Here is a 54671-nt window from a genome sequence, read left to right on the forward strand (position 1 = left end):
GCCCCTCGCGCAGCCACGCCCCGATCACCAGCAACGACGCCAGCAACAGGAACGCCCAGGCCGGCAGCAGCGGCGCCACGCTCACGTCGGCGGTGAGGTAGGCGCCGCGCGGGGTGATGCCGAGCCAGCCGCGCCCCGCGGCAGGGCGGCCGGGGCGCACCTCGCGCAGGTCGAAGCCGCCGTCGGCGATGGCGAGTTGCCCGCCGCGGGTGCGGTCGACCAGCTCGGCGAGCGGCTCGGGCGACGAGATCGTCTGCTCGAACTCGCGCGGCGCCGCCGGGCCGAGGGCGATCACCGTCTCCTCGGTGCCGTCGCTCAGGCGGTAGAGCCCGATCTCCGGCGCCTCCCACAGCGTCTCGAAGCGGCCCGGCGAGGTCTGCTCAAGCGTCAGCACGGTCTCGCTGCCGTCGGGGTGCGTGACCGCCACGTCGTTCGCCGTGTCCTCGAGCGTGCGGCGAATGACGCGCATCGTCAGCCCCGTCGGCTCGACCCAGAGCGCCTCCTCCTCGAGCTCGGGCTCCTTCATCATCCAGTGCGCCAGCCGCCGCAGCAGCTCGAGCTGCGGCCCGCCGCCCTCGTAGCCCCGGTTCCAGAGCCAGATGTGGTCCGACGCCATCAGCGCGACCCGGCCCTCGCCGGCGCGGTCGAGCACCAGGAGCGGCAGCCCGTCGATGCCCTCCATCACCACCTGCGCCCCGGGCAGCGCATCGACCTCGATCTGGCGGAACCAGCGCCCCCAGCCGGGGCCGCCCTCGCCCGGCACCGGCTCGAGGCCCTCGGTGACGGGGTGGCGCTGGCCGAGGTCGGTCAGCTCGGGCAGGAAGCCCTGCTCGTAGACCCGCGCCGTCGGCTCGGCCGGCAACACGGCGGCGAGCGGCGAGCGGTAGAGCGAGTCGGCGCTGGCGAAGTCCGGCCCGGCGGCGACGAGCACCGCGCCGCCGTTCTCGACGTAGGCGCGGATGTTGTCGAGGTAGAGCGTCGGCAGGATGCCGCGCCGCTTGTAGCGGTCGAAGATGATGAGATCGAACTCGTCGATCTTCTCGAGGAACAGCTCGCGCGTCGGGAAGGCGATCAGCGACAGCTCGTCCACCGGCACGCCGTCCTGCTTGTCCGGCGGGCGCAGGATGGTGAAATGGACGAGGTCGACGGAGCTGTCCGACTTCAGCAGGTTGCGCCAGGTGCGCTCGCCCGGATGCGGCTCGCCCGACACCAGCAGCACCCGCAGCCGGTCGCGCACGCCGTTGATCTGCAGCACGGCGGCGTTGTTGCGGTCGGTCAGCTCGCCCTCGGCGGCGGGGGTGGCGAATTGCAGCACGTTCATCCCGCCGTGCGGCAGGGTGACGGGCAGCTCGAGGTCCTCGTTCAGCGGCACCTCGAAGCGCATCGGCGCGCCGCCGTCGATGGCGATGGTCAGCGGCACCAGCGCCGCCCCGGGGGCGGCGCCCTGGTCCTCGACGCGCAGGGTCAGCGTGACCGGCTCGCCGAGGATCGCGAAGGCCGGGGCGTTCTTGACCACCAGCCGGCGGTCCCAGTCGTCCTCGTGCCCGGTGAGCAGCGTGTGGAGCGGCGCGGCGAGCGTCTCGGGAGCGCCGGGCAGGTCGTGCAGCCGCCCGTCGGTGATCAGCACCATCCCCGCGACGCGCCCCTGCGGCTCCTCCGCCAGCGCCTCGGCCAGCGCGCCCATCAGCAGCGTGCCGCCGTCGCCCTCGCTGTCGCCGAGCCGGGTGACGCGGAGCTCGGTGTTCTCCAGCGCCGCCACCTCGTCGCGCAGCCGCGCCAGCGCCGCCTCGGTCTGCTCGGGCCGGTCGGCGATGCGCTGGCTGGCGCTCTCGTCGACGACGGCGACGACGATGTCGCTCAGCGCCTCGCGCGCCTCGCTCTGCAGCGACGGGTTCGCCACCGCCGCCAGCAGCGCCGCCGCCGCGAGGCCGCGCAGCCACCAGCCGGCCAGCCCGCGCCACAGCGCCAGCGCCACGAACAGCACCGCGACGCCGGTCGCCGCCCAGAGCAGCCACATCGGCACCAGCGGATCGAGGATGACGCTCTCCGTCACGCGCGGCTCCCCTTCATCTGGCCAAAAATATGCAAGGTCACGACGTCTCCAGAAGTAGGCGGCCGGATCACTGGCCGAGCCGGTCCAGCAGGGCCGGCACGTGCACCTGGTCGGATTTGTAGTTGCCGGTGAGCACGTGCATCACCAGGTTCACCCCGAAGCGATAGGCCATCTCGCGCTGCCGCTCCCCCGTCATGCCCCGCCCCACCGGGAACAGCCGGTTGCCGGCCTCGTCGGTGGCCCAGGCGGCGGCCCAGTCGTTGCCGCCGATGACCACCGGCGTCACCCCGTCGTTGAGGTCGCGGAACGGCATGCCCTCGACCTGCTCGGCCCCCGGCGGCGCGGCCTCGACCCAGATCTCGCGGCCGGCGTGGCGGCCGGGGAAGTCCTGCAGCAGGTAGAAGGTGCGGGTCAGCACGTGGTCGGCGGGCAGTGGCTCGAGCGGCGGGATGTCGAGCCCGCGCGCCAGCGCCTGCAGCTTGCGTCCCTCAGGCGAGGACGAGCCGAAGCCGGCGAGGTCGGCATCGCGGGTGTCGAACAGGATCATCCCGCCCGAGCGCAGGTAGCGATTGAGCCTGGCGTAGGCGTCGGCGGAGGGGATCGGCTGGTCCTCCGTGACCGGCCAGTAGAGCAGCGGGAAGAAGGCGAGCTCGTCGGTCTCCAGATCGACGCCGAGCGGCGCGGCGGGCTCGATCGAGGTGCGCCGGTAGAGCACGTCCGACAGCCCCCGCAGCCCCGCCTCGGCGGTGTCGTCGACCTGGCGGTTGCCGGTGAGGACGTGCGCCAGCACCACCTCCTGCGTCGCCTCGAGCGCCAGCGCGTCGGCGGCCGGATCGGGCGGCGGCGCGTCCTGCGCGCGGGGCGCGTCGGGCGCGGCGGCGAGCGCGAGGGTCAGCGCGAGGGCGGCGGGCGCGGCGCGCGGTCCGCGCAGGCGGCCGGAGAGGGCGAGCGAGGCGAGGACGTCGGCGAGCAGCAGCGCCAGCGCGGCCGCCAGCACCCAGCCCTTCAGCACCGTCTCGCGCAGCACCTCGAGGCCCACCACCGGCACCCGCGCCGGCCATTCCATCGGCGCGAGCGTCGCCTCGGCGTCGAGCACGTTGACCGCGATGCGCCGGTCGTCGCCGGCATAGAGGCCGGGCGGCATGTCCGGGCCCGGCCCGCCGGCGGCGAGGCGCTCGCCGGTGACGCCGGGCAGGGTGTCGGCCTCCTCGATGCGCCCGAACGCGGTCAGCACCTCTTCCGGGGCCCATGTCGTGCCGGCGAGTTCGGCCTCGGTCAGTTGGGGCGGGCGGGTCGAGACGGCGAGGCGCTCGAGCATGTCGACGAACAGCCCCGACAGCGGCAGCGACGACCACTCGGCATTGGCGGTGACGTGGAACAGCACGACCTGCCCATCGCCGAGCGGCTTGCGCGTCACCAGCGGCGTGCCGTCGGCGAGCTGCGCGATGACGCGCGCGGCGAGCGAAGGGTCGGGCTGGGCCATGACCTGCGCGTTGACGACCACGTCGTCGGGCAGGGGCAGGCCGAAAAACGGGCTGTCCTCGGCGAACGGCGCGAGCGTCTTCGGCTCGCCCCAGCTCATCGCGCCGCCGATGCTGCGCCCGCCCGCGCGCAGGCGGACCGGCAGCAGCGGCGATTCCTCGGTCCGGCTCACGTCCGACGCCGCGAGGCGCGGTCCGGCGAAGCGCAGCAGCATGCCTCCCGCCTCGACCCACTCGCGCACCGCGACGGCCTCGGTGTCGGCGAGGGTGGCGACGTCGGCGAAGACCAGCACGTCGGGGTTGGCGAGCAGCAGGTCGTTGAGGTCGCCCTCGAGCACGTCCGCCGTCGGCTCCAGCGCCTCGCGCAGGTAGTGCAGCGGATCGAGCAGCTCGAGCCCTTCCGGCTCGGCGCCCCCGGCGATCAGCGCCACCTCGCGGCGCTGGAGCGCGTCGTCGGCGAGGGTGACGGCCCCGGCGGAGCGGATGCCGGAGAGCTCGAAGCGGGTGATCCGGTTGCGTAGCTCCGGCGGCAGGTCGAACGCGACCTCGGCGGCGTCCTCGCCGCTGTCCCACGCCACCGTCTCGCGCGCGAGCTGCCGTTCCGCCCCGGCCGGGTCGAGCCCGATCGCGGCGACGTCGGCCTCCGCGGCGCTGCCGGTCACGGCGCGCAGCGCGGTCAGCCGCACCTCGCCTTCCTCGAAGCGCGCCGGGCGCAGGGCGCGCACCGGGCGGGGGCTCTCGAACACCGTCACGGCGCCGCGCGCCTCGAGCGCGCCGAGCAGCGGCTCGCGCCACGGCCGGGCGAGGCCGTCGGAGAGCCAGAGCGTGTCGAACCCGCCCTCCAGCGTCTCCGCCCAGGCGGTGACGGCGTCGGCGTCGGGCGCCCAGGCCTCGGGCTGCAGCGCGGGCAGGCGGGCCGCGGCGGCGTCGGCGGCCTGGAAGGTCGCGCCGCCGTCGGGCGGCAGGTCGGTCAAGGCGACGAGCGCGACGGGGCGGCCGAGCCGGCCGGCCTCGTCGAGCGCGGCCTCGATCCGGTCGGCGCGGCGCTCCCAGTCGCGGGCATCGGCCCAGCTGCCGTCGGTCAGCACCAGCAGCGGCCCGCTGCCGCCGGTCTCCGCCTGCGGATTGAGCACCGGACCGGCGAAGCCGAGGATCACCAGCGCCACCGCGAGGATGCGCAGCAGCAGGAGCCACCAGGGGGTGCGGTCGGTCTGGGTTTCGCTGTCGGTCAGGCCGAGCAGCAGCGCGACGCCGGGAAAGCGGCGGCGGATCGGCGCGGGGGGCACGGCCTTCAGGATCAGCCACAGCAGCGGCAGCACCACCAGGCCGAGGAGCAGCCACGGCGCGGCAAAGCCGATGGGACCGAGCATCCACATCAGCCGCGCCGCTCCAGCGCGCCGTAGAGCCAGAGCAGCGCCGCCGCGGCGCTGTCTCCGGTGTGGTGGGCCGAGAATTGCCAGCCCGTCGTCGCCGCCAGCGCCGCGAGCCAGTCCTTCCGCTCGGCGAGGCGCACGAGGTAGCGGTCGCGCAGCTCTCCGGCCTTCAGCGTCTCGTGGCGCAGGCTGCCGGTCATGCTCTCGAAGATGGTGCGGCCGTCGAAGGGGAACGCCTCCTCCTGCGGGTCGAGCACCTGCAGCAGCGCGCCGCGCACGCCCCGGTCGGCGGCCCTGGTCAGCGCCGCCTCGACGGGCGCGAGGTCGCCGAGGAAATCGGAGACGAACAGCGCGCGGCTGTGGGGCAGCATTCCGCCAGCGTCGGGCGCGCCGTAATCGGCCGGCTCGTCTTCCGACAGCAGCGCCGCGATCCGCGCGAGCTGGCCCTCGCCCGCGCGCGGCGGCAGGCGCAGGCCGGTCATCCCGACGCGCTCGCCGCCGCGGATCAGCAGCACCGCCGCCGCCAGCCCCAGCAGGCGCGCGCGCCGCGCCTTTGTCTCACCGCTCTTGAGCGAGGTGAAGGACATCGAGGCCGCCTGGTCGACCCACAGAATCACGCTCTGCGCGATCTGCCACTCTTTCTCGCGCACGAACGCCCCGTCGGCGCGGCCCGAGCGGCGCCAGTCGATGCTGCGGCTCTCGTCGAAGGGCAGGGCGGGGCGGAACTGCCAGAAGTCGTCGCCCTGGCCCGGCCGCCGCCGGCCGTGCTCGCCGAGCAGCACCGTCGTGGCGAGGTGCTCGGCTTCGGCGAGCAGCGGCGGAAACGGCGCCGCGAGCTCCTCGGCACCCTGCCTGAGAAGCAGCGGATCGCTCACGCGGCGGCCTCGACGCGGGTGATCCGCCCGGCGACCTCGTCGATCAGCCGCGACAGGCTCTCGCCGCGGGCGCGGGCGGCGAAGGTCAGCGCCATGCGGTGGCCGAGCACCGGACCGGCCATCGAGCGGACGTCCTCGGCGTTGGGCGCGAGCCGGCCGTGGGTGAGCGCCTCGGCGCGCACCGTCAGCATCAGCGCCTGCGCCGCGCGCGGCCCCGGCCCCCAGCTCACCGACTGGCGCACCGCGTCGGGCGCGCTGTCGTCGTCGGGGCGGCAGGCGCGCACGAGGTCGAGGATCATCTCCACGACCGCCTCGCCCACCGGCATCCGCCGCAGCAGGCGCTGGGCGGCGAGGAGTTCGTCGGCGCTGAACACGTTGTGCACCTCCGCCTCCTCGACGCCGGTGGTGGCGATGAGGATGTCGCGCTCGGTGGCGCGGGTCGGGTAGGGGACGTCGATCTTGACGAGGAAGCGGTCGAGCTGCGCCTCGGGCAGCGGGTAGGTGCCCTCCTGCTCGATCGGGTTCTGCGTCGCCAGCACGTGGAACGGCCGGCCCAGCGGACGGTGCTCGCCCGCGACCGTCACCTCGCGCTCCTGCATCGCCTGCAGCAGCGCCGACTGGGTGCGCGGGCTGGCGCGGTTGATCTCGTCGGCCATCAGCAGCTGGCAGAAGACCGGCCCCGGCAGGAACCGGAACGAGCGCCGCCCGCCCTCGGCCGTCTCCAGCACCTCGGAGCCGATGATGTCGGCCGGCATCAGGTCGGGGGTGAACTGGATGCGGTTGGCGTCGAGGCCCATGACGGTGCCGAGGGTGTTGACGAGCCGGGTCTTGCCCAGCCCCGGCACCCCGATCAGCAGCGCGTGCCCGCCCGAGATCAGCGCGGCGAGGGTCAGGTCCACGACGCGCTCCTGCCCGAGGAACTGCCGCGAGATGCTGTCGCGCGCGGTCTCGAGCCGGGTGCCGAGCGCTTCGATGTCGGCGACGAGGTCGGCGTCGGCATTCATGGCAAAAGACTCCTGCTGGGCTATAGTCGGCGACATGGAAGCAGATATGCCCGACGACCCCAATGGCAAAAGGCCCGGCGACACATGGACGTGAATGTTTCCGCCGATGATCTGGCGAAATCCGCCCGCGCGGCGGCCGGCAAGGGGCCGCCGCCGGTCGACAAGTGGGACCCGCCCTTCTGCGGCGATCTCGACATGCGCATCGCGCGCGACGGCACGTGGTTCTACCTCGGCACGCCCATCGGGCGGCCCGAGCTGGTGCGCCTGTTCGCCTCGATCATCCGCAAGGACGGCGACGCCTACTTCCTCGTCACCCCGGTCGAGAAGGTCGGCATCACGGTCGACGACGCGCCCTTCGTCGCGGTCGATTTCGAGCAACGCGAGGCGGGGCTGGAGTTCGTCACCAACGTCGGCGACCGCGTGCTCGCCGGCCCTGACCACCCGATCCGGGTGGCGCGCGATCCCGAGACGGGCGAGCCGAGCCCCTACGTGCTGGTGCGGCGCAACCTCGAGGCGCTGATCGACCGCAAGAGCTTCTACCGGCTCGTCGAGATCGGCGAGCGGGCCGAGCACGAGGGGGCGGAGTGGTTCGGGCTGCGCTCCGGCGGGGCGTTCTTCCCGATCATCCCGGCGGACGAGCTGCCGTGAGCGCGGGAGATTGAGCGGCCACATGCGGTTCTGCGCCAACCTGACGATGCTGTTCACCGAGCTGCCGATGATGGAGCGGTTCGCCGCCGCGGCCGAGGCGGGCTTCGAGGCGGTGGAGGTGCTGTTCCCCTACGACCTCAACGCCCGCCGAGATGGCCCGCGAGCTGCGCCGGCACAAGCTGACGCTCGCGCTGATCAACTGCCCGCCGCCGAACTACACCGACCCCGACGCGCCGCGCGGCTTCGCCGCCGTGCCGGGCCACGCCGAGCGCTTCCGCTCCGACTTCCGCCGCAGCCTGCGCTACGCGCGCACGCTGGGCGCGGAGCGGGTGCACGTGATGGCGGGGGTGGCCGAGGGTCCGGAGGCGGGCGCGGTGTTCGCCGATAACCTCGCCTGGGCCTGCGCCGAGGCGCCGGAGCAGCTGCTGACGATCGAGCCGCTGAACGGCCACGACGTGCCCGGCTACTTCCTCGACGACTACGACCTCGCGCTGTCGGTGCTCGACGACGTCGCCGCGCCCAACCTGTCGCTGCAGTTCGACACCTACCACGCCGCGCGCCTGACCGGAAACGTCGTGGCGCTCTGGGAGGCCGTGGGGCCGCGGGTCGGGCATGTGCAGGTGGGCGATCATCCCGGCCGCCACGAGCCAGGCAGCGGCGAGATCGACTTCGGCACGTTCTTCGCGCAGCTGCGGCGCGATGGCTACGCGGGCTGGGTGAGCGGCGAGTACGTCCCCGCCGGGCGCACGGCGGCCGGGCTCGGCTGGCGGCGCGGCTGAGGTCAGGCGCCGAGCAGGCCGAGCGCGCGGGGGGCGCAGTCGGAGTTGGCGGCCAGCGGCTCGGCGGGACGGGCCAGGCGGCTGCGCAGGACGGTGTCGAACAGGCTGCCGTAGCTGTCCGCCAGACGCTTGTCCTCGAAGAGCGCGAGCAGGCCGGAGCGGACGTGGCGCGGCTCGAGCGGCGGCACGCTGCAGGGCAGGGTGGCGCGCACCAGGTCGGCGTCGCCGAGCAGCCGGTCCAGCCGCTCCGTCTCCAGCGCCGCCGCGTTGGCGCCGGCGAGCCGGTCGAGCTCGAGGTCGTAGGCCCGGGCCAGGGCGCGGAAGCCGCGCCGCTTCCGCTCGTCCGAGGCGCCTCCCGCGAAGAGCACCGCGACCCGCACCTGCTGGCGCACCGTGCGCAGCGAGATGCCGCCGGTCAGCGTGTCGTAGAGGCGGGTCAGCAGCAGCACGAGGACGAAGATCATCGCCGTCAGCATCGCCGCCGCCTCGAGCACGCCCGGCGCGACGGGACTGACCGCGAGCGCCCAGATGCTGCAGACGACGGTGATGGCGATGGGCGTGCGGCTCATGAGCGGCTCCGGATTAACATTTGACACAACGTGCTCCGACTTTCCGGCACAATCAGGGCGGGGCTGCGGCGGCGTCGTGGTTCCTGACCCGGCGGCAGCCAAGGATTGACCGCGCCGCCGCGTCCCATAGACGTGATGCGCATGAGCACGAGCGACGAAAGCCTGGCCCTCGCGGCCGCCGGCGGCGACAGGGCCGCCTTCGCGCTACTGCTCGAGCGGCAGTACGACCGGCTGTTCGCCCTGTGCTTCCGCCTCACCGGCAGCCGCGCCGAGGCGGAGGACCTGACGCAGGACATCTGCCTCGCGCTCCCGGCCAAGCTGGCGAGCTACCGGCGGAGCGCGAAGCTGACGACGTGGCTCTACCGCGTCGCCGTCAACGCCGCCCACGACCGCCGCCGCCGCCGCGCGACCTACGTGAAGGCGACCGAGGGCTGGGGCGACTGGGAGACCGGGCGGCAGGCGGCGCTCGCGGGCGCGGCGGAGGCGCGCGACTGGCTGGGCACGGCGATGGCCGCGCTGCCCGACAGCCTGCGCGACACGCTGGCGCTGGTGCTCGACGACATCACCCACGCCGAGGCCGCCGAGATCCTCGGCATCTCCGAAGGCACCGTCAGCTGGCGGGTCTCGGAGGCGAAGAAGGCCCTGCGGGCGCTGAAACAGAAGGAGGAGGCCGGATGACCCTCCCCGACGAGCTCGACGAGCTGAAGGCGGCGATGGACGCCGCGACGCCGCGCCCCGACCCGGACAGGCGGGCCGAGACGCTGCGGCTGGCGAGCGAATATTACGACCGGCTCCAAGAATCGCCCGATGCGGCGCGTCCCACTCCTGCAACCGCCCGCAACGGGCTGCTGACAGGAGTACGCGCCATGCTTGCCACCCTTTCCACCCGCGGCGGCCTCGCCGCCACCACCGCCCTCGTCGCCTGCGGCCTGCTGATCCTCACCCCGCAGGGGCAGGAGCTGCTGCGCCCGGCGTTGCCGGGGAGCGTGACCGACGTGACCGAGGTCGACGGCGAGGGGCCGACCGGCGCGGTCGCCGAGATCGTCGCCGCGCCCGAGGAGGAGGAGGCCGTCGCCGCGACCGTCGCGCAGGATGCGCCCGAGGCCGAGCTGGAGCCCCGTCTCCAGCGCCGCGCCGGGCCCGCGACGGCCGAGGAGGCGCCGCCGATGGTCGAGATGGCGCCGATGGCCGACGCTGCCGACACGTTCATGGCGGAGCCGAGCGCCCTGCCGCCGCCCATGCCGTCGCTGGCCGCGCCGGGAGACGACCTGGCCCTCGCGCCACCGGCCGGGACCGAGGCCTTCCCCGACGTCGAGCCGTCTTCGCTGAAGATCGCCGCCGAGGAGCCGGTCTCGACCTTCTCCATCGACGTCGACACCGCCTCCTGGGCCGTCGTGCGCTCCTCGCTCACCCGCGGCCAGCTGCCGCCGCGCGACGCGGTGCGGATCGAGGAGATGGTGAACTACTTCCCCTACGACTACCCCGCGCCCGCGGCCGGCGAAGCGCCGTTCCGCGCCACGCTCGGCGTGATGGACAGCCCCTGGGCGGAGGGCCGCCAGCTCGTCCATATCGGCCTGCAGGGCGCGCTGCCGCCCGTCGAGGCGCGCCCGCCGCTCAACCTCGTGTTCCTCGTCGACACGTCGGGCTCGATGGATGCGCCGGACAAGCTGGGCCTGCTGAAACAGTCGTTCCGCCTGATGCTGTCGGAGCTGCGCCCCCAGGACGAAATCGCCATCGTCGCCTATGCCGGCTCGGCCGGCGAGGTGCTGGCACCGACGCCCGCGGGCGAGCGCGCGACGATCCTCGCGGCGCTCGAGCGGCTCGCGGCGGGCGGCTCGACCAACGGCGCGGGCGGGCTGGAGCAGGCCTACGCGACCGCCGAGGCGATGACGGAGGACGGCGAGGTCTCTCGGATCCTGCTGGCGACGGACGGCGACTTCAACGTCGGTCTGTCGGACCCGTCGGCGCTCGAGGACTTCATCGCCGACAAGCGCGACAGCGGCACCTACCTGTCGGTGCTCGGCTTCGGGCGCGGCAACCTCGACGATGCGACGATGCAGGCGCTCGCGCAGAACGGCAACGGGACGGCGGCCTACATCGACACGCTGCACGAGGCGCAGAAGGTGCTGGTCGACCAGCTCACCGGAGCGCTGTTCCCGATCGCCGACGACGTGAAGGTGCAGGTCGAGTTCAATCCCGCCGCCGTCGCCGAGTACCGGCTGATCGGCTACGAGACCCGCGCCCTGCGGCGCGAGGACTTCAACAACGACGCGGTCGACGCGGGCGAGCTGGGGGCGGGGCACCAGGTGACGGCGCTCTACGAGATCACGCCGACCGGCTCCGGCGCACGCCTGACCGACCCGCTGCGCTACGGCGAGGCGGAGGCGGCGGCCGGCCCGGCGGACGAGCTCGCCTTCCTGCGGCTGCGCTACAAGGCGCCGGGCGAGGAGACGTCGGAGCTGGTCGAACAGTCGATCCGCGCCGACGCGGCCGCCATCGACGAGGCCCGCTTTGCCGCCGCCGTCGCGGGCTTCGGCGAGCTGCTGCGCGGCTCGGACTACCTCGGCGACTGGCGCTACGGCGACGCCATCGCGCTCGCCTCCGAGCATCGCGGGAGCGATCCGTACGGCTACCGCGCCGAGGCGGTGAGGCTGATGCGGCTGGCGGAGACGCTGGCGCGGTGAGGCGGCGGGCAGGGGGGCCGTCTGCCCCCCTCTTGGCCCCAATGGGGCCAATTCACCCCCCGAGGATACTTCGGGAACAGAGGCTCGGGGGGTGGTCTCAGCGAGCGCTGGCGGCCCAGTCCCAGTAGAGGTCGCGGGCGCGGCGGGTGACGGGGCCGACCTGGTAGCGGGTGTCGTCGAAGGCGGTGACGGGGGTGACCTTGGACATGTTGCCCGACAGGAAGATCTCGTCGGCCGCGCGGGCGTCGTCGAAGCCGAGGACGGTCTCGTGGACCGTCACGCCGTCGGCGCGCAGGTTGGAGATGTGGCGGGCGCGGGTGATGCCGGCGAGGAAGGTGCCGTTGGGGATCGGCGTGAAGACCTCGCCGTCCTTGACGAGGAAGACGTTGGCCGTGGCGCTCTCGGCGAGGTTGCCCATCGCGTCGGCGACGAGGGCGTTGCCGAAGCCGCGCGAGCGGGCCTCGGCGAGCATCCGGGCGTTGTTGGGGTAGAGGCAGGCGGCCTTGGCGTTGACCACGGCGTCCTCCATCACCGGGCGCCGGAAGCGGGTGGTGGTGACCTCGACGCTGAAGCCCTCGGGCGGCATCGGGATCTCCTCGAGGCAGACCGCGAAGCCGGGCTTGCCCTCGCCGGGCACGATCGCGGCCATGCCGCAATCGATCCCCCAGTACATCGGCCGGATGTAGACCGCCGCGTCGGGGCCGTAGTGGGTCAGGCCCTCGCGGACGATGGCGACGATCTCCTCCGTGGTCATGTGGGGCTGGAGCATCAGCGCCTCGGCGGAGCGGTTGACCCGGGCGCAGTGCGGCTCGAGGTCGGGCACCAGCCCGCCGACCGCGCGGGCGCCGTCGAACACGCCCGAGCCGAGCCAGGCGCCGTGGTCGGCGGCGCGGATCACCGCGACGTCGCCGTCGTGCCAGCGGCCCTCGTACCATGTGCGGATGTTGGTTCCGGTCGCCATGCGCGCTCCCCCTCTGCCCGTGGCGCGCACGCTAGGCGAGGCGGCGGCGGAGGTCCAGCGAGGCGGCGTGGCGCTGCCGCCGGGTCAGGCTTCGGCGAGCAGGGCGTCGAGGTCGAGCCGGGCGTTGGTCATCGCCAGTGTGCCGTCGGGGGCGCGGGGCCACTCCGCCTCGGGGCGGTCGCGGTAGAGCTCGACGCCGTTGGCGTCGGGGTCGCGCAGGTAGACGGCCTCGCTCACGCCGTGGTCGGCCGCGCCGTCGAGCGGGATGCCGGCGGCGAGCACCTGCCGCAGGACCCGGGCGAGGGCGGGGCGGTCGGGGTAGAGGAAGGCGGTGTGGTAGAGGCCGGTATGGCCGGGCGGCGGCGGCGCGGCGCCGGCGCTCTCCCAGGTGTTGAGGCCGATATGGTGGTGGTATCCGCCGGCGGAGAGGAAAGCCGCCTGCGCGCCGTAGCGCTGCACCAGCTCGAAGCCGAGGACGCCGGAATAGAAGGCGATGGCGCGGTCGAGATCGGCGACCTTGAGATGGACGTGGCCGACGCGGGTCTCGGCGGGGGCGGTGAAGGTCATGGCGCGGCTCCGGTTGCTGCCCATCACCTAGGGCAGCTGCCATCCGGCGCGCAATTCGGCGCCAGCGGACCGCGGGGGTGCGCTGGCGCACGGGGGCGGCGTCAGCGCACGAGGCCGACGATCTCGTAGGTGCGCGCCAGCACCGGGTCGGCGATCTCGCGGGCGCGCTCGGCGCCGCGGGCGAGGATGCGGTCGATCTCGGCGGGGTCGTCCATCAGGCGCTTCATCTCGTCGGCGATCGGCGCGAGCTTGTCGACGGCGAGGTCGGCGAGGGCGGGCTTGAACTGGCCCCAGCCCGCGCCGGCGTGCTCGGCGAGCACCCGCTCGGCGGTGCTGTCGGACAGCGCGGCGTAGATCTCGACGAGGTTCTTCGCCTCGGGCCGGTCCTTCAGCTCGTCCGGCGTCTCCGGCAGCGGCGCGGGGTCGGTGCGGGCCTTCTTGAACTTCTTGGCGATCGTGTCGGCGTCGTCGGTCATGTTGATGCGCTCCATGTCGGACTCGCCCGACTTGGACATCTTCTTGGTGCCGTCGCGCAGGTTCATGATCCGCATCGCCGGGCCCTCGATCACCGGCTCGGTGAGCGGGAAGAAGTCGACCTTGTAGTCGTGGTTGAACTTCGCGGCGATGTCGCGGGTCAGCTCAACGTGCTGCTTCTGATCCTCGCCCACGGGGACGTGGGTGGCGTGGTAGATCAGGATGTCGGCGGCCATCAGAGAAGGATACGCGTAGAGGCCGAGCGAGGCCTTCTCGGCGTTCTTGCCGGCCTTGTCCTTGAACTGGGTCATCCGGTTCATCCAGCCGATCCGGGCGACGCAGTTGAAGATCCAGGCGAGCTCGGCGTGGGCGGCGACCTGGCTCTGGTTGAAGAGGATCGAGCGCTCGGGGTCGATGCCCGAGGCCAGGTAGCCGGCGGCGACCTCGCGGGTCATGCCGGGCAGCTCGGCCGGGTCCTGCCAGACGGTGATGGCGTGCAGGTCGACGACGCAGAAGATGCTCTCGGTGCCCGCGTCCTGGGTCTGGACGAACCGCTTGATGGCGCCGAGGTAGTTGCCGAGGGTCAACCCGCCGGAGGGCTTGATGCCCGAAAAGACACGGGGCGCGAAGGTGGGCTCGGTCATGACACGTCCGGGGCTGGTTTTCGGGGACGGCCTCGCTTACCCATGCCCGTCAACAGCGTCAAGGAGACCGCCTTGCAGCAGGAGACCCCGCTCAACCCGATCCCGCCCGTCGTGCTGCTCGCGGTGCTCGCGATGATCGCCGTGGAGGTGGTGCTCGGGCTGGCGGCCCAGGGCATCGTCGGGGGGCAGCAGGGGATCGGATGGCGCATCCGGGCGTGGGAGGATTACGCCTTCGCGCCGCGGGTCGTCGAGCTGGTGGCCGAGCGCGGCGTGTGGTCGGCCGACCTGCTGGCGCGGTTCGTGACCTACCCGTTCGTCCACGCCTCCGTCACCCACGCCGCCTTCGCGGTGGTCATCACGCTGGCGATGGGCAAGTTCGCGGGCGAGGTGCTGACGGGCTTCGCGCTGGGCGCGCTGATGCTGGCCTGCACGGTGCTGTCGGCGCTCTTCTACGGTCTGGTCGTGTCGGACAACGTGCCGCTGTTCGGAGCCTACCCGCTCGCCTACGGGCTGATCGGGGCCTACACCTACATCCTCTGGCTCCACCTCGGGCGACGCGGCGAGCGGCAGATCGCGGCGTTCCGGCTGATCGGCTTCCTGTTCGTGCTGCAGATCGTCTACGCGATGCTGTTCGGCTCCAACCCGCAATGGATCGCCGAGCTCGCCGGGTTCGTGATCGGCTTCGCGCTGACGCCGCTGCTGGTACCCGGCGGCTGGACGGCGCTGCTGATGAAGCTGCGCACCCGCTAGGTGGCGCTGCGCCGGCGCATGGCGCGGGTGAACTCGCTGAGGCGGAACGCGCCGAACAGGCTGCCGACGGCGAAGTAGACGGCGATGCCGAGCGCCACCAGGCCGGCGAGCGCGAGGTAGCGGATCAGCGTCATGTCGAAGACCGGGGCGGTGAGGCGGAACGCCACCATCAGCGTCAGCCCCATCACCAGCGCGGCGGCGACGGTGCGCCAGATGCGGCGGCGGAAGCGGTCGTCGAAGGCGGCGGCGGGGCCCATGCGGCGGCTCTTCCACCACAGCAGCGCCACCATCGACCAGGCCGCCAGCGTCGTGCCCATCGCGGCGGCGGCGTAGCCGACCAGCGGCGCGAGGCCGATGGCGACGGCGGCGTTGACCAGCATCGACACGACGGCGAAGCGGAACGGGCTCTTCGTGTCCTCGCGGGCGAAGTAGAGCGGCTGCAGCGTCTTCTGGAGCACGAAGGCGGGCAGGCCGGCGCCGTAGATCGCGACGGCGAGGGCGGTGGCGTAGGTGTCGTCACTGTCGAACGCGCCGCGCTCGAAGAGCACCGAGACCAGCGGCACCGGGATCGCCATGAGCGCGACGGCGGCGGGCACGGTCATCGCCAGCGAGAACTCGCAGGCGCGGTTGAAGCTCTCGCGCCCGCCCTGCTCGTCGCCCGCCGCGAGGCGGCGCGACAGTTCCGGCAGCAGCACCACGCCCACGGCGATGCCGACGACGCCGAGGGGCAGCTGGTAGAGCCGGTCGGCGTAGTTGAGCCACGCGATGGCGCCGTCGAAGAAGCTCGCCACCTGCCGTCCGACGAGCAGGTTCACCTGCACCACGCCCCCCGCCAGCATCGCCGGGCCGGCGATGATCGCGAGCCGCCTCAGGTCGGGTGTCAGGCGCGGGCGGCGGAAGGTGAGGCGGAAGCCGGCGCGGCTCGCGGCGATCCAGACCAGCGCGAGCTGTGCGAGGCCGGCGAGCGGCACGGTCCAGATCAGCGTGTCGCCGACGGGCCAGCCCAGCGACTCGCCGAGGAACAGCGCCGAGATGAACATCACATTGAGCAGAACCGGCGCGGCGGCGGCGGCGACGAAGCGGCCGGTGGAGTTGAGCACCCCCGACAGCAGCGCCGCGAGCGAGATGAACAGGATGTAGGGGAAGGCGATGCGCCCGTAGATCACCGTCAGCGGGTAGCGCTCGTCGCCGAGGAAGCCCGACGCCATCGCCAGCACCAGCCACGGCATCGCCGCCACGGCGATTACCGTGAATACCACCAGCACCGTCGCGAGTCCGGTGAAGGCATCGCGGGCGAACTCGCGCGCCTCGTCGGGCTCTTCGAGCTTCTTGGAGAACAGCGGCACGAAGGCCATGTTGAACGCGCCCTCGGCGAAGAAGCGGCGGAACATGTTGGGCAGCGAGAAGGCGATCAGGAACGCCTCGGCCACCGGCCCGGCGCCGAGGCTCGCGGCGATCAGGATGTCGCGCACGAAGCCGAGCACGCGGCTCAGGAGGGTCCAGACGCCGACGGTTAGAAAGCCGGCGATCAGCTTGATCGGTTGCACGTCGCTCTCCGTTCGGGTCAGGGCCGGGCCCGCTGCGCGCCCTGCCGTATCGCGTCGCGCAGCTTCGCCTCAAGGGCCCGGCGCCGGCTTTCGGAGCGGAATTTCAGGCCGAACATGTCCTTGACGTAGAAGGTATCGACGACCTGCTCGCCATAGGTCGCGATGACGGCGGAGGCAATGTAGACGTTGGCCGCCGCGAGGGTGCGGGTGAGATCGTAGAGCAGGCCCGGGCGGTCGCGGGTGTCGACCTCGATGATGGTGTAGATCTCGGAGCCGTCGTTGTCGAAGGTGATCGACGTCGGCACCTTGAAGGCGGCCTCGCGCTTCTTGAGCTTGTCGCGGTCGCGGAACGCCTCCTTGGCGACGACCTCGCCCTTCAGCGTCTTGCCGATCATGTCGCGCAGCCTCGGCAGCCGGTCGGTCTCGTAGGGGTGGCCGTCCTGGTCCTGCACCCAGAAGGCGGCGCAGGCGTAGCCGTCCTTGCTGGTGAAGGTGCGGGCGTCCTTGATGTTGGCCTGCACCAGCGCCAGCGCGCCGCACATCCGGCTGAAGATGCCGGGGTGGTCCTCCATCACGATGCAGACCCGCGTTGCGTCGCGGTCCTCGTCGGGGGTGATCTCGAAGCGGACCTCGTCGTGGCCAATGCCGCCGCGCAGCAGGCGGGCGAAGTCGACATGGGCGGTGACGTGCAGGCCCTGCCAGTAGGGCGGGTAGTGGCGCGTGGTCTCGATGCGCAGGTCGCGCTCGTTCCAGTCGGCCAGCGCCTCGCGCAGGTTCTTGCGCGCCTGCACCCCGCGCTCCTCGCGGTTCAGCGCCTCGAGCCCGTCCTCGAGCCCGCGCCGGGTCTGGCGGTAGAGCGCGCGCAGCAGCGAGGCCTTCCAGTTGTTCCACACGTTCGGCCCGACGCCGCGGATGTCGCAGACGGTGAGCACGCAGAGCAGGTCGAGCCGCTCGCGGGTCTTCACCGCCTTGGCGAAGTCGCGCACCGTGGCCGGGTCGGCGATGTCGCGCTTCTGGGCCATGTCCGACATCAGCAAATGGTAGCGGACCAGCCACTCGACCGTCTCGGCCTCCTTCTTCTTCAGCCCGAAGCGCGGCGCGATGGCCCGTGCCAGCCGCGCGCCGACGATGGAGTGATCCTCCTCGCGCCCCTTGCCGATGTCGTGCAGCAGCAGCGCCAGGTAGAGCACCTTGCGGTTGACGCCCTCCTTGAGGATCGAGCTCGCGATCGGCAGCTCCTCGGTCAGCTCGCCCCGCTCGATCTGGGCGAGCGTGGAGATGCACTGGATGGTGTGCTCGTCGACCGTGTAGCTGTGGTACATGTTGAACTGCATCAGCGCGACGATCGGCTCGAACTGGGGCAGGTAGGCGGAGAGCACGCCGAGCTCGTTCATCCGCCGCAGCGCCCGCTCGGGGTTGGCGTGCTTGAGCAGCGTGTCGAAGAAGATCTTCGCCGCCACGGGGGAGTGGCGCACCTCGTCGTCGATCTGGTGCAGGTTGGCGGCGATCAGGCGCATCGCGTCGGGGTGCAGCAGGTTGCCAGTGCGCACCGATTCCTCGAAGATCCGCAGCATGTTGAACTTGTCGGAAAGAAACGCCGCCTCGTCGCCGACGGTCAGGCGGTTCTGCTTGATCTTGTAGGGCGGCCGGGCCCGGCGGCGGCGCGACAACAGCCGGGTCAGCATCGGCTCGGACTTGGTGTGGCTGGCCTCGAGCGCGGTGAGGAAGATGCGCGTCAGCTCGCCCACCCGCGTCGCCTCGCGGAAGTAGCGCTGCATGAACCACTCGACCCCGCGCCGGCCGCCGCGGTCGCGGTAGCTCATCCGCGCGGCGACCTCGACCTGCATGTCGAAGGTGAGCTGGTCCATCGCGCGCCCGGCGATCAGGTGCAGGTGCAGCCGCACCGCCCACAGGAAATCCTCGGCCTTCATGAAGGTGGCGTATTCGTCGCGGGTGAACAGGCCGAGATCGACCAGCTCGCCGGCGTCGCGGACGCCGTAGATGTACTTGCCGATCCAGTAGAGCGACTGCAGGTCGCGCAGCCCGCCCTTGCCCTCCTTCACGTTGGGCTCGACCATGTAGCGCTGGCCGCCCTGCTTCTTGTGCCGATCCGCCCGTTCGCCGAGCTTGGCCTCGATGAAGTCCGAGGCGGTGTGGTGGAACAGGTCGTTCCACAGCCGCCGGCCGAGCTCTTCGCCGAGCGGCTTGTCGCCCGCGAGGTGGCGGTACTCGACGAGCGAGGTGCGGATAGTGAAATCCTGCTTCGCGAGGCGGATGCAGTCCTTCACGGTGCGGCTCGCGTGGCCGACCTTCAGCTTCAGGTCCCACAGCACGTAGAGCATCGACTCGATGACGCTCTCGGCCCAGGGGGTCATCTTCCAGGGCGTCAGGAACAGCAGGTCGACGTCGGAGTAGGCCGCCATCTCGCCGCGCCCGTAGCCGCCGACGGCGATCAGCGAGAGCCGCTCGCCGCTGGTCGGGTTGGGCAGCGGGTGCATGTGCCTGCGGACCATCTCGAACGTCGCGAGGACGAGCTGGTCGGTGAGCCAGGCGTAGGCGCGCTTGGTCTTGCGCGACTCAAAGGGCGCGGCCGCGAAGGCGTCCGCGATCGCCGCCATGCCCGTGAGGCGCGCCTCGTTGAGCAGGGCGATGATCTTCGGCCGCGCCGCGCGTACGTCTCCGGTCTCGGCGATGAGCGCGTCGATGCGCGCCTCGATCGCCGGGCCGTCGAAGATCCGCTCCGCCGGCAGGATCAGCGCGTCGGGGAGCGGAGTCTTGACGTCCTCGCCGGGGCTCGAGGCCTCAGAGGCCTGCAGCGGCGAAGCTGGTCGGGGCTGGATCAACGATCACCACCTGGTTGTTGCGGATCGTGGCGACGGAGAGGGCGCGCTCGTTGAGGCCGCTGGGCAGCAGCCGGAAGATGCCCGAGGTGCCGGTGAAGCCCGAGGGCTGGGTCAGGCTGCGGCTGGTGAGCGCGTCCGTGTCGCCCTGGGCCACCAGCGCGCCGATGGCGGCGATGCCGTCGTAGGCGAGCCCGGCGAGCGGGTGCGGCTCGTCGCCGTAGGCGGCCTGGTAGCGGGCCTCGAAGCTGGTGATCGCCGCGGTGTCGGGCCGGGCGAAGTAGCCGCCCTGCAGCCCCGGCAGCGCCAGCGCCTGGCTCGCCGCGTCCCAGCGGGTGAGGCCGAAGAAGCGGGTCTCGACGGGCGAGAGGCCGGCCTCGGGGAGCGCGGTGGCGATGATCGGCAGGTCGGCGTTGACGCCGCCGGTCAGGAACACGCCCTGCGCCCCCGTCGAGCGGGCGGCCGCCGCGATGCGCGGCGCGGCCTCGGTCACGGCCTGCTGCGAGGTCAGCGGGTAGCTTTCCATCCCGAGCAGCACGCCGCCCGAACGCTGCACCGCCCGGCTCACCGCGTCGCGGCCCGCCACGCCCTGCGCGTCGTCGCCGTAGACGACGAGGTAGCGGTTCAGGCCCTGGCCGCTGCCGAACGAGACGAGCCGGTTGGCGATGTTGTCGAAGGTGGGGCCGAGGATGAACAGGTTGCCCCCGGCGACGGCGCTGGTGTTGGTGAAGGCGAGGACGTTGACGTCGGCGACGGCGGTGCTCGCGGCGACGGCGGCGTCGGCGCGCAGCGGGCCGAGGATCACCTTGGCGCCCTCGGCGACGGCGGTGCCGGCGGCGTTCGCGGCGCCGGCCGGGGTGGCGCCGGTGTCGTAGACCCGCAGGTCGATCTGCGCGCCGCGCAGGTCGCTCATCGCGAGACGGGCGGCGTTCTCGAGGTCGCGCGCGATCAGCTCGTCGCCGGCGATGCTCGATCCGCCCGGCACCAGCAGCGCCACCGGCACCGGCGCGTCGGGGTCGATACGCTGGCCGGTCTGCGAGCCGGGGACGATGTTGCCGACGTTGACGGGGCCGCACGAGGCGACGAACAGCAGCGCGAGAAGTGCGAAGAGCCGCGCTCCCGGCCGGGACAGACTGGTGAACATGGGTGAATCTCCCTCTTGAAGCGACGATCCGGGACTGCTTCCCTCGCGCGGGGGCGGCCGGTCGGGTCGGCCTGATCATAGAAGCCGAAGGCCGGGGGTCTAGGGATGAATTTCGCGCCTCAGCCGCTCGCCGCCGGGCTGTACCTCGTGTCGACGCCGATCGGCAACGCGCGCGACATCACCCTGCGCGCGCTCGACGTGCTGGCGGGGGCCGACGTGATTGCGGCCGAGGACACCCGGACCGCGCGCAAGTTGATGGAAATCCACGGGCTTTCGTCCGCCGGGCGACAGATGCTGGCCTATCACGACCACTCGAGCGACCGCGCCCGCGTCGCCCGCGCCGCGACGACGGGCTCGGTCGCCTACGTGTCCGAGGCCGGGACACCGCTGCTCGCGGACCCCGGCTTCCGCCTCGCCCGCGACGTGCGCGCCGCGGGCGGCGCGGTGACGGCGGTGCCGGGCGCCTCGGCGCTGCTCGCCGCGCTCGCGGTCGGCGGGCAGCCGACCGACCGCTTCCTGTTCGCCGGCTTCCTCCCCGCGACCGCCGCCGCGCGGCGCGGCGTCATCGCCGAGCTGGCCCGGGTGCCCGCCACGTTGGTCTTCTACGAAAGCCCCGGCCGCGTTGCCGCGCTGCTCGCCGACCTCGTCGAGACCCTCGGCGCCGAGCGGCACGGCGCGATCTGCCGCGAGCTGACGAAGAAGTTCGAGGAGGTCGCGGAGGGTCCGCTGGGCGAGCTGGTCGCGCGGCTGGGGGAGATGGTGGTGAAGGGCGAGTTCGTCGTGCTCGTCGCGCCGCCGGGCGCGGCGGCGGTGTCGGAGGACGACGTCGACGCGGCGCTCGCGCAGGCGATGGAGACGATGCGCGTCAAGGACGCGGCCAACGCCGTCGCCGGGGCGCTGGGGCTTCCGCGACGGGACGTTTACCAAAGGGCGCTGGGACTGAGCCGGAAGTAGCGGAATATTAGGGAATCGCTGCGACAGTGTCCGGGACGAGACCGGGAGAGCGGCGATGGAGACGGCACGACAGCAGCGTGGCAAGCGGAACTACCTGGCCGGGCTGGCCGCCGAGGGGGCGGTCGAGGGGCTCTATGCCCGGCGCGGCGGCGGCACCCTCGACAGGCGATGGCGCGGCGCGGCGGGCGAGATCGACCTGATCGTGCGCGACGGCGAGAGCTACGTCTTCGTCGAGGTCAAGCAGAGCCGCACCCACGCCGCCGCCCTCGCGCGGGTCTCGCGCCGGCAGGCGGAGCGGATCATGGCCTCGGCCTGCGAATACCTCGCCAACCGGCCCGGCGGCGAGTTCGCCGAGATGCGCTTCGACGTCGCCACGGTCGATGGGGCCGGGCGGGTCGAGATCCTCGAGAACGCCTTCGCCGCCTGATCCGCCGCCGCGCCATTGCCCCGCGCCCGGTTCCGCGCCATCTAGGGCCCGACCAGCAGCGAGGGGCCGCACATGCCGTTGAACGTCGCCATCCAGATGGACCCGATCGAGCCCATCGATATCGAGGCCGACAGCACCTTCCGCATCGCGGAGGAGGCGCAGGCGCGCGGGCACCGGCTGTTCTACTACACCCCCGACCGCATCGCCTACGACGAGGGCCGCGTCACCGCGCGGGGCTGGCCGCTGACGGTGCAGCGGGTGGAGGGAGACCACTTCCGCCTCGGCGAGGAGCAGGAGGTCGATCTCGCGGAGTTCGACGTGGTCTGGCTGCGCCAGGACCCGCCGTTCGACATGGGCTACATCACCACCACCCACCTGCTCGACCGGCTGCGCGACACGACCCTGGTGGTCAACGAACCGTTCTGGGTGCGCAACTACCCCGAGAAGCTGCTCGTCCTCGACTTCCCCGACCTCACGCCGCCGACGATGATCGCCCGCGACCTCGCCGCCCTGCGCCGCTTCCGCGACCGCCACGGCGACATCATCCTCAAGCCGCTCTACGGCAACGGCGGCGCGGGCGTGTTCAAGCTGCACCGCGACGACGGCAACCTCGCCTCGCTCTACGAGCTGTTCACCTCGATGAGCCGCGAGCCGCTGATCGCCCAGAAGTTCCTCCCCGACGTCACCAGGGGCGACAAGCGGGTGATCCTCGTCGACGGCGTGCCGATCGGCGCGATCAACCGCGTTCCGGCGGCGGGCGAGACGCGCTCCAACATGCATGTCGGCGGGCGCGCCGAGAAGGTCGAGCTGACCGCGCGCGACCGCGAGATCTGCAAGCGGATCGGCCCGCTGCTGCGCGAGAAGGGCCAGATCTTCGTCGGCATCGACGTGATCGGCGACTACCTGACCGAGATCAACGTCACCTCGCCCACCGGCCTGCAGGAGCTCGAGCGGTTCGACGGCACCAACGGCGCCGCGAAGATCTGGGAGGCGATCGAGGCGCGCCGCGGCTGAACTGGACCGCGCGGCGGCGGCGGGATAAGGAGCGGGCCGACCCAGAACGGAGAGCCGCCATGTCCCGCCACGCCACCCCGGTCCCGATGACAGCGCGCAAGTCCGGGCCGCTGACCGGCGAGGCGCAGGTGCCCGGCGACAAGTCGATCTCGCACCGCTCGCTGATCCTCGGCGCGCTCGCCGTCGGCGAAACGACGATCACCGGCCTGCTCGACGGCGAGGACGTGCTCGACACCGCCGCCGCCATGCGCGCATTCGGGGCGGAAATCACCGAGGCCGGCGGCGTCTGGACGGTGCACGGCGTCGGCACCGGCGGCTTCGCCGAGCCGGCGGACGTGATCGACTGCGGCAATTCCGGCACCGGCGTGCGGCTCATTATGGGCTCGATGGCCACCACGCCGATCACCGCCACCTTCACCGGTGACGCCTCGCTGCGCTCGCGCCCGATGGGCCGCGTGACCGACCCGCTCGCCGCCTTCGGCGCCCGCGCCCACGGTCGTCAGGGCGGGCGGCTGCCGCTCACCCTCGTCGGCGCGGCCGACCCCGTGCCGGTGCGCTACGCGGTGCCGGTGCCGTCGGCGCAGGTGAAGTCGGCGGTGCTGCTCGCGGGCCTCAACGCGCCGGGCGAGACGGTGGTGATCGAGCGCGAGGCGACGCGCGACCACACCGAGAGGATGCTCGCCGGCTTCGGTGCGCGGATCACGACAGAGACCACCAACGAGGGCCGCGTCATCACCCTCACCGGCCAGCCCGAGCTGTCGCCGCAGACGATCACCGTCCCGCGCGACCCCTCCAGCGCCGCCTTCCCCGTCTGCGCCGCGCTCGTCACCGAGGGCTCCGACGTGCTGGTGCCCAACATCGGCCTGAACCCGACCCGCGCCGGCCTGTTCGAGACGCTGCGCGACATGGGCGCCGACCTGACCTACGAGAACCTGCGCGAGGAGGGTGGCGAGCCCGTGGCCGACCTGCGCGCCCGCTTCTCGCCCGACCTGCGGGGCATCGAGGTGCCCCCCGAGCGCGCCGCATCGATGATCGACGAGTACCCGGTGCTCTCCGTCGTGGCGGCCTTCGCCGAGGGGCGCACGGTGATGCGCGGGGTCAAGGAGCTGCGGGTAAAGGAGAGCGACCGGATCGACGCGATGGCGCAGGGCCTGCGCGCGGCCGGGGTCGAGGTCGAGGAGGGCGAGGATTGGTGGATCGTCACCGGCCGCGGCTTCGGCGACGTGCCCGGAGGCGTCACGGTGGAGAGCCGGCTCGACCACCGCATCGCGATGTCGTTCCTGATCCTCGGCCTCGCCAGCAACCGGCCCGTCACCGTCGACGATGCCGCGCCGATTGCCACGTCGTTCCCCGTCTTCGAGCCGCTGATGACCGGCCTCGGCGCCGACATCGCGCGCCAGACGGAGCCGGCATGAGCGGCACCGGCCCCTTCACCGTCGCCATCGACGGCCCCGCCGCCGCCGGCAAGGGCACCATTTCGCGCGCCGTCGCCGCCGAATTCGGCTTCGCCCATCTCGACACCGGCCTGCTCTACCGGGCCGTCGGCGCGGCGACGCTGGCCGGCGAGGAGGCCGTCGCCGCGGCGCGGGCGCTCGATCCGGCCGGGTTCGACGAGGCGCTGCTGCGCACCGGCCCGGTGGCGCAGGCGGCCTCGCGGGTCGCCGCAATGCCCGAGGTGCGCGCGGCGCTGGTCGACTTCCAGCGCGCTTTCGCCCGCCGCCACGGCGGCGCGGTGCTCGACGGGCGCGACATCGGCACGGTGATCTGCCCCGAGGCGGAGGTGAAGCTGTTCGTCACCGCCAGCGACGAGGTCCGCGCGCGCCGCCGCTTCCTCGAACTGTCGGGCAAGGGCCACGACGTCACCGAGGCCGGCGTTCTCGAAGACCTGCGCGCCCGTGACGCCCGCGACGCCGGCCGCGACGCGGCGCCGCTGCGCCCGGCCGACGACGCCGTCACGCTCGACACGACGCGGATGGACATCGGATCGGCCGTCGCCGAGGCCGTGGCCCGCGTCGCGGCGCGCCGGCGGGCGGGCTAACGGGCTTGCTCCCGCGGCCGCGATCAACTATATGGCGCCCGTCGAAGCGGCGATAACAGCCGCGCGCGGGCGAAGGGGAGCAGGGCCGGAAAGACCGGCCCTCTTTGTTTTCCGGATGCCTGTCGGCCAATTTCCCCCAAGACCGGCGGAGACAACCGCTCGGCCAGTGACAAGCGTAGTAAAGGACACCCTGAGCCACATGGCGCAAAACAACTCCATGGAGGAATTCGAAGCCCTCCTCAACGAAAGCTTCGAGATCGACACGCCGAGCGAAGGCTCGGTGGTCAAGGGCCGGGTCATCGCCGTCGAGGCGGGCCAGGCCATCATCGACGTCGGCTACAAGATGGAAGGCCGCGTCGATCTCAAGGAATTCGCGAACCCCGGCGAGGCGCCCGAGATCGGCGTCGGCGACGAAGTCGAGGTCTATCTCCGCAACGTCGAGAACGCCCGTGGCGAAGCCGTCATCTCCCGCGAGATGGCCCGCCGCGAAGAGGCGTGGGACCGTCTCGAGAAGGCCTATGCCGACGAGGAGCGCGTCGAGGGCGCGATCTTCGGCCGCGTCAAGGGCGGCTTCACCGTCGATCTCGGCGGCGCCGTGGCGTTCCTGCCCGGCTCCCAGGTCGACGTGCGCCCCGTGCGCGATGCCGGCCCGCTCATGGGCCTCAAGCAGCCGTTCCAGATCCTCAAGATGGACCGTCGCCGGGGCAACATCGTCGTGTCGCGCCGCGCCATCCTCGAGGAGAGCCGCGCCGAGCAGCGCGCCGAGGTCATCGGCAACCTGCATGAAGGCCAGGCGGTCGACGGCGTGGTCAAGAACATCACCGAGTACGGCGCGTTCGTCGATCTCGGCGGTGTCGACGGCCTGCTGCACGTGACCGACATGGCGTGGCGCCGGGTCAATCACCCCTCCGAGATCCTGTCGATCGGCGAGACCGTGAAGGTCCAGGTCATCAAGATCAACAAGGAGACCCACCGCATCAGCCTCGGCATGAAGCAGCTGCAGGACGATCCGTGGGATACGGTCACCGTCAAGTACCCGCTCGATTCCGTGCACACCGGCCGCGTGACCAACATCACCGACTACGGCGCGTTCGTCGAGCTGGAGCCCGGTGTCGAGGGCCTGGTCCACGTCTCCGAGATGAGCTGGACCAAGAAGAACGTCCATCCCGGCAAGATCGTGTCCACCTCGCAAGAGGTCGAGGTCATGGTGCTCGAGATCGACGAAGCCAAGCGCCGCGTGTCGCTCGGCCTCAAGCAGACCATGCGCAACCCGTGGGAAGTCTTTGCCGAGACCCATCCCGAGGGCACCGAGGTCGAGGGCGAGGTCAAGAACATCACCGAGTTCGGTCTGTTCGTCGGCCTCGAGGGCGACATCGACGGCATGGTCCACCTGTCCGACCTGACGTGGGAAGGCCGTGGCGAAGACGTCATCGGCGACTACCGCAAGGGCGACGTCGTCAAGGCGAAGGTGCTGGAAGTCGACACCGACAAGGAGCGCATCTCGCTCTCCATCAAGGCGCTCGACGGCGATCCCTTCGCCGAGGCCGTCGGCGGCGTGAAGCGCGGCTCGGTCATCACGGTGAACGTCACCAAGATCGAGGATGGCGGCATCGAGGTCGAGTACGAGGGGATGAAGTCCTTCATCCGCCGTTCCGACCTGTCGCGTGACCGGTCCGAGCAGCGCCCCGAGCGTTTCCAGCCCGGCGACAAGGTCGACGTCCGCGTCACCAACATCGACCCCAAGACCCGCCGTCTGGGCCTGTCGATCAAGGCGCGCGAGATCGCCGAAGAGAAAGAGGCCGTCCAGCAGTACGGCTCCTCCGACTCCGGCGCCTCGCTCGGCGACATCCTCGGCGCGGCGCTCAAGGGCGGCGACGACGAGTAAGCGATACACGCCCCATCGCAGGCGTGACATGCCCCGCGGCCGGAGACGGCCGCGGGGTTTTTCTTTGCCGCGAATCGTTGCCCCGCCTGCGTCCGCTTCCGTCGCGGCCGCTTCGACATTGCCCATGCGCGCGCCGGATTGGCCGGAATCCGCCGCATCGGGCCTGCGGAGGCGGGGATATCTCGACGGAATCCGGACGCAGCTATTTCTTGGGCGGGGCGGACGGCCTATAGTAATCGCTAGGCGGTTAAAGTCCGTTACTGTGACGAGATTGCCCTGGGAGGGGGACCGGATGATCCGATCGGAGCTGATCCAGAAGATCGCGGACGACAATCCCCACCTGTATCAACGTGATGTCGAGAAGATCGTGAACACCGTGTTCGACCGCATCATCGGTGCGATGGCGAACGGTGATCGTGTCGAATTGCGAGGCTTTGGCGCCTTCTCCGTCAAGCGCCGAGAGGCCCGTATGGGGCGCAACCCCCGGACCGGAGAGGCTGTCGAGGTCGAGGAGAAGCATGTTCCCTTCTTCAAGACCGGCAAGCTCTTGCGGGACCGGCTGAACGACAAGTAAGAACGCTCCATGCGCTACATCCGGTATTTCTTCTGGGGCGTCGTGGCTCTCTGCCTGATCGTCCTGAGCGTCGCCAACCGCCAGGTGGTGGAGCTGCGCGCGCTGCCGCAGGCCCTCGCCGATCTGTTCGGCGTCTCGCCGACGGTGTCGGTGCCGCTCTTCGTGGCGATCCTGATCGGGGTCGCACTCGGCCTCGTCATCGGGCTGATCTGGGAGTGGATCCGTGAGCACAAGCACCGCGCCGAAGCCGCGCGCCGGGCGCGCGAGAAGCGCGAGCTCGAGCGCGAGGTGCAGCGCCTGAAGGTCGAGAAGCACGAGGGCAAGGACGAGATCCTGGCGCTGCTGGAGTAGCCATGCCCGCCGGTGTGCGCGTCAAGATCTGCGGCCTCGGCACGCCCGCGCTCGTCGAGGAGGCCGCCAGCGCCGGAGCGGCCTATGTCGGCTTCGTCTTCTTCCCGAAGAGCCCCCGTCACCTGACCCTCGAGGCCGCCCGCGCCGCCGCGCTCGCCGCGCCGGTGGGGGTGGCGAAGGTGGCGCTGACGGTGAATGCCGATGACGCCGCGCTCGATGCGATCACCGCCGAGGTGCCGCTCGACATGATCCAGCTCCACGGCAGCGAGAGCCCCGAGCGCGTCGCCGAGGTGCGCGCCCGCACCGGGCTGCCGGTGATGAAGGCCGTCGGCATCGCCACCGCCGACGACCTCGCCGCGCTCGACCGCTACGCCACCGCCGCCGACCAGCTCCTCGTCGACGCCAAGCCGGCCCCCGGCGGCCCGCTGCCCGGCGGCAACGGCATCGCCTTCGACTGGACCCTGCTCAAGGGCCGCCGCTGGCCGCTGCCCTGGATGCTGGCCGGCGGCCTCACGCCTGACAACGCCGCCGAGGCGCTGCGCCGCACCGGCGCGCGCCAGCTCGACGTCTCGAGCGGGGTGGAAGGCGCGCCGGGCGAGAAGGACGGCGAGCTGATTCGTGCCTTCCTGCGGGCCGCGCACGCCTGAGCCCTTGCGACGGCCCTTGCGCCACTCTACCTCCGCTCGATGAGCCACGATCATGATCCAGAGCGCGAACAGGCCCGCCTGATCCGGCAGATCCACGCCCTGAGCGGCGACTCGCCCCGGATCCGCGCGGCGGTCGATTCGCTGTTCCGCCGCCGGCGCGGCTGGGTCCGGATTCCGCTCGGGATCCTGTTCATCCTCGGCGGCATCTTCTCGATCCTGCCGCTGCTCGGGCTGTGGATGCTGCCGATCGGTCTGATGCTCCTCGCCTTCGACCTGCCGGCCCTGCGCGCGGTCGTGGTCAGCCTGGTCATCCGCGGCCGCCGCTGGGTGCAGAAGCTGCGTCACCGCTGGCGGCGCTGAGCCGCGCCAACACCATTTCCCTCGCCGCCGGAATTGCCTATTGCGGGAGCGGCTCAACGCGGGAGGCTCAGATGCCTGACGACCTGATCAATTCCTTCATGACCGGCCCCGACGAGAAGGGCCGCTTCGGCGATTTCGGCGGCAGGTTCGTCTCCGAGACGCTGATGCCGCTGATCCTGCAGCTCGAGGCGGAGTACGAGAAGGCGAAGACCGACGACAGCTTCTGGGCCGAGATGCACGACCTCTGGACCCACTACGTCGGCCGGCCCAGCCCGCTCTACTACGCCGAGCGGCTGACCGAGCGGCTCGGCGGCGCGAAGATCTACCTCAAGCGCGACGAGCTCAACCACACCGGCGCGCACAAGATCAACAACGTGCTCGGCCAGATCATCCTCGCCCGGCGCATGGGCAAGACCCGCATCATCGCCGAGACCGGCGCGGGCCAGCATGGCGTCGCCACCGCGACGGTCTGCGCCAAGTTCGGGATGAAGTGCGTGGTCTACATGGGCGCCCACGATGTCGAGCGGCAGGCGCCCAACGTCTTCCGGATGCGCCTGCTGGGCGCCGAGGTGGTGCCGGTGACCTCCGGCCGCGGCACGCTCAAGGACGCGATGAACGACGCGCTGCGCGACTGGGTGACCAACGTGCGCGACACCTTCTACTGCATCGGCACCGTGGCCGGCCCGCACCCCTATCCGGCGATGGTGCGCGACTTCCAGGCGATCATCGGCAAGGAGGCCAAGGAGCAGATGCAGGCCGCCGAAGGCCGGCTGCCCGACACCATCATCGCCGCCATCGGCGGCGGCTCCAACGCGATGGGCCTGTTCTTCCCGTTCCTCGACGACAAGGAGGTCAACATCATCGGCGTCGAGGCCGGCGGCAAGGGCGTGAACGACAAGATGGAGCACTGCGCCTCGCTCACCGGCGGCCGCCCCGGCGTGCTGCACGGCAACCGCACCTACCTGCTGCAGGACGATGACGGCCAAATCCTCGAAGGCTTCTCGATCTCCGCCGGCCTCGACTATCCCGGCATCGGCCCCGAGCACGCGTGGCTGCACGAGATCGGCCGGGCCGAGTACGTCGCCATCACCGACGCCGAGGCGCTCGAGGCGTTCCAGCTCTGCTGCGAGACCGAGGGCATCATCCCCGCGCTCGAGCCGTCGCACGCGCTCGCGCACGTGACGAAGATCGCGCCGACGCTGCCGAAGGACCACCTGATCTGCATGAACATGTGCGGCCGCGGCGACAAGGACATCTTCACCGTCGCCCGCGCGCTCGGCTGGAACATGTCGGGCTTCTGAAGCCCGCTCGGCGAGACCATGACCACTGGCGCCGGCGTGATGGAACAGTAGGGAGCGCGGATCATTGGGCGGTCGGACGGTGCCGGACACGGCGCCGCCGACACTGCTAAGGAGGAATCCTTGATGAAACGTACAGCTCTTTTCACGACCGCCCTCGCAATGGCCGCCGGTGGTGCACTCGCCCAGACGGTGCAATTCACCGATCTGGATGCCGACAACGACCAGGTCCTGACGAACGCGGAGCTCGAGGCGGTTCTCGGGCCCGACGGCGCGGCTGTCGTGCTGAACGACCTCGACGCCGACGCGGACGGGATCGTCACCGTGGCCGAGGTCACCATGCAGGCGCGCCCCGCGCTTCAGCCGCGCGAGCCGATGCCGGCGGGGGAGATGTCCGAGACGATGCAGAACACCGCCGAGATCGTCGAGGACGACCTGACCGACAACGACATGTGAGCCAGCGGCTCGACGAGATCGGGGGAAGGGCCGGCGCATGGCGTCGGCCCTTCTTCCGTTCAGTCGGCGGCGTAGCTGCGCAGGATGTCGAGCGGCACCACCTCGAGCGCGCGCTGGTGGGTCGCGGCGAGCTTGACGCGCGGCGCGCAGCCCTCGTCGTGGGCCTGCAGGAAGCGGCTGGCACAGAGGCACCAGCCATCGCCCGGCACGAGGCCGGGGAAGCCGAACTCGGGGCGCGGGGTCGACAGGTCGTTGCCGACATACTTGGAGAAGGCGAGGAACTCGGCCGTCATCTCGGCGCAGACCGTGTGGCTGCCGCGATCCTCGGCGCAGGTGTCGCAGGCGCCGTTGCGGAAGTAGCCGGTGACGGGCGCAGTCGAGCAGGGCGCGAGCGGTGCGCCGAGGACATTTATGGACGGATCGGCCTTCATGCGCCCAGCCTAGGGCGCGGCGGGCCCGGCGGTCCAGCAGATCCAGCGGCCGTGGAAGTCGATCCGGCCGAGCTCGTGGGTGTGGCCGCCGGGGTAGAGCGTCGCGCTCAGGGCCGCGCCGGGCTGGCGGCCGTCGGCCTCCATGCCGAGCCAGACGAGCGGCGCGTCGTCCGTGGCCGACGCGGCGGCGGCTTCGATGGCGGCGCGGGCGCGTTGGCGGGTGGTTGCGGGGAAATACTGCCACGCGATCGTGTGGTAGACGAGCGCCAGCCGGCCCGGCGCGGGTGCGAGCCGCGCCTCGAGCCAGCCGGCTGCGTCGCCGGCGTCGACGGTGGCGGTGTGGGCGGCGATTGCGGCCTCGGTGAGCGTGCGCCGCTCGGGCTGGTCGGGCCAGAGGTAGGCGAGCAGCCGCAGCCGGTCCTGCGCCGGGTCGAGCGGGCGCAGGTCCACCCCTCGCCGCGCCGCGACGCGCGCCGCCGGGCCATGGGGGAGGGCGCCGGTCCAGTCGGGGCGCAGGGTGAGCGCCGGGGCGGCGGGGCCGAGACTGCCGAGCGGGGTCTCCACGGCGTAGCGGTCGAAGCCGAGGTTCAGCCCCGCGCTCGCGCCGAGCTCGTAAAGGTCGAACGGCAGGTTCCACCGTGCCGTCAGCCACTGCGCCGCCGCGACCAGCGCCACCGAGCGGCGGACCTCGTTGGTCTGGGGCGGGCTGTCGAGCCATCGGTTCAGCACCTCCGCCTCGTCACGCAGCGCGGCCTCGACGGCGGCCCAGAGCGCCTCGTCCGTCGCCTCCTCGGGCGGGTAGACGGCGCGCAGGCCCGCGTGGCCGCCCAGAACCAGCCCGTGCAGCGCCCCGGCGAGGCGCAGCGGCACCGAATCGCCCGACGAGCCGATGTCGCCCTCCCAGCCGAACAACCGGTCGGTGACGGGCGTGCCGGGGGCGAGGCGGTCGGCGAGGAGCAGGAGCAGCCGCTCCATGAAGGGCGACCCGAGCATCGCGCAGGAGCGTGCCTGGTGGCGCAGGGCGGCGCGCAGGTGGCTCACTTGAAGCGGTCCGCGAGCTTCTGGAGCGGGTTGCGCCGGTCGGGCTCCGGCTCCGGTGCGGGCTCCGGCTCCGGCTCCGGCGGCGCGGCCTTCGCCGGCTTCGCTCCGCCCGACGAGCGCGGCGGCGCGACGCGCAGCGCCACGGCGTTGGAGAAGCGCGCACCGTCGCCCTCGGCGAGCGCCACGGCGCCGTCGCCGATGCCGCGCAGCACGTCGTCGAGCCAGCCCTCGTCGGCCTTCGGGAAATCGTGCAGCACGTAGCCCGGCACCGCCTCCTTGCGCCCCGGATGGCCGACGCCGAGCCGGACGCGGTCGTAGTGCGGACCAATATGCTGGTGGATCGAGCGCAGCCCGTTGTGGCCGGCATGGCCGCCGCCCGCCTTCAGCCGGACCTTGCCCGGCGCGAGGTCGATCTCGTCGTGGAAGACCGTGACGTCGGTCGACTCGAGCTTGTAGAAGCGCATCGCCTCGCCGACGGACTGGCCCGACAGGTTCATGAAGGTCATCGGCTTGAGCAGCACCACCCGCTCGCCGCCGAGCCGACCCTCCGACAGTTCGCCCTGGAACTTGGCGCGGAACGACGGAAAGCCGTGGTCCGAGGCGATCTGATCCACCGCCATGAAGCCGATGTTGTGCCGGGTGCGCGCGTATTTCGGCCCCGGGTTGCCCAATCCGACGAACAGTTTCATGCCACCCTCGTTAGCTCATCCGCTCCCGAACGGAAACGGGGGCCGCGAGGCCCCCGTTCCAATCAACTGCCGTGAGGCCGCGAGGGTCACTCCTCGGCGGCCTCGGCCTCGTCGGTCTCGCCCTCGGCCGCATCGTCGGAGGCGCGCAGGCCGGACGGGGCGGAGACGTTGGCGATGACGAAGTCGCGGTCGATGGTCGGCTTCGCGCCCTCGGGCAGGTCGACGCTGGAGATCGTGACGGTGTCGCCGATCTCGAGGCCGGTCAGATCGACGGTGATCTTCTCCGGGATGTCGCCGGCGGTCACGACCAGCTCGACTTCCGGACGGACCACGGTCAGCACGCCGCCGCGCTTGATGCCGGGGGCCGCGCCGTGGTTCTCGAACTCGACGGGGATGAACAAGTTGACCTTCGAGGTGCGGCGCAGGCGCATGAAGTCGACATGCGTCGGCAGGTCCTTGACCACGTCGCGCTGGACGCCGCGGCAGATTACGCGGACATCGTCCTCGCCCTCGACCTTCAGGTTGAACAGGGTCGACAGGAACCGGCCCTTGCGCAGCCGCGTCAGCAGGCTGTTGTACTCGAGGTTGATCGGCAGCGGATCGACGCCGCCACCATAGACGACGCCCGGCACCTGGCCGTTGCGGCGCGCCTCGCGGGCGCCGCCCTTGCCGGTGCGCTCACGCTTGCTCGCGACGAGATCGGGAATTTCTCCAGCCATCTGGCTAATCCTTCTAGTTCGCGCATCCCGAAAATCTGCCCGGGACCCACTTTTCGACGTGGACGCCCGCGGGCGCCCGATGAAGCGCTGCCCTTAGCCGGAATCGCGGCGCAGGGGAAGGGGGGTCAGGCGTCCTGCCACTCGCCTTCGAAATCCTTCGGCACGTAGAGGATATCGCGGCCCACGTCGTTGATGTCGCGCCGGCCGCAGAAGGCCATCGAGACGTCGAGCTCCTTGTGCAGCACCTCGAGCGCGCGCGTCACCCCCGCCTGGCCCATCGCGCCGAGCCCGTAGATGTAGGCGCGCCCGATGTAGGTCCCCTTCGCGCCCAGCGCGACGGCCTTGAGCGCGTCCTGGCCGGAGCGGATGCCGCCGTCCATGTGCACCTCGATCTGGTCGCCCACGGCGCGCAGGATGGGGGGCAGCATCCGGATCGAGCTCAGCGCCCCGTCGAGCTGCCGGCCGCCGTGGTTGGACACGACGATGGCGTCGGCGCCGACATCGACCGCCTTCCGCGCGTCCTCCTCGTCGAGGATGCCCTTCAGGATCAGCTTGCCGCCCCACTTCTCCTTGATGCGGCGGATCTTGGCCCAGTCGAGCTGCGGATCGAACTGCTCCGCCGTCCACGACATCAGCGACTGCACGTTGCCGACGTTCTTGGCGTGGCCGACGATGTTGCGGAAGGTGCGCCGCTTGGTGCCGAGCATCTCGAGGCCCCAGCGCCACCTGGTCGAGAGGTCGAGCAGGGTGCGCGGCGTCGGGCGGGGCGGGGCGGAGAGGCCGTTGACGAGGTCCTTGTGGCGCTGTCCGAGGATCTGCAGATCGAGCGTCAGCACCAGCGCCGAGCAGCCCGCCGCCTTGGCGCGGCCGATGACGTTGTCGACGAAGTCCTCGTCGCGCATCACGTAGAGCTGGAACCAGAACGGCTTGCTCGTGTGCTCGGCGACGTCCTCGATCGAGCAGATCGACATCGTCGACAGGGTGAACGGCACCCCGAACGCCTCGGCCGCCCGCGCCGCCTTGATCTCGCCGTCGGCCGACTGCATCCCCGTCAGCCCCACGGGCGCCAGCGCGATCGGCATCGCGACCTCCTCGCCGATCATCGTGGTGCGGGTGGAGCGGTTGGACATGTCGACCGCCACCTTCTGGCGCAGGCGGATTTTCTCGAAGTCGGTGGTGTTCTCGCGGAAGGTCTGCTCGGTCCAGCTGCCGGACTCAGCGTAGTCGTAGAACATCTTCGGAGCCCGGCGGCGGTGCAGGCGCTTGAGGTCGTCGATGCAGGTGATCACGGGCATGGCGGCCGCTCCGGGCTGAATTGGTAAGGTGTTTTGACCAATACCGCGGTTTCCGCCAAATGCAACCGCACGGAGGCCCAAACGACAAAAGCCCGGCCGAAGCCGGGCTCGTCACTCGCGGGCGCTCGGGCGCGCCGTCAGGCGTTCGCGTCGGCGATCGCCTTCTTGACCTTCAGGGCAGCGGCCGACAGCTCGGCATCCTTGGCGCGGGCCATGAAAGCGTCGAGGCCACCGCGGTGGTCGACGGTGCGCAGCGCGGCCGAGGAAACGCGGAACTTGAAGGACCGGCCCAGCACGTCGGATTGCAGCGTCACGTCCTGCAGGTTGGGCAGGAAACGGCGGCGGGTCTTGTTGTGGGCGTGGCTGACGTTGTTGCCCGTCATCGGCCCTTTTCCGGTCAGTTCGCAGCGGCGCGACATGGTCTCGTTCCTCTCTCGGCGGCGGGCGCGCGTACGCCCCCGGTCAAACGGCAAGGGCCCTGCGGAGGCAGGGCCGGAATTCAGGTCACGGCGGGTTAGTCGGAATCGCCACCCCCGTCAAGGCCCGTCGCGCCCGCATCGCCGAACAGCGGTGCGACGGCCTGCGCCGCGGCCCGTGCGGCGGGCAACTCGCCCGCGGCGACGGCCGCCTCCAGCGCCGTCAGCCGGTCGGCGTGGGCATCGTCGCCCGCCAGCCGGTCCTCGATGGCCTGCCGGACCTCCTCGCGGAACCAGTGCCGCGCCTGCTCCGCGCGCCGCGATGCGAGCCACCCTTTCGCACGCCGCCACGCCACCAGCCGCCGCACCTCGTCCCAGGCCTCCGCCAGGCCGCGCGCCTCGAGGGCGGAGACGGTCAGCGCCTTCGGAAAGCCCTCGGGATCGTCCGGCCGCTTGCGCAGCAGCCGCAGCGCGCCGGCATAGTCGGCGCAGGTCCGCTGCGCCTGCGGCGCGAGGGGGCCGTCGGCCTTGTTGACGAGCACGAGGTCGGCGATCTCCATGATCCCGCGCTTCACCCCCTGCAGCTCGTCGCCGCCCGCCGGGGCGAGCAGCAGCAGGAAGACGTCGACCATCCAGCCGACCTCCACCTCCGACTGGCCGACCCCCACCGTCTCGATCAGCACCGTCCCGTAGCCGGCCGCCGCGCACAGCGCCGCCGCCTCGCGGGTGCGCCGCGCGACGCCGCCGAGGCGGCCGACGGCGGGGGAGGGGCGGATGAACGCGCCGGGCGCGCGCGACAGCCGCTCCATGCGGGTCTTGTCGCCGAGGATGGAGCCGCCCGAGCGGGCCGACGACGGATCGACGGCGAGCACCGCGACCCGCTCGCCGGCCTCGGTGAGCATCAGGCCGAGGCTCTCCACGAAGGTCGACTTGCCCACCCCCGGCGTGCCCGACAGCCCGACCCGCAGCACGGCCTCGGGCACCGGCAGCGCCGTCAGCAAGGCCTCGGCGGCGGCACGGTGATCGGCCCGGCGGCTCTCGACGAGGGTGATCGCCCGCGCCAGCGCCCGTCGCTCGCCCGCCGCCACCCGCTCCGCCAGTTCCGCCACATCCCGCATCCCCCACCTTCTGCGCGGCCCCGCCGCCCCTGTCCAGCCGGCGCTTGATCTTCCCGCGCAAGGCTGGAACGACGGCACCATGTCCGCCCTGCCCATCGACCCGATCCTGCCCGAGCTCGCCGCCGCGATGGCCGAGCGCGGCTGCGCGGTGCTGCAGGCGCCGCCGGGGGCGGGCAAGACGACGCGGGTGCCGCTGGCCTTGATGCCGCACTATGCCGGGCGCATCGTCATGCTCGAGCCGCGCCGGCTCGCCGCGCGGGCGGCGGCGGAGCGGCTGGCGGAGGCGCTCGGCGAGCGGCCGGGCGGGCAGGTGGGCTACCGGATGCGCGGCGAGAGCGTCGCCGGGAGCCGGATCGAGGTGGTGACCGAGGGCATCCTGACGCGGATGATCCAGTCCGACCCGGAGCTGAGCGGGATCGGCTGCCTGGTCTTCGACGAGTTCCACGAGCGCTCGCTCAACGCCGACCTCGGGCTGGCGCTGGCGCTGGAATGCCGCGAGGCGCTGCGGCCGGACCTCGGGCTGCTGGTGATGTCGGCCACGCTCGACGCAGCGCCCGTCGCCGCGCTGCTCGGCGACGCGCCGCTGATCACCTCGGAAGGCCGCGCCTTCCCCGTCGAGCTGCGCCACCTGCCGCGCCCGGTGCCTAAGAGCACGCGCTTCGAGGCGGCGCTCGCCGACCTGGTGACGCAGGCGCTGGCGGAGACGGAGGGCGGCGTGCTCGCCTTCCTGCCGGGCGAAGGCGAGATCCGGCGGGTGGCGGGGCTGCTCGCGCCGCGTCTGCCGGGCGATGTCCGGCTGCGGCCGCTCTACGGCGCGCTGCCGTTCGCCGAGCAGCGCGCGGCGGTGCGGCCCGAGCCGGAGGGGCGCAAGCTCGTGCTGGCGACGTCGATCGCGGAAACGTCGCTCACCATCGAGGACGTGCGCACCGTCATCGATGGCGGCCGGGCGCGGCGGGCCCGCTTCGACCCGGCCTCGGGGATGTCGCGCCTCGTGACCGAACGGGTCACCCGCGCCGAGGCGACGCAGCGCGCCGGCCGGGCCGGGCGGGTCGCGCCGGGGGTGGCCTACCGGCTCTGGAGCAAGGGCGAGGAGGGGGCGCTGGCGGCGTTCGCGCCCGCCGAAATCGAGATCGCCGACCTCACCGGGCTGGCGCTCGAGCTGGCGCTCGAGCTGGCGCTCTGGGGCAGCGCCGACCTGCGCTTCCTGACGCCGCCGCCCGAAGGCGCGCTGAGCGAGGCGCGGGCGCTGCTGCACGACCTCGGCGCGCTCGACGCGACCGGCATCACCGCCCACGGTCGCCGCCTCGCCGCGCAGCCCGTCCACCCCCGCCTCGGCCACATGCTCGAGCGCGCCGGCAAGCCCGCCGCGCCGCTCGCCGCACTGCTGTCGGAGCGCGACCCGCTGCGCGGCGCGCCGGCCGACGTGGGCCTGCGGCTGCGGGCGCTGTCGGGCGAGCGGGCGGCGGAGGCGTCGCGCGCGGTACTCGAGCGCATCCGCGCCGAGGCCAGGCGGCTCGCGGCGCGCGCGCCGGCCGGGGGCGGGCTGGCCGTCGGGCAGATGGCCGCGCTCGCCTATCCCGACCGGATCGCCCTGCGCCGCAAGGGCGGGCCGGCGCGCTACGTGCTGTCGGGCGGCAAGGGCGCGGTGCTCGACGAGGCCGACCCGCTCGCCGGGGCGCGGCTGCTGGTGGCGTTCGATCTCGACGGCGACGCGCGCGAGGCCCGCATCCGGCTCGCCGCGCCGCTGAGCGAGGCGGAGCTGCGCGACGTGGCGGGCGAGCGGATCGGCTGGGTCGAAGTCTGCGCGTGGTCGCGCCGCGAGCGGCGGGTGCTGGCGCGCCGGCAGGAGCGGCTCGGCGCGCTGGTGCTCGACGACCGGCCGCTCGCCGAGGCCGACCCGGCGGCGCTCGCGGCGGCGATGTGCGACGGGATCCGCGAGCTCGGCCTCGCCCTCACCGGCGCTGCCGCGCGCTTCCGGGCGCGGGTGGAGCTGGTGCGCCAGTCCGGCATCGACCTGCCCGAGATGACCGACGCGGCGCTGCTGGCGAGCCTCGAGGACTGGCTCGCGCCGCACCTCGACGGGGTGCGCAGCGCCGAGGAGTGGAAGCGCTTCGACGCGCTCCCCGCGCTCCGGGCGATGCTGGACTGGCCGCAGATGCAGGCGCTCGACGCTGCCGCCCCGGCGCGCTTCACCACGCCGCTCGGCCGCGCGGTCGCCATCGACTACGACGGCGACCATCCCGGCATCTCGGTGCGGCTGCAGGAGCTGTTCGGCCTGACGACCCACCCGACGGTGGCGGGCCGGCCGCTGCGGCTGACGCTGCTCTCGCCGGGCCACAAGCCGGTGCAGGTGACGATGGACCTGCCGGGCTTCTGGGCCAGCTCCTACGCCGACGTGCGCAAGGACATGCGCGGGCGCTATCCCAAGCACCCCTGGCCCGAAGACCCGACCGTCGCCGACCCGACGCTCCGCGCCAAGCCGCGCCGGTAGCTCAGCCGCCGGAGTAGAGGCCCTCGTAGATCGGCGTCAGGGTCTCGTGGTCAAACAGCGACGAGACGGAGGTGCCGTTCCAGATGTTGATGATCGCCTGCGCGAACATCGGCGCGGTCGGCACGATGCGGATGTTGGGGCAGCCCTTGGTCTCGGGCGTCGCCTCGATGCTGTCGGTGATGACGAGCGACTTCAGCACCGACGTCGACACCCGGTCGATCGCCGGGCCGGAGAGGACGCCGTGGGTGGTGTAGGCGTGGACCTCGGTGGCGCCGTTCTCGATCAGCACCTCGGCCGCCTTGCACAGCGTCCCGGCGGTGTCGCAGATGTCGTCGACGATGATGCAGCGCTTGCCGGTGACCTCGCCGATCACCGTCATCTCGGCCACCTCACCGGCCTTCTCGCGGCGCTTGTCGACGATGGCGAGCGGCGCGGCGATGCGCTGGGCGAGCTCGCGGGCGCGGGCCACGCCGCCGACGTCGGGCGAGACGACCATGACGTCGTCGAGATCGCCGAAATGGTGGCGGATATCGAGGGCGAAGATCGGCGAGGCGTAGAGGTTGTCGACGGGGATGTCGAAGAAGCCCTGGATCTGCGCGGCATGCAGGTCCATCGTCAGCACCCGCTCGATGCCGGACTGGGCGATCAGGTTGGCGATCAGCTTGGCCGAGATCGGGGTGCGGGCCTTGGTGCGGCGGTCCTGGCGGGCGTAGCCGAAATAGGGGATCACCGCGGTGGTGCGGGCCGCCGACGAGCGGCGCAGCGCGTCGGCGATGATCAGCAGCTCCATCAGGTTGTCGTTCGCGGGCCGCGAGGTCGGCTGGATGATGAACATGTCCTCGCCGCGCACGTTCTCGTAGACCTCGACGAAGATCTCGGCGTCGTTGAAGCGTTCGACCCGCGCATCGACGAGCCCCACGTTCATCCCGCGATGCATCGACATGCGTCGGGCGACGGCGTTGGCGAGCGGGCGGTTGGCATTCCCGGCGATGAGCTTGGGCTCGGTGATGGTGGGCACGGACGGCATCCTCTGTGGCAGCAGCGGGGTCGGAAAGTGACGTTGACACCGCCTAGCACAGACCTACGCTGGCGCAAGCATCGCCGGGCCGAGGAGTGTATCAATGGCGCATATCGATTACTATTTCTCGACCCTCTCCCCCTTCACCTACCTCGCCGGGCTGGAGCTCGAGGAGATCGCCGCGCGCCACGAGGCGACGATCACCTACAAGCCGCTCGACATCATGGCGCTGTTCATGCGCACCGGCGGCACCGCGCCCAAGGACCGCCACCCGAACCGGCAGGTCTACCGCGCGCAGGATCTCGAGCGCACCGCCAAGCGGCTGGGCGTGGACTTCAAGCTCAAGCCCGCGCACTGGCCGACCAACGGCGCCCCGGCCTCCTACGCGATCATCGCCGCGCAGCGGGCGGGGGGCGGCGACCTCGGCAAGCTGACCCACAGCATCCTGCGCGCCTGCTGGGCCGAGGATCGCAACATCGCCGACGACGACGTGGTGCGCGGCTGCCTCGAGGCCGCGGGCTTCGACGCCTCGCTCGCCGACAGCGGCCTGCTCACCGGCGCCGAGACCTACGCCGCCAACCTCGAGGAGGCGGTGACGCACGGCGCCTTCGGCTCGCCGTTCTACATCGCCACCGACACCGACCAACGCTTCTGGGGCCGCGACCGGCTGGAGGACCTCGACCTGCACCTCGCCGGCAAGCTCTGACGCGGGCGGCCGCCCGCGGCCCGATTTCCGCCGCGAATCGGTGTTAACGATCTGTTTCCGACAGACAGATTGTTGAAAGAGCCGCGCCGATGAGAACCTACCCCGTCCCGTTCAACGAAGATGCCCGGGTCACCGCCGTCCATGCCGTCCCCGGCCTGACGCGGGAGAACGAACCGCTCTTCGACGCGATCTGCACCGCCGCCGCGCGCCTCTTCGACTGTCCGATCGCGCATGTCAGCGTCGTCGAGCAGAGCCGGCAATGGTACAAGTCGGTGGTCGGCATCGAGCTATCGGAGATGCCGAAGGACAATTCCTTCTGCACCCACACGATCATGAGCGGCGAGCCCATGGTCGTCCCCGACCTGAGCCGCGATCCCCGCTTCGTCGACCACCCGATGGTCGCCGAGGGCGGGCCGCAGGCGCGGTTCTACGCCGGGGTGCCGCTGGTGCTGTCGTCGGGCTTCCGCTTCGGCAGCCTCTGCGTGCTCGACTTCGTGCCGCACGCCGCGCCGGGCGAGCGCGAGATGGCGGCGCTCACCGCGCTGGGCGAGGCCGTCGTCGCGGCGCTGGAGAAGGCGCCGGCGGCCGCCGCCGAGCCGGCCGGCGGCGCGGCGCAGGACGTCTTCCTGAGCCTCGTCGGCCACGAGCTGCGCACGCCGCTCACGATCGTGCAGGGCTGCCTGCGGATGCTCGAGGCGCGCGCGGCGGGCGACGTGGAGCGCAAGCTCGCGGGCAGCTCGATGAAGGCCGCGCTGCACCTGTCGCGGCTCGTCACGTCGATCCTGAAGTTCAGCGACGTGCGCACCGGCGAGTTGCAGCTCGACGAGGCGCCCGTCGCGCTCGGCCCGCTGCTCGAGGAGCTCTACGAGGATCACGCGCTGGCGATGGAGGAGGCGGGCAAGACCTTCCGCGCGCCGAGCTGCAGCCTCGATGCCGAGGTGCTGCTCGACGTCGAGCACATCCGCACCTGCGTCACCTCCCTGCTGCTCAACTCGGTGCTGCATGGCGGCGGCACCATCGGCACCAGCCTCGCGCTCGACGCCGACGGGCAGATCGAGCTTCGCGTGTCCGACGACGGCCGCCTCGACGAACATGTCGAGCTCGCGCGCCTCTACGAGCCCTTCACCGTCGGCGGCGACCTTTCGGAGCGCGGCACGACGGGCGGCCTCGGCCTCGGCCTGCCGCTGACGCGGCGGCTGGTGGAGCTGCATGGAGGCGAGTTCGAGGTGCTGGCCGAGGAGAGCGGCACGACCGCGATCATCCGCCTGCCGAAATGGCGGCTCGCCGCCCGCACCGCCGCCTGAGCCTCAGCGCGGCAGCAGCGCCAGGAACGCATCGACGCGCGCGTCGGTCATCGACCAGTCGCAGACAAGCCGCCCGGTCAGCGGCGTCGCATCGTCGCCCTCGAGTTCGCCGTCCATCAGGTAGTAGACCGCACCTGCCTCCCGCAGCGCCCGGTGCAGCCGGCGCGGCCAGCGCACGAACAGCATGTTCGCCGGCGTCGCGCCGAGCAGCGTGTCGCCGTGGCCGGCCTCGACAATCCCCGCCTTCAGGCGCGCCGCCGCCCGGTTCGCCCGCGCCGCGAGATCGCGCCAGAGGTCGTCGGCGAGGTAGCCCTGCATCTGCGCCGCGAGCAACCGGTGCTTCGAGAACAGATGCCCCGCGCGCTTGCGCCGCAGCTCCAGCTCCCAGCTCTGCTCGGGATCGAACAGCACGCAGGCCTCGACGCCGAGACAGCCGTTCTTCGTCCCGCCGAAGCTCACCGCGTCGATCCCGGCCTTCCAGCTCATCTCGGCGGCGCTGCAGCCGAGCACCTCCATCGCGTTGGCGAAGCGCGCCCCGTCGAGATGGGTCTTCAGCCCGTAGACCCGCGCCACGTCGGTGATCGCCGCGATCTCCTCGAGCGTGTAGACCGAGCCGCGCTCCGTCACCGAGGTGATCGAGACCGGCCCACGCTGGGGCGCGTGGACGCCGCTCGCGCGCGCGCCGAGCACGTCGGCCAGGACCTCGGCGCTCATCTTGCCGTCCTCGGAGGGCACATGCGACAGCGACGCCCCGCCGGAGGCGGCCTCGACGCCGTTGCACTCGTCCTCGGCAATGTGGCTCTCGGCAGTGCAGAAGATCGCCTCCCACGGCTGCGCGAGGGTCGCCAGCAGCAGCGTGTTCGCGGCCGTTCCGGTGGCCACGAGGTGCACCGCCGCGCGCGGCGCCTCGAAGACCTCGCGCACCCGCGCCTCGACGGCACGGGTCAGATCGTCGTTGCCGTAGCCCTTGGCATAGCCCTCGTTCGCCTCGGCCAGCGCCTCGAGGATCGCGGGATGGGCCGGGCCGGCATTGTCGGAGGCGAAGTGCATGGGATCAGGGCTCCTCGATGATGTGGTCTTCCCACTCGTCCTCGGCGACCTCGAACTCGGGCACCGTCAGCCCGCGCACCGAGACGCCGGCCGCGTGCACCGTCTCGGGCGTGCCGGAGATGAGCGGGTGCCAGTGGAACAGGTCGCGCCCCTCGTGGACCAGCCGATAGGCGCAGGTCTGCGGCAGCCAGTAGAGGTGCTCGGGGATGGTCGCCGGGGTCAGGCGGATGCAGTCGGGGACGAAATGGTGGCGGATCTCGTACTGCGCGCAGCGGCAGGAGGCGTCGTCGAGCAGGCGGCAGGCGACGCGGGTCAGCGCGACCTCGCCGCTCTCCTCGTCCTCGAGCTTGTTGAGGCAGCACTTGCCGCAGCCGTCGCACAGCGCCTCCCACTCGCGCGCGCTCATCCTGGTGAGCGGCGTGTCGCGCCAGTAGCCCTCGCGCAGCCCGTCGCGCGGGATCGGGTCGTCGTCGGCGTCAGACATGGGCGAGCAACGCGCGGGCGCGGGCGCAGTCGGCATCCATCTGCGCGACCAGCGCCTCGACGCTGTCGAACCGCTCCTCGTCGCGCAGGTACTCGATCAGCGCGACGGAGAGGTGAGTGTTGTAGAGGTCGCCGGTGAAGTCGAACAGGAAGGTCTCGCAGTTGGCGGAGTTGACGCCGAAGGTGGGCCGCACCCCGATGGAGGCGGCGCCGTCGTAGCTGCCGGCGTGCGGGCCGCCCAGCACGTCGACCTTGACCGCGTAGATGCCGAAGCGCGGCGGGTGCAGGCCCTCGATGGACATGTTCGCCGTCGGGTAGCCGAGCAGCCGGCCGCGCTGATCGCCGTGCACGACCTCGCCGTCGATCCGGTGCCAGTGGCCCAGCATCCCCGCCGCGTCCCGCGGCCGCCCCTCGCTGAGCGCGGTGCGGATGGCGGTCGACGAGATTTCCGTCTCGCCCAGCGCCAGCAGCGGCGCGACGGTGACGCCGAAGCCGAGCTCGGCCCCGAGCCGGCCCAGCGTCTCGGCGGTACCGGCCCGGCCCTTGCCGAAGTAGAAATCCTGTCCCACCACCACGTGCGCCACCCCGAGCGCGTCGGCGAGGATCTCGCGCGCGAAGGCCTCGGGGCTGAGCCCGGCCAGCGTCGGCGTGAACGGCACCTCGTAGAGCGCCTCCACCCCGAGCTTGGCGAGCCGGTTGGCGCGCGACTCCGCGTTCATCAGCCGGAACGGCGGCGAGTCGGGGGCGAAGACCTGCCGGGGATGCGGCTCGAAGGTCATCACCCCGAGCGGCACGCCCTGCTCGGCGGCGAGCGCGCGGGTGGTGTCGATCACGGCGCCGTGGCCGAGATGGACGCCGTCGAAATTGCCGATCGCCACCGCGGCGCCGCGCGCGGCAGGGTCGATGAAGGCGGTGTCGCGGAGGATGCGCATCGGGTGTCAGGTAGCGGCGGGCCGGGCCGGGCGCAAGCCGCGCCGCTAGCGCAGCTTGCCGATCGCGTAGGTCGGGGTGATCCGCTCGACGGCCAGGTAGGCCTCGAGCGCGTCCGCGTCGGGCTGGTGCTCGGTCCGTGTCTCCTCGGCGGCGAGGCCGCCGGTGATGAAGAGCGAGTCGAGATCTTCCTGCTGGGCGCCGAGGATGTCGGTCCGGATGCCGTCGCCGACGCAGATGATCCGCGGATCGCCGACCGCCCCCTCGAGGGCGGCGTGGCGGCGGCGGGCGAGATCGTAGATCGGCGGGTGCGGCTTGCCGAAATAGAGGCTCTCGCCGCCCATCTCGGTGTAGAGCTGCGCCAGCGCGCCGGCACACCATTCCCGCTCCTCGCCCCGGTCGACGACGATGTCGGGGTTGGCGCAGAGCAGCTTCAGGCCCTTCTGCTTGGCCATCAGGAAGGTGGCGCGGTACACGTCCGGATCGGCGTGCCGGTCCTCGGGGCCGCAGCAGACGATGCCTTCGGCCTCGTCGAGCGGCACGCGGGTGATCTCGAGCGGCTCGTCGACGATCCGGATCGGGTCGAAGAAGGACAGGTCGTTGTCCTCGCCGATGAAGTAGACCTTGCGCCCCACCGCGCCGCGGAACATCGCCGCGCGCGCGCTGTCGCCCGAGGTGGCGATCGCATCGTAGGCATCGTCGGGAATCTTCAGCCCGCGCACCTGCTCGCCCACCGGCCCCCGCGGCCGCGGCGCGTTGGTCACGAGGATCACCTTGCCGCCGCCGGCGCGGAACGCCTGCATCGCCGCCACCGCCTCGGGGAAGGCGTGGAGGCCGTTGTGCATGCAGCCCCAGAGATCGACGAACGCGGCGTCGTACTGGCCGGCGATGTCGGCAAAGTTGTCGATGATCCGCGTCATGGGGGCCTCCGCTGCTACCGCGGCCGGTAATGGCGGATCGCCGCCCCGAGGGCCAGCGCTATCCTGCGGCGAGGAGGGAGGGGCGCCGCCCCTCTTGGCCTGCAGGCCAATTCCCCCGGGATACTTGCAGGACAGAGGATGCCGGCACTGCCCGCCCCGAAGCAGTGCCAGCCAGCCGGAAGTCGGGGCGCGGCCACTCTGTCCACGGTCATCGGCATCCCTGCCTGTACCGTGCCGCCAAGGCTAGCGGCAGGAGGTTAAGAAAAGGTTGCCGCCTCTGTCCTGAAAATATCCCCGCCGGAGGCTTCGACGGGGATCGTGGGCCCGATCAGACGGTCAGTGCGGGGATGATCTGCTTCTTGCGGCTCATGATGCCGGGCAGGACGACGCTGTCGCCATTCACGGTCGCGCCGAAGCTCTTTTCGGCAACCCGGCGGGTCAGGTCGTTGGGCACCAGCAGCGTCGCCTCTTCCTTCAGGATGTCGACGACGAACAGCAGCACCTGGTCGACGCCATCCTCGGCGGCGACGTCGGACATCGCGCGCATCAGCGAGTCCTTGCGGTCGAGCACGGTGGCGGGGGAGGTGGTCTCGAGCACCGAGACCCGGAACGAGGTGCCGTCGGTGCTGTACTCCTTGCTGTCCATGCGCAGCAGCTCGGCGTCGGAGAAGGCGGAGACGTCGGACTTGGCGGCGAACATCTCGGCGGCATAGTCGGGGATCGAGACGCCGAGGTCGCCGGCGAGCTTCACCGCGAGCGCCTTGTCGGTCTCGGTGGTGGTGGGCGAGCGGAATTCGAGCGTGTCGGACAGGATGCAGGAGAGCGCGACGCCCTTGTAGGCGTCGGGCATGGTGGCGGCGCTGTCGCCCATCATCTGCCACATCACGGTGACGGTGCAGGCCAGCGGGCGGATGGTCACGTCGAGCGGCGTCGTGGTCTCGATGCCCCCGGTGAGCTTGTGGTGGTCGATGATGGCGCGGATGTCGGCGCCGTTGATGTTGGCGGGCAGCTCGGCGGGGTTGTTGGTGTCGACGACGACCACCGGCTGGCCGTCCTCGACGTCGTCCAGCAGGGCGGGCAGCTCGAAGCCCCAGCGCTCGGCGACGAAGGCGGCCTCGGTGTTGGGCTGGCCGAGCAGGCGCGCCTCGGCGGGCTCGCCGTGGACCTCGCTGAGGTACCAGGCCCAGATGAGCGGCGCGCCGGTGGAATCGGTGTCGGGTGCCTTGTGGCCGAAGACGAGGGTGGTCATGGGTCGGTTACCTGCTGCAAGTCGGGGATGAATCGCGGGCCTTATAGGAGCGGGGGCGGCGCTTGTCACCCGGGCCGGGCCTTGCCAAGCGGGGCCGGCGCGGCCTCTATGGGCCGATGCGCGAGGCCGATCTCTACCCGCCGATCAAGGCGCTGCTCGAGGGGCAGGGTTACGAGGTGAAGGGCGAGGTCGGCGCGGCGGACGTGGTGGCGCGGCGGGGAGAGGAGCCGGTGGTGATCGTCGAGCTGAAGCTCGGCTTCTCGCTGGCGCTGTTTCACCAGGCGGTCGAGCGGCTGGCGGTGAGCGATGCGGTCTACGTCGCCGTGCCGCGGCCGGGGCAGGTGAGCCTGCGGCGCAACCTCGCGCTGGCGCGGCGGCTGGGGCTCGGCGTGATAACGGTGCGGCCGCGCGACGGGCTGGCGGAGGTGCTGTGCGACCCGGGCGATCCGCGGCCGCCGCGGCGCTCGGCGAAGAAGGCGGCGCGGCTGCTGCGGGCCTTCGAGCGGCTGCGCGGCGACCCGAATGCCGGCGGCGCGACGCGGCACGGGCTGGTGACGGGCTACCGCCAGGACGCGCTGGCCTGCGCGCGCTTCCTGGCGGTGCACGGCGCGTCGAAGGCGGCGCTGGTGGCGCACTGGACGGAGGTGCCCGAGGCGCGGCGCATCTTGGCCGACAACCACTACGGCTGGTTCGAGCGGGTCGAGCGCGGCGTCTACGGGCTGAGCGCGGCGGGGCGCCGGGGGCTGGCGGATTACGGCGAGGGCTAGGCGCGCCGGTGCCGGGGCGCTATTGTCGCCCGGCCCCCGGAGCGAAGGCCGACATGAACACATCCGCCCCCATGGACGAGCTTGAAGTGCTGCGCGTGGAACTCGAGGTGCTGCGCCGCGAGCACCGCGACCTCGACGAGGCGATCAAGGCGCTCGAGCACCGTGCCACGGCGGACGTGCTGACCGTGCGCCGCCTGAAGAAGCGCAAGCTGGCGCTGAAGGACAAGATCGCCGTGCTCGAGGACCGCATCTTCCCCGATATCATAGCCTGACGGGCCGCGCCGATTGCACCCGGTCGCGGCGCGGATATAGTGCGCGCTCCGTCAAGCGAAGGAGAGGGCCGATGAGCGAGCCGCGCGTGGGCGTCGTGATGGGCAGCCAGTCGGACTGGCCGACCATGAAGGAGGCGGTCGGGATCCTGACCGAACTCGGCGTGGCATGCGAGACGCGCATCGTCTCGGCCCACCGGACGCCGGACCGGCTCTGGCGCTATGGCGGCGAGGCGGCGGGCCGCGGGCTGAAGGCGATCGTGGCCGGGGCCGGAGGCGCGGCGCACCTGCCGGGGATGCTGGCGAGCAAGACGCGGGTCCCGGTGATCGGGGTGCCGGTCCAGACGAAGGCGCTGGGCGGGGTGGATTCGCTCTACTCCATCGTGCAGATGCCGCGCGGTTTTCCCGTGGCCACGATGGCGATCGGCGCGGCGGGGGCGCTGAACGGCGGGCTGATGGCGGCGCAGATCGTGGCGCTGGAGGACGCGGAGCTGGCGGCGCGGATCGACGCGTGGCGGGCTGCGCTGGCGGCGTCGATCCCGGAGGAGCCGAGCGATGACTGACGCGCTGCCCCCCGGCTCGGTGATCGGTATTCTCGGCGGCGGCCAGCTGGGGCGGATGCTCGCGCTCGCCGCGGCGCGGCTGGGCCTGCGCTGTCACATCTACGAGCCCTCCGAGACGCCCCCGGCGGCGCAGGTGGCCGAGCGCTGCACGACGGCGGCGTGGGAGGATCGCGCGGCGCTCGAGGCGTTCGCGCGCGGCGTCGACGTGGTGACCTACGAGTTCGAGAACGTGCCGACCGAGGCGCTGGACGTGATCGAGGCGATCCGCCCGATCCGGCCGGGGCGGCGAGCGCTGGCGATCTCGCAGGACAGGCTCACGGAGAAGACGTTCCTGCAGGACCTCGGCCTCGCGACGGCACCATTCTCCGAGGTCGGCAGCGCCGACCAGTTGCGCACGGCGGCGGAGACGCTCGGGCTGCCGGGCATCCTGAAGACCCGGCGGTTCGGCTATGACGGCAAGGGGCAGGTGCGGCTGCGCGAGGGCGACGATCTGGCCGCTGCGTGGGCGGCGATGCAGGGCACGCCGGCGATCCTCGAGGGGTTCGTGGCGTTCTCGGCGGAGGTGTCGGTCATCGGTGCGCGCGGGGTCGACGGGGCGGTGGCCTGCTTCGATCCGGGCGAGAACGTGCACGAGGACGGCATCCTGCGCACGACGACCGTCCCGGCGCGGCTGGCGCCGTCGCTGGCGGCGGATGCGGTGCTGCTGACGGGGCGGCTCTTGAACGCGCTCGACTATGTCGGGGTGATCGGGGTGGAGCTGTTCGTCTGCGACGGTGGGCTCGTGGTCAACGAGTTCGCGCCGCGGGTGCACAATTCGGGGCACTGGACGCAGACCGGTTGCACCATCTGCCAGTTCGAGCAGCATGTCCGGGCCGTCGCGGGCTGGCCGCTGGGTGACGGGACGCGGCATTCGGACGTGGTGATGGAGAACCTGATCGGCAACGACATGGACCGGGTGCCCGAGCTCGCCGCGTCGGGGGCGGCGCTGCATCTCTATGGCAAGGCCGAGGCCCGGGCCGGGCGCAAGATGGGGCACGTGAACCGCATCGTCGGGCACGGCTGAGGCGGGGCGGTGCGGCCCATCCGCCTGTCGCTGCGCGCGGTGCTGGTGCGGGAGGGGCGGCTGCTGCTGGTCAACGCGTACCGGGGGCGCGACGACCTGTGGTGCGCGCCGGGCGGCGGTGCGGAGCCGCACCAGAGCCTGCCGGACAATCTGGCGCGCGAGGTGCACGAGGAGACGGGGCTGACGATCGCGGTCGGCGAGCTGTGCCTCGTCAACGAGTTCCATGATCCGGAGCGGGCGTTTCATCAGGTCGACCTGTACTTCCGCTGCACGATCGTCGCGGGCGCGTGCGATGGCGCGTGGCGCGATCCCGAGGGGATCGTGTCGATGCGGCGGTGGGTGACGCGGGCGGAGATCGCGGGGCTGCGGGTGAAGCCCGACAGCCTCGCGGAGGTCGCGTGGAGCGATGCACCGCGCGTGCACTACGACCCGCTGGAGCGTCTGCTGCCCTAGCGCCATTCGGCTACGCCGCGCGGAGGTCGTCGCCGTCGCCGTCGTCGCGCACGAGGCGGTCGCGACCCTGTTCCTTGGCACGAACCAAAGCGCGCTCGGCGCGGGCGAGGGTGGCGTCGATGCGGCCGCCGGGGTGGGCGGCGAGGCCGACGGAGGTGGTGATCGTGAGCCCGCTGACGGTGAGGCGCGGGGCGAGGCGCTGACGCAGGCGATCGGCGATGCGCAGGGCGATATCGGCGGGCGCGCCGGGCAGGAACACGAGGAACTCGTCGCCGCCGACGCGGGCGAGCAGGTCGTCCTGGCGGATGACGGAGGCGCAGACGCGGGCGACGTCGCGAAGCATCCTGTCGCCCTCCGCGCGGCCGTGGACCGCGTTGACCGGGCCGAAGCGGTCCAGGTCGATCAGCATCAGCCAGCCGGTCGTCGCGTCGCGCAGCAGCCGCTCGGCGCCGCGCCGGTTGAGGGCCCCGGTGAGCGGGTCGGTGTCGGTCTCGCGGCGGGAATGATCGAGGGTGCGCTGGGCGCGGGCCATCATGCGGTTGACCCGGATCATCAGGATGCCGACCTCGTCGCGATATTGTTCGGGCAGGGCGGGCATCTGGCCGGTGCGCCCCCAGCTGTCGAGCGCGCCGGCGGTGAGCAGCACCGGCTCGAGCAAGGCGCGCAGGCCGAGGAAGGAGAGCACCAGCCCGGCACAGACGGCGGCGCAAATCACCGCGATCAGGCCCGGATCAGCCCCGCCCAGGCCGCTCGGCAGCAGGTAGAGCGCGAGGCCGACGAGGGGCAGCATCTGGCCCAGGAAGGCCACGAGAAACAGCTTGGCGACGAAGCTGTCGGGGATGCTGCGCGAGAGGAGCTGATAGAGACCCATGCCGGCGACCCTACGCCCCATTCCTTAAGCCCAAGTATACGCCCCCAAAGAAAAAGGGCGCCCCGAAGGACGCCCTTTCCCGATCCACCTAGTGGTGGGTCGGCAAGATTACATCATGCCGCCCATGCCGCCCATGCCGCCCATGTCGGGGGCGCCGGCAGCGGCACCTTCCTTCTGGGGCTTGTCGGCGACCATGGCTTCGGTCGTGATCAGCAGGCCGGCGACGGAGGCCGCATCCTCGAGCGCGGTGCGCACGACCTTGGCCGGGTCGATGACGCCGAACTTGAACATGTCGCCGTACTCTTCGGTCTGGGCGTTGAAGCCGAACTTCAGGTCGTCGCTCTCGCGGATCTTGCCTGCGACGACGGAGCCGTCGACACCGGCGTTCTCGGCGATCTGGCGCAGCGGAGCCTCGAGCGCGCGGCGCACGATGGCGATGCCGGCGTTCTGGTCGCTGTTCTCGGCGGTGAGGCCCTCGAGCGACTTGGCGCCCTGGACGAGAGCGACACCACCGCCGACGACGATGCCTTCCTGGACGGCGGCGCGGGTCGCGTTGAGCGCGTCGTCGACGCGGTCCTTGCGCTCCTTCACCTCGACCTCGGTCATGCCGCCGACGCGGATGACGGCGACGCCACCGGCGAGCTTGGCGACACGCTCCTGCAGCTTCTCACGGTCGTAGTCCGAGGTGGTCTCCTCGATCTGGCCGCGGATCTGCGACACGCGGGCCTCGATCTCGGCCTTGTCGCCGTGACCGTCGACGATCGTGGTCTCGTCCTTGGTGATCGAGACGCGCTTGGCGGTGCCGAGCATGTCCATGGTCACGTTCTCGAGCTTCATGCCGAGATCTTCCGAGATCACCTGGCCGCCGGTCAGGATCGCGATGTCCTGCAGCATGGCCTTGCGGCGGTCGCCGAAGCCCGGGGCCTTGACGGCGGCGATCTTCAGGCCACCGCGCAGCTTGTTCACGACGAGCGTGGCCAGGGCTTCGCCCTCAACGTCCTCGGCGATGATCAGCAGCGGCTTCTGGGACTGGATGACCGACTCGAGCAGCGGCACCATCGGCTGCAGCGAGGAGAGCTTCTTCTCGTGCAGGAGAATCATGCAGTCGTCGAGCTCGGCGACCATCTTCTCGGTGTTGGTGACGAAGTAGGGGCTGAGGTAGCCGCGGTCGAACTGCATGCCCTCGACGACGTCGGTCTCGGTCTCGAGGCCCTTGTTCTCCTCGACGGTGATGACACCCTCGTTGCCGACCTTCTGCATCGCGTCGGCGATCTGGCGGCCGATCTCGGCTTCGCCGTTGGCGGAGATGGTGCCGACCTGGGCGACTTCGTCGGAGTTCTCGACGGTGCGGGCGGCGGCCTTGATCTGCGCGACGACCTTGGAGGTGGCGAGGTCGATGCCGCGCTTGAGGTCCATCGGGTTCATGCCGGCGGCGACGGCCTTCATGCCCTCGCGCACGATCGCCTGGGCGAGAACGGTCGCGGTGGTGGTGCCGTCACCGGCCTCGTCGTTGGTGCGGGAAGCGACTTCCTTCACCATCTGGGCGCCCATGTTCTCGAACTTGTCCTCGAGTTCGATCTCCTTGGCGACCGTCACACCGTCCTTGGTGATGCGGGGGGCGCCGAAGCTCTTGTCGATGACCACGTTGCGGCCCTTGGGGCCGAGCGTGACCTTCACCGCGTCGGCGAGGATGTTGACGCCCTTGAGCATCCGGTTGCGGGCGTCGGTCTCGAAACGTACGTCCTTAGCAGCCATGTGAGGCTCCTCCTAAGCTTGAAATTCCTGTGTCGGGACGGGGCCGGGCCCCATCACCTGCAAGCGCTGGCCGATCAGGCGGCCTGAGCGGCGGCGGCGTCTTCGATCACGCCGAGGATGTCGCTCTCTTTCATGATCAGCAGCTCTTCGCCGTCGACGGTCACCTCGGTGCCGGACCACTTGCCGAAGAGGATGCGGTCGCCTTCCTTGACGTCCATGGCGATGCGGTCGCCATCCTCGTCCTTCGCGCCGGCGCCGACAGCGATCACGAGGCCCTCGGCGGGCTTTTCCTTGGCGTTGTCGGGGATGATCAGACCGCCCTTGGTCTTCTCATCGGATTCGACGCGGCGGACCAGGACGCGGTCGTGAAGCGGTTTGAAAGCCATCTGTCGTAGCTCCTCAGTTTGACATGGTTAGCACTCGCTCGGTGTGAGTGCTAATGGCGACGAGTTAGGAAAAGCCGGGTCGTCTGTCAACAGGTCCGTGAGCGGAAAAATGTCCTCCCGAACCCCTTGTAAGACAGGCTCGCGATCCCCTTGCGTGGCACTTCGGCCACGGCCGGCCGCCGCGGCGTCACCTTTTGGCTTGCCCGACTCGCGGTGCCGGGCGTATTAGGCCCGCACCTGTTATGCAAACAGGGAGGTACGCTTATGCTCAGGACAAATTCCACGGCGGCTTAGACCCGCCCCAGCTCAAGCGGCCGCCGGTTCCGGCGGCGTCTCCCTGTATCCAAGACATCTCAGGTGCCCCATGCATCCGCCATTCTTCATCGCCCCGCCGCGGGCGATTCCTCACGATCCCCGACCGCGTCCGGCCCGGATGGTGCCGCTGCGCGCCTCCGCGGTGCCGCTCGCGTTCGAGCCGGTCCGATTGCCGCCGCTGCTCGAGCGGGCGGAGCTGCAATTCCGGCCGGTGACGCTCGCCGACATCGCCGCGCGGCCGCTCGACGCGCCGCGGCCCCGCGCCCGGCACGGGCTGCGGTACCGGATCGGCCGCGTGCTGATCCGGGCCGGCGAGCTGCTCGCCGAGCCGCCCCGCCCGGCGTGACGGGGCGGGGCGGCGGCCGGGAGCCATTGAGCCGGCCCCGGCCGGCGGCTAGGCTGCCGGCGTCGTCCGTTCGCCGCTTCGGAGCCCTCATGATCCGCGCGCTCGCCCTCACCGTCGGCCTGCTGCTGCCCGGCCTCGCCGTGGCGGCGTGCGGCGGGCCGAGCTTGCTCGACGACCTCACCGCCGCCGAGTCCGCCACGCTCGCGGAGGCGGTCGCCGAGACGCCCTACGGCACCGGCCTGCTCTGGCGCGCGACACGCGACGGGCGCGAGGTGACGCTGCTCGGCACCATGCATATCCACGACCCGCGCCACGCGGCGCTGCTCGAGCAGGTCCGCCCGCTGATCGCGGCGGCCGACGAGGTGCTGCTCGAGGTCACGCCGCGCGAGGAGGCGGCGATGCAGGCCGCGATCCGCGACGAGCCCGAGCGGATCATCATCACCGAGGGCCCGACGCTGCCCGAGCTGGTCGACGCCGCGACGTGGGAGGTGCTCTCGGAGGCCGCCGCCGCCCGGCAGGTGCCGCCGTTCATGGCCGCGAAGTTCCAGCCCTGGTACCTGAGCCTCACCCTCGGCGTGCCGCCCTGCGCCATGCCCGACCTCGCCGCCGGGCTGCGCGGGCTCGACCACCTGGTGATGCGCGAAGCCGAGGCGCAAGGCGTGCCGCTGCGCGCGCTCGAGCCGTGGGATACGCTGTTCACCCTGTTCGACGCGGGCACGATGGACGAGCAGATCGCGCTGCTCATCTACGCCGCCGGCCCGCCCGAGCTGCAGACCAGCACGTTCGTCGGGATGCTGGACGGCTATTTCGACGGCCGCATCGCCGAGGTGTGGGAGCTGTCGCGCATCGCCACCTATCGCACCCCCGGCCTCGACCGGGCGACCGCTGACGCGCTGATCGCCCTGACCGAGGAGCGGCTGCTCGAGCAGCGCAACCGGGCGTGGCTGCCGGTGATCGAGGCCGCCGGACCGGGGCCGGTGCTCGTCGCCGTCGGCGCGGCCCACCTGCCCGGCGAGAGCGGCCTGCTGACGCTGCTCGCGGAGGCGGGCTGGCGCATCGAGCGGCTGCCGCTGACGCGCTGAGGCGCTCGCGCCATCCTCTTGCAGAGCCCGCGAACGCGCCCCATATTTCGGTCAGAGGCGGTCGCCGCATTCGGGGCCGCCAAGGACAGTCGCTTTGACGAAGGACATGTCGCGATGACGAAACTCACGCTCGGATCCCATCCGTTCCTGCTCGGCTTCGAACAGCTCGAAAGACTGGTCGAACGCACCGCGAAGTCAGGCAACGAAGGCTACCCTCCCTACAATATCGAACAGACCTCCGAGACCTCCTACCGGATCACGCTTGCCGTGGCCGGGTTCTCCGAGGCCGACCTCTCGATCACCGTGGAGGACAGCCAACTCGTGGTCCGGGGCCGGCAGACGGACGACGGCGAAGGCCGCCTGTTCCTGCACCGGGGGATCGCCGCCCGCCAGTTCCAGCGCAGCTTCGTGCTGGCCGAGGGCGTCGACGTGGGTGAGGCGATGCTGGAGAACGGGCTTCTCCACGTCGATCTGAACCGCCACGTCCCGGAAAGTGTTGTCCAGACAATCGAAATCCGGAGGAAGTGAGCGATGAACACCAAGA

At 71.7% G+C, this 54671-nt stretch carries 56 protein-coding genes (1 of these 56 cut by a window edge); 29 read left to right on the forward strand and 27 right to left on the reverse strand.

The genetic code is table 11. The features are described 5' to 3' along the window. The 4 genes from OG2516_RS16075 to OG2516_RS16090 all read right to left on the reverse strand — a co-directional run. A partial coding sequence (locus tag OG2516_RS16075) for a hypothetical protein (RefSeq protein ID WP_007256683.1) occupies positions 1-2053 on the reverse strand: 2053 nt, incomplete at its 3' end. A 67-nt stretch (positions 2054-2120) separates the two neighbouring features. Next, complete coding sequence (locus tag OG2516_RS16080) at positions 2121-4910, reverse strand: DUF4159 domain-containing protein (RefSeq protein ID WP_007256684.1); 2790 nt, start codon at positions 4908-4910, stop codon at positions 2121-2123. After that, positions 4910-5782: a DUF58 domain-containing protein gene (locus OG2516_RS16085; RefSeq protein ID WP_007256685.1), complete on the reverse strand. Its 873-nt coding sequence runs from the start codon at positions 5780-5782 to the stop codon at positions 4910-4912. The genes OG2516_RS16080 and OG2516_RS16085 overlap by 1 nt, the downstream gene beginning before the upstream one ends. Continuing rightward, complete coding sequence (locus OG2516_RS16090) at positions 5779-6786, reverse strand: AAA family ATPase (RefSeq protein ID WP_007256686.1); 1008 nt, start codon at positions 6784-6786, stop codon at positions 5779-5781. The genes OG2516_RS16085 and OG2516_RS16090 overlap by 4 nt, the downstream gene beginning before the upstream one ends. A gap of 84 nt (positions 6787-6870) precedes the next feature. Here OG2516_RS16090 and OG2516_RS16095 point away from each other — a divergent pair, with 84 nt between their 5' ends. Together OG2516_RS16095 and OG2516_RS16100 are read left to right on the forward strand one after the other, a co-directional pair. After that, positions 6871-7434 (forward strand): DUF1285 domain-containing protein, encoded by a 564-nt coding sequence (locus OG2516_RS16095; RefSeq protein ID WP_007256687.1) that lies wholly within the window; start codon positions 6871-6873, stop codon positions 7432-7434. A gap of 152 nt (positions 7435-7586) precedes the next feature. Continuing rightward, positions 7587-8213 carry a hydroxypyruvate isomerase family protein gene (locus OG2516_RS16100; RefSeq protein WP_007256688.1) on the forward strand — a complete coding sequence of 209 codons (627 nt, stop codon included), beginning with the start codon at positions 7587-7589 and terminating at the stop codon, positions 8211-8213. 2 nt (positions 8214-8215) lie between these two features. On the opposite strand, the gene OG2516_RS16105 is transcribed toward OG2516_RS16100, so the two are convergent. Then, positions 8216-8782 carry a hypothetical protein gene (locus OG2516_RS16105; protein WP_007256689.1) on the reverse strand — a complete coding sequence of 189 codons (567 nt, stop codon included), beginning with the start codon at positions 8780-8782 and terminating at the stop codon, positions 8216-8218. Between the two features lie 135 nt (positions 8783-8917). On the opposite strand from OG2516_RS16105, the gene OG2516_RS16110 reads away from it, so the two are divergent. Together OG2516_RS16110 and OG2516_RS16115 are read left to right on the forward strand one after the other, a co-directional pair. Continuing rightward, on the forward strand, positions 8918-9460 hold the full coding sequence (locus OG2516_RS16110) for an RNA polymerase sigma factor (RefSeq protein WP_007256690.1): 543 nt from the start codon (positions 8918-8920) through the stop codon (positions 9458-9460). Beyond that, a complete protein-coding gene (locus OG2516_RS16115) occupies positions 9457-11466 on the forward strand; it encodes a VWA domain-containing protein (RefSeq protein ID WP_007256691.1) in 2010 nt (669 codons plus the stop codon). Before OG2516_RS16110 ends, OG2516_RS16115 begins: the two co-directional genes overlap by 4 nt. Positions 11467-11563: 97 nt before the next feature. Here OG2516_RS16115 and OG2516_RS16120 read toward each other — a convergent pair whose 3' ends face one another. From OG2516_RS16120 to trpS, 3 genes are all read right to left on the reverse strand, one after another. Continuing rightward, positions 11564-12427: a branched-chain amino acid aminotransferase gene (locus OG2516_RS16120; protein WP_007256692.1), complete on the reverse strand. Its 864-nt coding sequence runs from the start codon at positions 12425-12427 to the stop codon at positions 11564-11566. Positions 12428-12511: 84 nt separating this feature from the next. Further along, entirely contained in the window at positions 12512-12994 is a 483-nt protein-coding gene (locus OG2516_RS16125; protein WP_007256693.1) for a VOC family protein, read from the reverse strand. Positions 12995-13095: 101 nt separating this feature from the next. Beyond that, positions 13096-14112 carry a tryptophan--tRNA ligase gene (gene trpS, locus OG2516_RS16130; RefSeq protein ID WP_007256694.1) on the reverse strand — a complete coding sequence of 339 codons (1017 nt, stop codon included), beginning with the start codon at positions 14110-14112 and terminating at the stop codon, positions 13096-13098. Between the two features lie 72 nt (positions 14113-14184). On the opposite strand from trpS, the gene OG2516_RS16135 reads away from it, so the two are divergent. Then, positions 14185-14862, forward strand: a complete 678-nt coding sequence (locus OG2516_RS16135) for a rhomboid family intramembrane serine protease (RefSeq protein WP_040616207.1) — start codon at positions 14185-14187, stop codon at positions 14860-14862. On the opposite strand, the gene murJ is transcribed toward OG2516_RS16135, so the two are convergent. The 3 genes from murJ to OG2516_RS16150 are packed head-to-tail and all read right to left on the reverse strand — an operon-like array spanning position 14859 to position 20393. Further along, positions 14859-16409, reverse strand: coding sequence for a murein biosynthesis integral membrane protein MurJ (gene murJ / locus OG2516_RS16140; protein ID WP_007256696.1), 1551 nt, complete (start codon positions 16407-16409; stop codon positions 14859-14861). The two genes, OG2516_RS16135 and murJ, sit on opposite strands and share 4 nt — an antisense overlap. Before the next feature lie 17 nt (positions 16410-16426). Next, positions 16427-19252 (reverse strand): [protein-PII] uridylyltransferase, encoded by a 2826-nt coding sequence (locus OG2516_RS16145; protein WP_007256697.1) that lies wholly within the window; start codon positions 19250-19252, stop codon positions 16427-16429. Further along, a complete protein-coding gene (locus OG2516_RS16150; protein WP_007256698.1) occupies positions 19212-20393 on the reverse strand; it encodes a penicillin-binding protein activator in 1182 nt (393 codons plus the stop codon). The genes OG2516_RS16145 and OG2516_RS16150 overlap by 41 nt, the downstream gene beginning before the upstream one ends. 105 nt (positions 20394-20498) lie before the next feature. Here OG2516_RS16150 and rsmI point away from each other — a divergent pair, with 105 nt between their 5' ends. From rsmI to OG2516_RS16210, 12 genes are all read left to right on the forward strand, one after another. Further along, a complete protein-coding gene (gene rsmI / locus OG2516_RS16155) occupies positions 20499-21347 on the forward strand; it encodes a 16S rRNA (cytidine(1402)-2'-O)-methyltransferase (protein ID WP_007256699.1) in 849 nt (282 codons plus the stop codon). 55 nt (positions 21348-21402) lie between these two features. After that, positions 21403-21774 carry a YraN family protein gene (locus tag OG2516_RS16160; RefSeq protein ID WP_007256700.1) on the forward strand — a complete coding sequence of 124 codons (372 nt, stop codon included), beginning with the start codon at positions 21403-21405 and terminating at the stop codon, positions 21772-21774. A 72-nt stretch (positions 21775-21846) separates the two neighbouring features. Then, positions 21847-22788, forward strand: coding sequence for a glutathione synthase (gshB, locus tag OG2516_RS16165; protein WP_007256701.1), 942 nt, complete (start codon positions 21847-21849; stop codon positions 22786-22788). 59 nt (positions 22789-22847) lie between these two features. Beyond that, the gene (gene aroA, locus OG2516_RS16170) at positions 22848-24203 is read left to right on the forward strand and encodes a 3-phosphoshikimate 1-carboxyvinyltransferase (RefSeq protein ID WP_007256702.1); all 1356 of its coding nucleotides are present in this window, start codon (positions 22848-22850) and stop codon (positions 24201-24203) included. Continuing rightward, the gene (locus tag OG2516_RS16175) at positions 24200-24826 is read left to right on the forward strand and encodes a (d)CMP kinase (protein WP_007256703.1); all 627 of its coding nucleotides are present in this window, start codon (positions 24200-24202) and stop codon (positions 24824-24826) included. Before aroA ends, OG2516_RS16175 begins: the two co-directional genes overlap by 4 nt. Positions 24827-25025: 199 nt before the next feature. Next, the gene (gene rpsA, locus OG2516_RS16180; protein ID WP_007256704.1) at positions 25026-26711 is read left to right on the forward strand and encodes a 30S ribosomal protein S1; all 1686 of its coding nucleotides are present in this window, start codon (positions 25026-25028) and stop codon (positions 26709-26711) included. A 292-nt stretch (positions 26712-27003) separates the two neighbouring features. Next, entirely contained in the window at positions 27004-27285 is a 282-nt protein-coding gene (gene ihfB, locus OG2516_RS16185; protein ID WP_007256705.1) for an integration host factor subunit beta, read from the forward strand. A 9-nt stretch (positions 27286-27294) separates the two neighbouring features. Next, a complete protein-coding gene (locus tag OG2516_RS16190; RefSeq protein ID WP_007256706.1) occupies positions 27295-27636 on the forward strand; it encodes a lipopolysaccharide assembly protein LapA domain-containing protein in 342 nt (113 codons plus the stop codon). Between the two features lie 2 nt (positions 27637-27638). Further along, on the forward strand, positions 27639-28283 hold the full coding sequence (locus tag OG2516_RS16195; protein WP_007256707.1) for a phosphoribosylanthranilate isomerase: 645 nt from the start codon (positions 27639-27641) through the stop codon (positions 28281-28283). A 39-nt stretch (positions 28284-28322) separates the two neighbouring features. After that, complete coding sequence (locus tag OG2516_RS16200) at positions 28323-28643, forward strand: hypothetical protein (RefSeq protein WP_007256708.1); 321 nt, start codon at positions 28323-28325, stop codon at positions 28641-28643. A 71-nt stretch (positions 28644-28714) separates the two neighbouring features. After that, positions 28715-29944 carry a tryptophan synthase subunit beta gene (trpB, locus tag OG2516_RS16205; protein ID WP_007256709.1) on the forward strand — a complete coding sequence of 410 codons (1230 nt, stop codon included), beginning with the start codon at positions 28715-28717 and terminating at the stop codon, positions 29942-29944. Between the two features lie 123 nt (positions 29945-30067). Further along, complete coding sequence (locus OG2516_RS16210; protein WP_156799409.1) at positions 30068-30397, forward strand: hypothetical protein; 330 nt, start codon at positions 30068-30070, stop codon at positions 30395-30397. Between the two features lie 59 nt (positions 30398-30456). Here the strand turns inward: OG2516_RS16210 and OG2516_RS16215 are convergent, their stop codons facing one another. From OG2516_RS16215 to meaB, 7 genes are all read right to left on the reverse strand, one after another. Then, complete coding sequence (locus tag OG2516_RS16215) at positions 30457-30828, reverse strand: DUF2237 family protein (RefSeq protein ID WP_007256711.1); 372 nt, start codon at positions 30826-30828, stop codon at positions 30457-30459. A 9-nt stretch (positions 30829-30837) separates the two neighbouring features. Continuing rightward, positions 30838-31869: a DUF2332 domain-containing protein gene (locus OG2516_RS16220; protein ID WP_007256712.1), complete on the reverse strand. Its 1032-nt coding sequence runs from the start codon at positions 31867-31869 to the stop codon at positions 30838-30840. Continuing rightward, on the reverse strand, positions 31866-32558 hold the full coding sequence (gene pth, locus OG2516_RS16225; RefSeq protein ID WP_007256713.1) for an aminoacyl-tRNA hydrolase: 693 nt from the start codon (positions 32556-32558) through the stop codon (positions 31866-31868). Before pth ends, OG2516_RS16220 begins: the two co-directional genes overlap by 4 nt. A gap of 86 nt (positions 32559-32644) precedes the next feature. Further along, a complete protein-coding gene (locus tag OG2516_RS16230) occupies positions 32645-33277 on the reverse strand; it encodes a 50S ribosomal protein L25/general stress protein Ctc (RefSeq protein ID WP_007256714.1) in 633 nt (210 codons plus the stop codon). Between the two features lie 125 nt (positions 33278-33402). Continuing rightward, entirely contained in the window at positions 33403-34572 is a 1170-nt protein-coding gene (locus OG2516_RS16235) for an alpha-hydroxy acid oxidase (protein ID WP_007256715.1), read from the reverse strand. A gap of 137 nt (positions 34573-34709) precedes the next feature. After that, positions 34710-34991 (reverse strand): 50S ribosomal protein L28, encoded by a 282-nt coding sequence (gene rpmB, locus OG2516_RS16240; protein WP_007256716.1) that lies wholly within the window; start codon positions 34989-34991, stop codon positions 34710-34712. A 95-nt stretch (positions 34992-35086) separates the two neighbouring features. Then, the gene (gene meaB, locus OG2516_RS16245) at positions 35087-36106 is read right to left on the reverse strand and encodes a methylmalonyl Co-A mutase-associated GTPase MeaB (protein ID WP_007256717.1); all 1020 of its coding nucleotides are present in this window, start codon (positions 36104-36106) and stop codon (positions 35087-35089) included. Between the two features lie 79 nt (positions 36107-36185). On the opposite strand from meaB, the gene hrpB reads away from it, so the two are divergent. Continuing rightward, a complete protein-coding gene (gene hrpB, locus OG2516_RS16250; RefSeq protein ID WP_007256718.1) occupies positions 36186-38597 on the forward strand; it encodes an ATP-dependent helicase HrpB in 2412 nt (803 codons plus the stop codon). 1 nt (position 38598) lies between these two features. Here the strand turns inward: hrpB and OG2516_RS16255 are convergent, their stop codons facing one another. Then, entirely contained in the window at positions 38599-39615 is a 1017-nt protein-coding gene (locus OG2516_RS16255; RefSeq protein WP_007256719.1) for a ribose-phosphate pyrophosphokinase, read from the reverse strand. Between the two features lie 103 nt (positions 39616-39718). On the opposite strand from OG2516_RS16255, the gene OG2516_RS16260 reads away from it, so the two are divergent. Next, positions 39719-40321 carry a 2-hydroxychromene-2-carboxylate isomerase gene (locus OG2516_RS16260; protein ID WP_007256720.1) on the forward strand — a complete coding sequence of 201 codons (603 nt, stop codon included), beginning with the start codon at positions 39719-39721 and terminating at the stop codon, positions 40319-40321. Between the two features lie 89 nt (positions 40322-40410). Continuing rightward, positions 40411-41625: a GAF domain-containing sensor histidine kinase gene (locus OG2516_RS16265; RefSeq protein ID WP_007256721.1), complete on the forward strand. Its 1215-nt coding sequence runs from the start codon at positions 40411-40413 to the stop codon at positions 41623-41625. A 3-nt stretch (positions 41626-41628) separates the two neighbouring features. Here the strand turns inward: OG2516_RS16265 and OG2516_RS16270 are convergent, their stop codons facing one another. From OG2516_RS16270 to OG2516_RS16290, 5 genes are all read right to left on the reverse strand, one after another. Then, positions 41629-42675, reverse strand: coding sequence for a threonine aldolase family protein (locus OG2516_RS16270; protein WP_007256722.1), 1047 nt, complete (start codon positions 42673-42675; stop codon positions 41629-41631). 4 nt (positions 42676-42679) lie between these two features. Further along, positions 42680-43159 (reverse strand): YcgN family cysteine cluster protein, encoded by a 480-nt coding sequence (locus OG2516_RS16275; protein WP_040616150.1) that lies wholly within the window; start codon positions 43157-43159, stop codon positions 42680-42682. Continuing rightward, the gene (locus tag OG2516_RS16280; protein ID WP_007256724.1) at positions 43152-44090 is read right to left on the reverse strand and encodes a bifunctional riboflavin kinase/FAD synthetase; all 939 of its coding nucleotides are present in this window, start codon (positions 44088-44090) and stop codon (positions 43152-43154) included. The genes OG2516_RS16275 and OG2516_RS16280 overlap by 8 nt, the downstream gene beginning before the upstream one ends. A gap of 45 nt (positions 44091-44135) precedes the next feature. Continuing rightward, positions 44136-45008: a TIGR01459 family HAD-type hydrolase gene (locus tag OG2516_RS16285; protein WP_007256725.1), complete on the reverse strand. Its 873-nt coding sequence runs from the start codon at positions 45006-45008 to the stop codon at positions 44136-44138. A 328-nt stretch (positions 45009-45336) separates the two neighbouring features. Continuing rightward, complete coding sequence (locus OG2516_RS16290; RefSeq protein WP_007256726.1) at positions 45337-46257, reverse strand: manganese-dependent inorganic pyrophosphatase; 921 nt, start codon at positions 46255-46257, stop codon at positions 45337-45339. 116 nt (positions 46258-46373) lie between these two features. Between OG2516_RS16290 and OG2516_RS16295 the strand changes: the two genes are divergently transcribed. From OG2516_RS16295 to OG2516_RS16315, 5 genes are all read left to right on the forward strand, one after another. Next, positions 46374-47024 (forward strand): DUF2161 domain-containing phosphodiesterase, encoded by a 651-nt coding sequence (locus OG2516_RS16295; RefSeq protein ID WP_007256727.1) that lies wholly within the window; start codon positions 46374-46376, stop codon positions 47022-47024. Positions 47025-47077: 53 nt separating this feature from the next. After that, the gene (locus OG2516_RS16300) at positions 47078-47296 is read left to right on the forward strand and encodes a YdcH family protein (protein ID WP_040616152.1); all 219 of its coding nucleotides are present in this window, start codon (positions 47078-47080) and stop codon (positions 47294-47296) included. Positions 47297-47367: 71 nt separating this feature from the next. Next, positions 47368-47856 (forward strand): 5-(carboxyamino)imidazole ribonucleotide mutase, encoded by a 489-nt coding sequence (gene purE / locus OG2516_RS16305; protein WP_007256729.1) that lies wholly within the window; start codon positions 47368-47370, stop codon positions 47854-47856. Beyond that, positions 47849-48919: a 5-(carboxyamino)imidazole ribonucleotide synthase gene (locus OG2516_RS16310; protein ID WP_007256730.1), complete on the forward strand. Its 1071-nt coding sequence runs from the start codon at positions 47849-47851 to the stop codon at positions 48917-48919. The genes purE and OG2516_RS16310 overlap by 8 nt, the downstream gene beginning before the upstream one ends. Before the next feature lie 9 nt (positions 48920-48928). Continuing rightward, positions 48929-49372 carry an NUDIX domain-containing protein gene (locus OG2516_RS16315; protein ID WP_007256731.1) on the forward strand — a complete coding sequence of 148 codons (444 nt, stop codon included), beginning with the start codon at positions 48929-48931 and terminating at the stop codon, positions 49370-49372. A 10-nt stretch (positions 49373-49382) separates the two neighbouring features. Here the strand turns inward: OG2516_RS16315 and OG2516_RS16320 are convergent, their stop codons facing one another. The 3 genes from OG2516_RS16320 to groES form a co-directional block, all read right to left on the reverse strand. Then, complete coding sequence (locus tag OG2516_RS16320) at positions 49383-50243, reverse strand: GGDEF domain-containing protein (RefSeq protein ID WP_007256732.1); 861 nt, start codon at positions 50241-50243, stop codon at positions 49383-49385. 108 nt (positions 50244-50351) lie between these two features. Then, positions 50352-51998: a chaperonin GroEL gene (gene groL / locus OG2516_RS16325; protein ID WP_007256733.1), complete on the reverse strand. Its 1647-nt coding sequence runs from the start codon at positions 51996-51998 to the stop codon at positions 50352-50354. A 74-nt stretch (positions 51999-52072) separates the two neighbouring features. Continuing rightward, a complete protein-coding gene (groES, locus tag OG2516_RS16330) occupies positions 52073-52384 on the reverse strand; it encodes a co-chaperone GroES (protein ID WP_007256734.1) in 312 nt (103 codons plus the stop codon). A gap of 364 nt (positions 52385-52748) precedes the next feature. Here groES and OG2516_RS16335 point away from each other — a divergent pair, with 364 nt between their 5' ends. From OG2516_RS16335 to OG2516_RS16350, 4 genes are all read left to right on the forward strand, one after another. After that, a complete protein-coding gene (locus tag OG2516_RS16335) occupies positions 52749-53045 on the forward strand; it encodes a hypothetical protein (protein ID WP_156799410.1) in 297 nt (98 codons plus the stop codon). 89 nt (positions 53046-53134) lie between these two features. Further along, positions 53135-54127 (forward strand): TraB/GumN family protein, encoded by a 993-nt coding sequence (locus OG2516_RS16340; RefSeq protein WP_007256736.1) that lies wholly within the window; start codon positions 53135-53137, stop codon positions 54125-54127. A gap of 114 nt (positions 54128-54241) precedes the next feature. Further along, positions 54242-54655 (forward strand): Hsp20 family protein, encoded by a 414-nt coding sequence (locus tag OG2516_RS16345; protein ID WP_007256737.1) that lies wholly within the window; start codon positions 54242-54244, stop codon positions 54653-54655. A gap of 3 nt (positions 54656-54658) precedes the next feature. After that, positions 54659-54671 carry the start of a DUF1150 family protein gene (locus OG2516_RS16350; RefSeq protein ID WP_007256738.1) on the forward strand. Its footprint extends 212 nt past the window's final position, so the window shows 13 of its 225 coding nt (coding positions 1-13); the start codon lies at positions 54659-54661; the stop codon falls past the right edge of the window.

The organism is Oceanicola granulosus HTCC2516 (genome assembly GCF_000153305.1).
Lineage (GTDB): Bacteria > Pseudomonadota > Alphaproteobacteria > Rhodobacterales > Rhodobacteraceae > Oceanicola > Oceanicola granulosus.

Excerpts from the sequence above, each read along its gene's own strand:
- OG2516_RS16080 (WP_007256684.1), bottom strand. The coding sequence starts at position 4,910 with ATGTGGATGCTCGGTCCCATCGGCTTTGCCGCGCCGTGGCTGCTCCTC.
- OG2516_RS16090 (WP_007256686.1), bottom strand. The coding sequence starts at position 6,786 with ATGAATGCCGACGCCGACCTCGTCGCCGACATCGAAGCGCTCGGCACC.
- OG2516_RS16095 (WP_007256687.1), top strand. The coding sequence starts at position 6,871 with ATGGACGTGAATGTTTCCGCCGATGATCTGGCGAAATCCGCCCGCGCG.
- OG2516_RS16100 (WP_007256688.1), top strand. The coding sequence starts at position 7,587 with ATGGCCCGCGAGCTGCGCCGGCACAAGCTGACGCTCGCGCTGATCAAC.
- OG2516_RS16105 (WP_007256689.1), bottom strand. The coding sequence starts at position 8,782 with ATGAGCCGCACGCCCATCGCCATCACCGTCGTCTGCAGCATCTGGGCG.
- OG2516_RS16110 (WP_007256690.1), top strand. The coding sequence starts at position 8,918 with ATGCGCATGAGCACGAGCGACGAAAGCCTGGCCCTCGCGGCCGCCGGC.
- OG2516_RS16115 (WP_007256691.1), top strand. The coding sequence starts at position 9,457 with ATGACCCTCCCCGACGAGCTCGACGAGCTGAAGGCGGCGATGGACGCC.
- OG2516_RS16120 (WP_007256692.1), bottom strand. The coding sequence starts at position 12,427 with ATGGCGACCGGAACCAACATCCGCACATGGTACGAGGGCCGCTGGCAC.
- OG2516_RS16125 (WP_007256693.1), bottom strand. The coding sequence starts at position 12,994 with ATGACCTTCACCGCCCCCGCCGAGACCCGCGTCGGCCACGTCCATCTC.
- trpS (WP_007256694.1), bottom strand. The coding sequence starts at position 14,112 with ATGACCGAGCCCACCTTCGCGCCCCGTGTCTTTTCGGGCATCAAGCCC.
- OG2516_RS16150 (WP_007256698.1), bottom strand. The coding sequence starts at position 20,393 with ATGTTCACCAGTCTGTCCCGGCCGGGAGCGCGGCTCTTCGCACTTCTC.
- rsmI (WP_007256699.1), top strand. The coding sequence starts at position 20,499 with ATGAATTTCGCGCCTCAGCCGCTCGCCGCCGGGCTGTACCTCGTGTCG.
- OG2516_RS16160 (WP_007256700.1), top strand. The coding sequence starts at position 21,403 with ATGGAGACGGCACGACAGCAGCGTGGCAAGCGGAACTACCTGGCCGGG.
- gshB (WP_007256701.1), top strand. The coding sequence starts at position 21,847 with ATGCCGTTGAACGTCGCCATCCAGATGGACCCGATCGAGCCCATCGAT.
- aroA (WP_007256702.1), top strand. The coding sequence starts at position 22,848 with ATGTCCCGCCACGCCACCCCGGTCCCGATGACAGCGCGCAAGTCCGGG.
- OG2516_RS16175 (WP_007256703.1), top strand. The coding sequence starts at position 24,200 with ATGAGCGGCACCGGCCCCTTCACCGTCGCCATCGACGGCCCCGCCGCC.
- rpsA (WP_007256704.1), top strand. The coding sequence starts at position 25,026 with ATGGCGCAAAACAACTCCATGGAGGAATTCGAAGCCCTCCTCAACGAA.
- ihfB (WP_007256705.1), top strand. The coding sequence starts at position 27,004 with ATGATCCGATCGGAGCTGATCCAGAAGATCGCGGACGACAATCCCCAC.
- OG2516_RS16190 (WP_007256706.1), top strand. The coding sequence starts at position 27,295 with ATGCGCTACATCCGGTATTTCTTCTGGGGCGTCGTGGCTCTCTGCCTG.
- OG2516_RS16195 (WP_007256707.1), top strand. The coding sequence starts at position 27,639 with ATGCCCGCCGGTGTGCGCGTCAAGATCTGCGGCCTCGGCACGCCCGCG.
- OG2516_RS16200 (WP_007256708.1), top strand. The coding sequence starts at position 28,323 with ATGAGCCACGATCATGATCCAGAGCGCGAACAGGCCCGCCTGATCCGG.
- trpB (WP_007256709.1), top strand. The coding sequence starts at position 28,715 with ATGCCTGACGACCTGATCAATTCCTTCATGACCGGCCCCGACGAGAAG.
- OG2516_RS16210 (WP_156799409.1), top strand. The coding sequence starts at position 30,068 with ATGAAACGTACAGCTCTTTTCACGACCGCCCTCGCAATGGCCGCCGGT.
- OG2516_RS16215 (WP_007256711.1), bottom strand. The coding sequence starts at position 30,828 with ATGAAGGCCGATCCGTCCATAAATGTCCTCGGCGCACCGCTCGCGCCC.
- pth (WP_007256713.1), bottom strand. The coding sequence starts at position 32,558 with ATGAAACTGTTCGTCGGATTGGGCAACCCGGGGCCGAAATACGCGCGC.
- OG2516_RS16230 (WP_007256714.1), bottom strand. The coding sequence starts at position 33,277 with ATGGCTGGAGAAATTCCCGATCTCGTCGCGAGCAAGCGTGAGCGCACC.
- OG2516_RS16235 (WP_007256715.1), bottom strand. The coding sequence starts at position 34,572 with ATGCCCGTGATCACCTGCATCGACGACCTCAAGCGCCTGCACCGCCGC.
- rpmB (WP_007256716.1), bottom strand. The coding sequence starts at position 34,991 with ATGTCGCGCCGCTGCGAACTGACCGGAAAAGGGCCGATGACGGGCAAC.
- meaB (WP_007256717.1), bottom strand. The coding sequence starts at position 36,106 with ATGCGGGATGTGGCGGAACTGGCGGAGCGGGTGGCGGCGGGCGAGCGA.
- hrpB (WP_007256718.1), top strand. The coding sequence starts at position 36,186 with ATGTCCGCCCTGCCCATCGACCCGATCCTGCCCGAGCTCGCCGCCGCG.
- OG2516_RS16260 (WP_007256720.1), top strand. The coding sequence starts at position 39,719 with ATGGCGCATATCGATTACTATTTCTCGACCCTCTCCCCCTTCACCTAC.
- OG2516_RS16265 (WP_007256721.1), top strand. The coding sequence starts at position 40,411 with ATGAGAACCTACCCCGTCCCGTTCAACGAAGATGCCCGGGTCACCGCC.
- OG2516_RS16270 (WP_007256722.1), bottom strand. The coding sequence starts at position 42,675 with ATGCACTTCGCCTCCGACAATGCCGGCCCGGCCCATCCCGCGATCCTC.
- OG2516_RS16275 (WP_040616150.1), bottom strand. The coding sequence starts at position 43,159 with ATGTCTGACGCCGACGACGACCCGATCCCGCGCGACGGGCTGCGCGAG.
- OG2516_RS16280 (WP_007256724.1), bottom strand. The coding sequence starts at position 44,090 with ATGCGCATCCTCCGCGACACCGCCTTCATCGACCCTGCCGCGCGCGGC.
- OG2516_RS16285 (WP_007256725.1), bottom strand. The coding sequence starts at position 45,008 with ATGACGCGGATCATCGACAACTTTGCCGACATCGCCGGCCAGTACGAC.
- OG2516_RS16290 (WP_007256726.1), bottom strand. The coding sequence starts at position 46,257 with ATGACCACCCTCGTCTTCGGCCACAAGGCACCCGACACCGATTCCACC.
- OG2516_RS16295 (WP_007256727.1), top strand. The coding sequence starts at position 46,374 with ATGCGCGAGGCCGATCTCTACCCGCCGATCAAGGCGCTGCTCGAGGGG.
- OG2516_RS16300 (WP_040616152.1), top strand. The coding sequence starts at position 47,078 with ATGAACACATCCGCCCCCATGGACGAGCTTGAAGTGCTGCGCGTGGAA.
- purE (WP_007256729.1), top strand. The coding sequence starts at position 47,368 with ATGAGCGAGCCGCGCGTGGGCGTCGTGATGGGCAGCCAGTCGGACTGG.
- OG2516_RS16310 (WP_007256730.1), top strand. The coding sequence starts at position 47,849 with ATGACTGACGCGCTGCCCCCCGGCTCGGTGATCGGTATTCTCGGCGGC.
- OG2516_RS16320 (WP_007256732.1), bottom strand. The coding sequence starts at position 50,243 with ATGGGTCTCTATCAGCTCCTCTCGCGCAGCATCCCCGACAGCTTCGTC.
- groL (WP_007256733.1), bottom strand. The coding sequence starts at position 51,998 with ATGGCTGCTAAGGACGTACGTTTCGAGACCGACGCCCGCAACCGGATG.
- groES (WP_007256734.1), bottom strand. The coding sequence starts at position 52,384 with ATGGCTTTCAAACCGCTTCACGACCGCGTCCTGGTCCGCCGCGTCGAA.
- OG2516_RS16335 (WP_156799410.1), top strand. The coding sequence starts at position 52,749 with ATGCATCCGCCATTCTTCATCGCCCCGCCGCGGGCGATTCCTCACGAT.
- OG2516_RS16340 (WP_007256736.1), top strand. The coding sequence starts at position 53,135 with ATGATCCGCGCGCTCGCCCTCACCGTCGGCCTGCTGCTGCCCGGCCTC.
- OG2516_RS16345 (WP_007256737.1), top strand. The coding sequence starts at position 54,242 with ATGACGAAACTCACGCTCGGATCCCATCCGTTCCTGCTCGGCTTCGAA.